Annotated in this window: 50 protein-coding genes (1 of these 50 cut by a window edge); 19 read left to right on the top strand and 31 right to left on the bottom strand. The window is 67.1% G+C overall.

The features are described from left to right. The 4 genes from ABUE31_RS05785 to ABUE31_RS05800 all read right to left on the bottom strand — a co-directional run. Nucleotides 1-669: the 5' portion of a putative bifunctional diguanylate cyclase/phosphodiesterase gene (locus ABUE31_RS05785; RefSeq protein ID WP_367722590.1), read on the bottom strand. The gene continues 1,647 nt to the left of window position 1, outside the view; the window shows 669 of its 2,316 coding nt (coding positions 1-669); the start codon lies at nucleotides 667-669; its stop codon lies beyond the left edge, outside the window. A gap of 141 nt (nucleotides 670-810) precedes the next feature. After that, nucleotides 811-4,278, bottom strand: a complete 3,468-nt coding sequence (locus ABUE31_RS05790) for an indolepyruvate ferredoxin oxidoreductase family protein (protein WP_367722591.1) — start codon at nucleotides 4,276-4,278, stop codon at nucleotides 811-813. A 207-nt stretch (nucleotides 4,279-4,485) separates the two neighbouring features. Further along, entirely contained in the window at nucleotides 4,486-5,022 is a 537-nt protein-coding gene (locus ABUE31_RS05795; RefSeq protein WP_367722592.1) for a hypothetical protein, read from the bottom strand. After that, nucleotides 5,015-5,623: a CGNR zinc finger domain-containing protein gene (locus ABUE31_RS05800; RefSeq protein WP_367722593.1), complete on the bottom strand. Its 609-nt coding sequence runs from the start codon at nucleotides 5,621-5,623 to the stop codon at nucleotides 5,015-5,017. Before ABUE31_RS05800 ends, ABUE31_RS05795 begins: the two co-directional genes overlap by 8 nt. 88 nt (nucleotides 5,624-5,711) lie before the next feature. Between ABUE31_RS05800 and ABUE31_RS05805 the strand changes: the two genes are divergently transcribed. The 3 genes from ABUE31_RS05805 to ABUE31_RS05815 all read left to right on the top strand — a co-directional run bounded on the left by ABUE31_RS05805 (nucleotide 5,712) and on the right by ABUE31_RS05815 (nucleotide 9,133). After that, nucleotides 5,712-6,632, top strand: a complete 921-nt coding sequence (locus tag ABUE31_RS05805; RefSeq protein WP_367722594.1) for a branched-chain amino acid ABC transporter permease — start codon at nucleotides 5,712-5,714, stop codon at nucleotides 6,630-6,632. Nucleotides 6,633-6,755: 123 nt separating this feature from the next. Beyond that, nucleotides 6,756-7,340, top strand: a complete 585-nt coding sequence (locus tag ABUE31_RS05810; RefSeq protein ID WP_367722595.1) for a TRAP transporter small permease subunit — start codon at nucleotides 6,756-6,758, stop codon at nucleotides 7,338-7,340. Then, nucleotides 7,337-9,133 (top strand): TRAP transporter large permease, encoded by a 1,797-nt coding sequence (locus tag ABUE31_RS05815; protein WP_367722596.1) that lies wholly within the window; start codon nucleotides 7,337-7,339, stop codon nucleotides 9,131-9,133. Before ABUE31_RS05810 ends, ABUE31_RS05815 begins: the two co-directional genes overlap by 4 nt. 78 nt (nucleotides 9,134-9,211) lie before the next feature. On the opposite strand, the gene ABUE31_RS05820 is transcribed toward ABUE31_RS05815, so the two are convergent. Continuing rightward, nucleotides 9,212-10,321 (bottom strand): TRAP transporter substrate-binding protein, encoded by a 1,110-nt coding sequence (locus tag ABUE31_RS05820; protein WP_367722597.1) that lies wholly within the window; start codon nucleotides 10,319-10,321, stop codon nucleotides 9,212-9,214. 270 nt (nucleotides 10,322-10,591) lie between these two features. Here ABUE31_RS05820 and ABUE31_RS05825 point away from each other — a divergent pair, with 270 nt between their 5' ends. Continuing rightward, nucleotides 10,592-11,365: a gamma-glutamyl-gamma-aminobutyrate hydrolase family protein gene (locus tag ABUE31_RS05825; protein WP_367722598.1), complete on the top strand. Its 774-nt coding sequence runs from the start codon at nucleotides 10,592-10,594 to the stop codon at nucleotides 11,363-11,365. Here ABUE31_RS05825 and ABUE31_RS05830 read toward each other — a convergent pair whose 3' ends face one another. The 4 genes from ABUE31_RS05830 to ABUE31_RS05845 form a co-directional block, all read right to left on the bottom strand. Further along, a complete protein-coding gene (locus tag ABUE31_RS05830; protein ID WP_367722599.1) occupies nucleotides 11,366-12,349 on the bottom strand; it encodes a 2-hydroxyacid dehydrogenase in 984 nt (327 codons plus the stop codon). Next, entirely contained in the window at nucleotides 12,349-13,368 is a 1,020-nt protein-coding gene (locus ABUE31_RS05835; protein ID WP_367723556.1) for a LacI family DNA-binding transcriptional regulator, read from the bottom strand. The genes ABUE31_RS05830 and ABUE31_RS05835 overlap by 1 nt, the downstream gene beginning before the upstream one ends. 63 nt (nucleotides 13,369-13,431) lie before the next feature. Beyond that, complete coding sequence (locus ABUE31_RS05840) at nucleotides 13,432-14,316, bottom strand: DMT family transporter (RefSeq protein WP_367723558.1); 885 nt, start codon at nucleotides 14,314-14,316, stop codon at nucleotides 13,432-13,434. 148 nt (nucleotides 14,317-14,464) lie between these two features. Continuing rightward, nucleotides 14,465-14,935 (bottom strand): MarR family winged helix-turn-helix transcriptional regulator, encoded by a 471-nt coding sequence (locus ABUE31_RS05845; protein ID WP_367722600.1) that lies wholly within the window; start codon nucleotides 14,933-14,935, stop codon nucleotides 14,465-14,467. Nucleotides 14,936-15,209: 274 nt separating this feature from the next. On the opposite strand from ABUE31_RS05845, the gene ABUE31_RS05850 reads away from it, so the two are divergent. Together ABUE31_RS05850 and ABUE31_RS05855 are read left to right on the top strand one after the other, a co-directional pair. After that, entirely contained in the window at nucleotides 15,210-16,214 is a 1,005-nt protein-coding gene (locus ABUE31_RS05850) for a CobW family GTP-binding protein (RefSeq protein ID WP_367722601.1), read from the top strand. A 157-nt stretch (nucleotides 16,215-16,371) separates the two neighbouring features. Further along, the gene (locus ABUE31_RS05855; RefSeq protein WP_367722602.1) at nucleotides 16,372-17,343 is read left to right on the top strand and encodes a WD40 repeat domain-containing protein; all 972 of its coding nucleotides are present in this window, start codon (nucleotides 16,372-16,374) and stop codon (nucleotides 17,341-17,343) included. On the opposite strand, the gene ABUE31_RS05860 is transcribed toward ABUE31_RS05855, so the two are convergent. Next, complete coding sequence (locus ABUE31_RS05860; protein WP_367722603.1) at nucleotides 17,340-17,807, bottom strand: hypothetical protein; 468 nt, start codon at nucleotides 17,805-17,807, stop codon at nucleotides 17,340-17,342. The two genes, ABUE31_RS05855 and ABUE31_RS05860, sit on opposite strands and share 4 nt — an antisense overlap. A gap of 72 nt (nucleotides 17,808-17,879) precedes the next feature. On the opposite strand from ABUE31_RS05860, the gene ABUE31_RS05865 reads away from it, so the two are divergent. Beyond that, nucleotides 17,880-18,314 carry a MarR family winged helix-turn-helix transcriptional regulator gene (locus tag ABUE31_RS05865; RefSeq protein WP_367722604.1) on the top strand — a complete coding sequence of 145 codons (435 nt, stop codon included), beginning with the start codon at nucleotides 17,880-17,882 and terminating at the stop codon, nucleotides 18,312-18,314. A 143-nt stretch (nucleotides 18,315-18,457) separates the two neighbouring features. Beyond that, a complete protein-coding gene (locus ABUE31_RS05870) occupies nucleotides 18,458-19,285 on the top strand; it encodes a hypothetical protein (RefSeq protein WP_367722605.1) in 828 nt (275 codons plus the stop codon). A gap of 18 nt (nucleotides 19,286-19,303) precedes the next feature. Here the strand turns inward: ABUE31_RS05870 and ABUE31_RS05875 are convergent, their stop codons facing one another. Then, on the bottom strand, nucleotides 19,304-19,768 hold the full coding sequence (locus ABUE31_RS05875; protein ID WP_367722606.1) for a hypothetical protein: 465 nt from the start codon (nucleotides 19,766-19,768) through the stop codon (nucleotides 19,304-19,306). A gap of 141 nt (nucleotides 19,769-19,909) precedes the next feature. On the opposite strand from ABUE31_RS05875, the gene ABUE31_RS05880 reads away from it, so the two are divergent. The 3 genes from ABUE31_RS05880 to ABUE31_RS05890 all read left to right on the top strand — a co-directional run bounded on the left by ABUE31_RS05880 (nucleotide 19,910) and on the right by ABUE31_RS05890 (nucleotide 24,400). Then, nucleotides 19,910-21,532 carry an ABC-F family ATP-binding cassette domain-containing protein gene (locus ABUE31_RS05880; protein ID WP_367722607.1) on the top strand — a complete coding sequence of 541 codons (1,623 nt, stop codon included), beginning with the start codon at nucleotides 19,910-19,912 and terminating at the stop codon, nucleotides 21,530-21,532. 67 nt (nucleotides 21,533-21,599) lie between these two features. Beyond that, nucleotides 21,600-22,982 (top strand): aspartate aminotransferase family protein, encoded by a 1,383-nt coding sequence (locus tag ABUE31_RS05885; protein WP_367722608.1) that lies wholly within the window; start codon nucleotides 21,600-21,602, stop codon nucleotides 22,980-22,982. A gap of 29 nt (nucleotides 22,983-23,011) precedes the next feature. Then, nucleotides 23,012-24,400 (top strand): glutamine synthetase family protein, encoded by a 1,389-nt coding sequence (locus ABUE31_RS05890; protein ID WP_367722609.1) that lies wholly within the window; start codon nucleotides 23,012-23,014, stop codon nucleotides 24,398-24,400. Between the two features lie 15 nt (nucleotides 24,401-24,415). On the opposite strand, the gene ABUE31_RS05895 is transcribed toward ABUE31_RS05890, so the two are convergent. Genes ABUE31_RS05895 through ABUE31_RS05910 form a run of 4 tightly spaced genes read right to left on the bottom strand, consistent with a single transcriptional unit; the run spans nucleotide 24,416 to nucleotide 28,792 of the window. Next, entirely contained in the window at nucleotides 24,416-25,684 is a 1,269-nt protein-coding gene (locus tag ABUE31_RS05895; RefSeq protein ID WP_367723559.1) for a glycerate kinase type-2 family protein, read from the bottom strand. Further along, nucleotides 25,681-26,184, bottom strand: coding sequence for a heme-degrading domain-containing protein (locus ABUE31_RS05900; protein WP_367722610.1), 504 nt, complete (start codon nucleotides 26,182-26,184; stop codon nucleotides 25,681-25,683). The genes ABUE31_RS05895 and ABUE31_RS05900 overlap by 4 nt, the downstream gene beginning before the upstream one ends. A 60-nt stretch (nucleotides 26,185-26,244) precedes the next feature. Beyond that, nucleotides 26,245-27,567: a guanine deaminase gene (guaD, locus tag ABUE31_RS05905; protein WP_367722611.1), complete on the bottom strand. Its 1,323-nt coding sequence runs from the start codon at nucleotides 27,565-27,567 to the stop codon at nucleotides 26,245-26,247. Nucleotide 27,568: 1 nt separating this feature from the next. Then, nucleotides 27,569-28,792, bottom strand: a complete 1,224-nt coding sequence (locus ABUE31_RS05910) for a urate hydroxylase PuuD (protein WP_367722612.1) — start codon at nucleotides 28,790-28,792, stop codon at nucleotides 27,569-27,571. A gap of 129 nt (nucleotides 28,793-28,921) precedes the next feature. Here ABUE31_RS05910 and ABUE31_RS05915 point away from each other — a divergent pair, with 129 nt between their 5' ends. Both ABUE31_RS05915 and dps read left to right on the top strand, forming a co-directional pair. Continuing rightward, nucleotides 28,922-29,842 (top strand): LysR family transcriptional regulator, encoded by a 921-nt coding sequence (locus tag ABUE31_RS05915; RefSeq protein WP_367722613.1) that lies wholly within the window; start codon nucleotides 28,922-28,924, stop codon nucleotides 29,840-29,842. Between the two features lie 118 nt (nucleotides 29,843-29,960). Next, nucleotides 29,961-30,449 (top strand): DNA starvation/stationary phase protection protein Dps, encoded by a 489-nt coding sequence (gene dps, locus ABUE31_RS05920; RefSeq protein ID WP_367722614.1) that lies wholly within the window; start codon nucleotides 29,961-29,963, stop codon nucleotides 30,447-30,449. On the opposite strand, the gene xdhC is transcribed toward dps, so the two are convergent. From xdhC to uraH, 4 genes are read right to left on the bottom strand one after another with little or no spacing between them, the layout of a single operon-like run. Continuing rightward, the gene (xdhC, locus tag ABUE31_RS05925; RefSeq protein ID WP_367722615.1) at nucleotides 30,450-31,298 is read right to left on the bottom strand and encodes a xanthine dehydrogenase accessory protein XdhC; all 849 of its coding nucleotides are present in this window, start codon (nucleotides 31,296-31,298) and stop codon (nucleotides 30,450-30,452) included. It abuts the gene before it with no gap. Between the two features lie 50 nt (nucleotides 31,299-31,348). Then, a complete protein-coding gene (xdhB, locus tag ABUE31_RS05930) occupies nucleotides 31,349-33,697 on the bottom strand; it encodes a xanthine dehydrogenase molybdopterin binding subunit (RefSeq protein ID WP_367722616.1) in 2,349 nt (782 codons plus the stop codon). Then, nucleotides 33,697-35,178, bottom strand: coding sequence for a xanthine dehydrogenase small subunit (gene xdhA / locus ABUE31_RS05935; RefSeq protein ID WP_367722617.1), 1,482 nt, complete (start codon nucleotides 35,176-35,178; stop codon nucleotides 33,697-33,699). The genes xdhB and xdhA overlap by 1 nt, the downstream gene beginning before the upstream one ends. A 2-nt stretch (nucleotides 35,179-35,180) precedes the next feature. Then, nucleotides 35,181-35,546: a hydroxyisourate hydrolase gene (gene uraH, locus ABUE31_RS05940; protein ID WP_367722618.1), complete on the bottom strand. Its 366-nt coding sequence runs from the start codon at nucleotides 35,544-35,546 to the stop codon at nucleotides 35,181-35,183. A gap of 174 nt (nucleotides 35,547-35,720) precedes the next feature. Between uraH and puuE the strand changes: the two genes are divergently transcribed. Genes puuE through ABUE31_RS05960 form a run of 4 tightly spaced genes read left to right on the top strand, consistent with a single transcriptional unit; the run spans nucleotide 35,721 to nucleotide 39,073 of the window. Further along, on the top strand, nucleotides 35,721-37,139 hold the full coding sequence (puuE, locus tag ABUE31_RS05945) for an allantoinase PuuE (RefSeq protein WP_367722619.1): 1,419 nt from the start codon (nucleotides 35,721-35,723) through the stop codon (nucleotides 37,137-37,139). Continuing rightward, nucleotides 37,136-37,984, top strand: coding sequence for a bifunctional allantoicase/(S)-ureidoglycine aminohydrolase (locus ABUE31_RS05950; protein WP_367722620.1), 849 nt, complete (start codon nucleotides 37,136-37,138; stop codon nucleotides 37,982-37,984). Before puuE ends, ABUE31_RS05950 begins: the two co-directional genes overlap by 4 nt. Continuing rightward, nucleotides 37,981-38,478, top strand: a complete 498-nt coding sequence (locus ABUE31_RS05955; protein ID WP_367722621.1) for an ureidoglycolate lyase — start codon at nucleotides 37,981-37,983, stop codon at nucleotides 38,476-38,478. Before ABUE31_RS05950 ends, ABUE31_RS05955 begins: the two co-directional genes overlap by 4 nt. Before the next feature lies 1 nt (nucleotide 38,479). Beyond that, nucleotides 38,480-39,073, top strand: a complete 594-nt coding sequence (locus ABUE31_RS05960) for a nucleoside deaminase (RefSeq protein WP_367722622.1) — start codon at nucleotides 38,480-38,482, stop codon at nucleotides 39,071-39,073. On the opposite strand, the gene ABUE31_RS05965 is transcribed toward ABUE31_RS05960, so the two are convergent. The 6 genes from ABUE31_RS05965 to bcoG form a co-directional block, all read right to left on the bottom strand. Beyond that, nucleotides 39,070-40,656: an MFS transporter gene (locus tag ABUE31_RS05965; protein WP_367722623.1), complete on the bottom strand. Its 1,587-nt coding sequence runs from the start codon at nucleotides 40,654-40,656 to the stop codon at nucleotides 39,070-39,072. The genes ABUE31_RS05960 and ABUE31_RS05965 overlap by 4 nt on opposite strands. 184 nt (nucleotides 40,657-40,840) lie before the next feature. Further along, a complete protein-coding gene (locus ABUE31_RS05970) occupies nucleotides 40,841-41,623 on the bottom strand; it encodes a carnitinyl-CoA dehydratase (protein WP_367722624.1) in 783 nt (260 codons plus the stop codon). Further along, nucleotides 41,620-43,827 carry an acetate--CoA ligase family protein gene (locus ABUE31_RS05975; RefSeq protein WP_367722625.1) on the bottom strand — a complete coding sequence of 736 codons (2,208 nt, stop codon included), beginning with the start codon at nucleotides 43,825-43,827 and terminating at the stop codon, nucleotides 41,620-41,622. The genes ABUE31_RS05970 and ABUE31_RS05975 overlap by 4 nt, the downstream gene beginning before the upstream one ends. A 235-nt stretch (nucleotides 43,828-44,062) precedes the next feature. Continuing rightward, complete coding sequence (locus ABUE31_RS05980; RefSeq protein ID WP_367722626.1) at nucleotides 44,063-45,226, bottom strand: acyl-CoA dehydrogenase family protein; 1,164 nt, start codon at nucleotides 45,224-45,226, stop codon at nucleotides 44,063-44,065. A 178-nt stretch (nucleotides 45,227-45,404) separates the two neighbouring features. Continuing rightward, a complete protein-coding gene (locus tag ABUE31_RS05985) occupies nucleotides 45,405-46,499 on the bottom strand; it encodes a 3-hydroxyacyl-CoA dehydrogenase NAD-binding domain-containing protein (protein ID WP_367722627.1) in 1,095 nt (364 codons plus the stop codon). A gap of 221 nt (nucleotides 46,500-46,720) precedes the next feature. Then, entirely contained in the window at nucleotides 46,721-47,638 is a 918-nt protein-coding gene (bcoG, locus tag ABUE31_RS05990) for a 3-dehydrocarnitine:acetyl-CoA trimethylamine transferase BcoG (protein ID WP_367722628.1), read from the bottom strand. A gap of 70 nt (nucleotides 47,639-47,708) precedes the next feature. Here bcoG and ABUE31_RS05995 point away from each other — a divergent pair, with 70 nt between their 5' ends. After that, the gene (locus ABUE31_RS05995; RefSeq protein WP_367722629.1) at nucleotides 47,709-48,689 is read left to right on the top strand and encodes a GlxA family transcriptional regulator; all 981 of its coding nucleotides are present in this window, start codon (nucleotides 47,709-47,711) and stop codon (nucleotides 48,687-48,689) included. 36 nt (nucleotides 48,690-48,725) lie between these two features. Here ABUE31_RS05995 and ABUE31_RS06000 read toward each other — a convergent pair whose 3' ends face one another. The 5 genes from ABUE31_RS06000 to ABUE31_RS06020 all read right to left on the bottom strand — a co-directional run bounded on the left by ABUE31_RS06000 (nucleotide 48,726) and on the right by ABUE31_RS06020 (nucleotide 53,539). Next, nucleotides 48,726-48,965: a hypothetical protein gene (locus ABUE31_RS06000; RefSeq protein WP_367722630.1), complete on the bottom strand. Its 240-nt coding sequence runs from the start codon at nucleotides 48,963-48,965 to the stop codon at nucleotides 48,726-48,728. A 135-nt stretch (nucleotides 48,966-49,100) separates the two neighbouring features. Beyond that, on the bottom strand, nucleotides 49,101-50,411 hold the full coding sequence (gene xylA, locus ABUE31_RS06005) for a xylose isomerase (RefSeq protein WP_367722631.1): 1,311 nt from the start codon (nucleotides 50,409-50,411) through the stop codon (nucleotides 49,101-49,103). After that, nucleotides 50,411-51,862, bottom strand: a complete 1,452-nt coding sequence (xylB, locus tag ABUE31_RS06010) for a xylulokinase (protein ID WP_367722632.1) — start codon at nucleotides 51,860-51,862, stop codon at nucleotides 50,411-50,413. Before xylB ends, xylA begins: the two co-directional genes overlap by 1 nt. A 252-nt stretch (nucleotides 51,863-52,114) precedes the next feature. Then, nucleotides 52,115-52,738: a LysE family translocator gene (locus ABUE31_RS06015; RefSeq protein WP_367722633.1), complete on the bottom strand. Its 624-nt coding sequence runs from the start codon at nucleotides 52,736-52,738 to the stop codon at nucleotides 52,115-52,117. Nucleotides 52,739-52,804: 66 nt separating this feature from the next. Continuing rightward, nucleotides 52,805-53,539: an MBL fold metallo-hydrolase gene (locus ABUE31_RS06020; protein ID WP_367722634.1), complete on the bottom strand. Its 735-nt coding sequence runs from the start codon at nucleotides 53,537-53,539 to the stop codon at nucleotides 52,805-52,807. Between the two features lie 484 nt (nucleotides 53,540-54,023). Here ABUE31_RS06020 and ABUE31_RS06025 point away from each other — a divergent pair, with 484 nt between their 5' ends. Further along, a complete protein-coding gene (locus ABUE31_RS06025; RefSeq protein WP_367722635.1) occupies nucleotides 54,024-54,728 on the top strand; it encodes a L,D-transpeptidase in 705 nt (234 codons plus the stop codon). A gap of 46 nt (nucleotides 54,729-54,774) precedes the next feature. Here ABUE31_RS06025 and ABUE31_RS06030 read toward each other — a convergent pair whose 3' ends face one another. Next, the gene (locus tag ABUE31_RS06030; protein ID WP_367722636.1) at nucleotides 54,775-55,767 is read right to left on the bottom strand and encodes a nucleoside hydrolase; all 993 of its coding nucleotides are present in this window, start codon (nucleotides 55,765-55,767) and stop codon (nucleotides 54,775-54,777) included. Nucleotides 55,768-55,932: the final 165 nt, after the last annotated feature.

Below are 55,932 nucleotides of genomic sequence, written 5' to 3' on the forward strand. Positions count from 1 at the left end.
GAGCATGACCAGCCCGTGCGACATCGTGTTGAGCGCGCGATTGAAGCGCTCGGCAATGCGGTTCGCCCGCTTTTCCGCGGAAATGGCGGTGAACAGCACGTCCCGGACGGTCATCGCGTAGCGGTGGATGGCGAGCAGGAACGGCGCCGAAAGCAGGCCGAGCGCGACGTGGTAGAAGTCGCCGCGCAGGATGAAGCCGAGCGACATCGGGCAGGTCAGCGAGACGATCAGGATGATCACCATGCGCGGCGAGCCGTAGTTGCGGCCGGCAATGCCGGTGGCGGTGGCCAGCGAGATGCAGACCGCGGCGATTTCCGAGAAGCTGTCCTGCGCCGTGTAGATGGCGACCAGGCTGAACGTGCCGAGCGTGACGCCGTGCATGGCGCCGTAGACGATGTAGTGGTTCTCGCGCTTGCGCGCCTCCTCGCGCGTGGTGATCGGCGGCAGCGACGCGAACCGGCGCATGTTGAGGACGCGAACGAAACCCACGGCGAGCAGGCAGATCACGATGGCGAGGAACGCCGAATTGCCGGTCTTGGCCCACACCAGGCCGATCAGCGCGGTCTGCGCCGAGATGCCAATGGCGAGCGTGAACCCGTCGCGGAAAAGGGTTTCCACGAACGGGATATAGACGTCGTCCGGCAGCTCGTGTTTTCGTCTTGCAGTCACGCGCGGTTCCCGACCTGGGACCCCAGCAGTGCCACAATCGCATTAAGAAAGGCTTAGAAAGCCGCCTCTTTGCCCGGGATCGATCCCGTGAAAAGCCCGGAATTCAAAGGCATGACGGGCCGCCGGCACATGCCAGCAGCCTCACTCCGCGGCCTGCAGCGATGGCGAAGCCGGCGCGCCCGCCAGCCTGGCGACAAGCCGCTCCCGCTCGCCCGAGGCGGCGTCGGCGCTGCCGCGACGGACGTGTCCGTAGCCGCGGATCAGCGAGGGAACCGAGGCGAGCGCCGCCGCCACATCGACGTTTCCGGGCTCCAGCACACGCTGGATCAGATCGAGGTCCTCCTCGTATTGCGCGAGCAGGGCGCGTTCGAAACGCCGCTCCTCGGAACGGCCGAACACGTCGAACACGGTGCCGCGCAAGCCTCGAAACACCGCGAGGACACGCATGGCCGTCATCATCCATGGCCCGAAATTCGACTTCTTCGGCGTTCCGTCGGGCTTGGTGCGGCCAAGGGTCGGCGGGGCGAGATGGAACTCCAGCCGGTCGTAGGACTGGAACTCGCGTGAAAGCTGCCGCGCGAACGAGCCGTCCGTGTAGAGCCGGGCGACCTCGTACTCGTCCTTGATCGCCATAAGCTTGAAGAGGTTTCGCGCCGCCGCCTCGGTGATCTGCGTCGAGCCCGGCGCGACATGCGTTTCCGCCGCCTGCAGCGCGGCGATCCGGTCGGCATAGCGCCGGGCATAGCGGGCATTCTGGTAGCCGGCGAGAAACGCCTTGCGCCGGGCAATGACATCGTCGAGGCCCTGCGCCCTGTCATCGCCCGCCGCCGCTTTCCCAACGCGTGCGGCGACGAAGTCGGGCTCATGCGCGGCGCGGCGCCCCCAGCGGAAGGCGGCGACGTTCATGGACGCCGCCTGCCCGTTGATTTCGATCGCTCGTTCGATGGCCCGCGCGGCGAGCGGCACGCCGCCGAACTGGTAGGCGAAGCCGAGCAGGAACATGTTGGCGCCGAGCGAATTGCCGAACAGGACGGTCGCCGCGCGCGACGCGTCGACGAAATGCGCCTTCCCCTCGCCTGCGGCGGCGCGAATGGCCTTCTTCAACCGCTCGGTCGGCAGCGAGTAGTCGGCGTTGCGGGTGAACTCGCCCGGCATCACCTCGGCGGTGTTGGCGACGAACAGCGTATGGTCCTCGCGCGTCGCGGCGAGCACCTTTCGCGCTCCCGATACGACGAGGTCGCAGCCGAGCACGAGGTCTGCCTTGCCTGCCGACACGCGGATCGCCTGGATCTCGGCCGGGCTGCGGGCGATGCGGACATGGCTGAACACCGATCCGCCCTTCTGGGCCAGGCCTGCCATGTCGATCATGCCGCAGCCCTTGCCTTCCAGGTGCGCCGCCATGCCAAGGATGGCCCCGATGGTGACGACGCCGGTGCCGCCGACGCCGTCGACGATGGAAGCCCACCCGTCGGGGCCAAGCGCATGAGGCGCCGGCTCGGGCACGCCGTCGAGCGGGTCGCCGTCGCCGGCCGCGCCTTCGGCATGGCCGAGCTTCGCGCCGTGCACCGTGACGAAGGACGGGCAGAAACCGCCGAGGCAGGAAAAGTCCTTGTTGCAGCTCGACTGATCGATCCGGCGCTTGCGCCCGAATTCCGTCTCGACGGGCTGCACGGACACGCAGTTCGATGCCACGCCGCAGTCGCCGCAGCCCTCGCAGACCAGTTCGTTGATGATCACCCGCCGGTCCGGATCGGGATAGTCGCCGCGCTTGCGCCGACGGCGCTTCTCGGCAGCGCAGGTCTGGTCGTAGAGCAGGACGCTCACGCCCTTGATGTCGCGAAGTTCGCGCTGGACCCGGTCGAGATCGTCGCGATGGCTGAACGTCGCGCCCGCCGGGAACATCGTCCGGTCGTAGCGGTCGGGATCGTCGGAGACGACCGCGATGCGCCGGACGCCCTCGGCCTCGACCTGCCTCGCCACCATGTCGACGCTGAGCCCGCCGTCGTGCGGCTGGCCGCCCGTCATCGCGACGGCATCGTTGTAGAGGATCTTGTAGGTGATGTTGACGCCGGCGGCGAGCGCGAAGCGCAGCGCCAGGACGCCCGAATGGTTGTAGGTGCCGTCGCCCAGGTTCTGGAAGATGTGCTCGCGCTTCGAGAACGGCGCCTGGCCCACCCACTGCGCGCCCTCGCCGCCCATCTGGGTGAAGCCGACAGTCGACCGGTCCATCCAGAGCGCCATGAAATGGCAGCCGATGCCGGCCGCCGCGATCGAGCCGTCGGGAACCTTGGTGGACGTATTGTGCGGGCAGCCCGAACAGAAGAACGGCGTTCGCGAGCCGATGTCCTTGGTCTCGGCGAGCATCGCCTGGTACTGGCGGAGCCTGTCGACGCGCGCCGCGATCTCCTCCGAGGGGCCGATGACGTTCAGGATGCGCTCGCCGAGCGCGATGGCGATCTCGTTGGGATCGAGCGCGCCCTTGACCGGGAACAGCCATCCGCCGCGCTCATCCTTCTTGCCGACCACGACCGGCTGCATCGCGGTCCCGTACAGGTCCTCACGCACCTGTACTTCGATCAGCGACCGCTTCTCCTCGACGACCACGATCATCTCGAGCCCGCGGGCGAAATCCCTGAGGTGTTCGATGTCCAGCGGCCATGGGCAACCCACCTTGAAGAGCCGCACGCCGATCGCGTTCGCCTTGGCCTCGTCGACGCCGATGTCGTCGAGCGCCTGGCGCACGTCGAGATAGCTCTTGCCGACCGTGATGATGCCGAGCTTCGCGTCACGGCCGCCCGAATAGACCGTCCGGTTCAGGCCGTTGGCCCTGACGAAGGCGGCGGCGGCGGCGCGCTTGTATTCGTGCAGCCGCGCTTCCTGTCCCAGGAAATCGATCTCGTGGCGAATGTTGAAGCCGCCGGGCGGCATGTCGAAGTCGGGGATCGTCACGCCGAAGCGGTCGAGCGACGCTTCCACCGACGCGGTCGATTCGATGTTGTCCTTGACGCACTTGATGGCCGCCCAGGTTCCGGCGAAGCGCGAGAGCGCAAAGCCGTAGAGGCCGTATTCGATGAGTTCCTGCACGCCGGCCGGGTTGAGAATCGGGATCATCGTGTCGACGAACAGGAATTCCGTCGCATGCGCGTTGGTCGAGGATTCCGCCGTGTGGTCGTCGCCCATCAGGGCGAGAACGCCGCCATGTTTCGAGGAACCCGCCAGGTTGGCGTGGCGGAACACGTCGCCCGAGCGGTCGACGCCCGGACCCTTGCCGTACCAGACCGAGAAAACCCCGTCGTGCTTGCCTTCGCCCATCAGTTCGGTCTGTTGCGAGCCCCAGCACGCGGTCGCGGCGAGTTCCTCGTTGAGCCCCGGCTGGAACACGATGTCGGAATCGGCAAGCGCCTTCCTGGCGCGCCAGAACTGCTGGTCGAGCCCGCCTAGCGGCGAGCCGCGATAGCCGGAGACGAAACCTGCGGTGTTCAGCCCGGCCAGCCGGTCGCGCTCGCGCTGCATCAGCAGCATCCGGACGATCGCCTGCGCGCCGGTCAGGAAGACGCGGTCCTTGGCGAGGTCGAAACGGTCGTCGAGCGCAACGTCGTGAAGCGTCATCGGCACGTCCTCTGCGCGGGTCGGCCTGAAAACTCAGGAAGGCCAACGTAGGTTGCGTAGCGGCAGTGTTTCCCTGCTTGGATGCAAGGTCAAACGAATTCCGCGTTCCTAAACAATGAGCAAGACGCGGTCGGCGCGACCTGCGGCCCGGCAACGATCTGGCTGGCTCACGCGCCGTAGCGCACGATTCCTGCGTTTGGGCTGCGGCTAGGTCGCCGCCGGACAGGTGGCTTGGTCTTCGCCGGGCAGCTTGCCGTCGGGCCTGCCGGCCAGATCGGGATTGCTCGTGTAGAATGGGCCAACGACCAGCGGCCGATCCGGCAGCAGGTCCTGATTCTCCGAGGAGGTTATCGTCGTCTCGATCGACTGCAACAGTTTGCCTTCCGGCCCCTCGATCCGGATCGACACCTTGTAGGGCCGGTCCTTCACGACGCAGCGAACGGGCGGGCTTTCGATCGTCGTCTTCGACAGCTTCGGCCAGATCGCCTGCCTGACCTCTATGTCGTCGCCTCCGGCGGGGTCCTCGAACCGCGCGACCGCCGTCTGGCCGGCCTCGATCGGCCGCAAGGGATTGAGGTTGACCAGATAGCGGGCCGTCGCGACGCGGTAGTTGAAGACGAACAGCTTGCCGCCGACCTCGAAGAACGCGTCCTCGGCGCCGCCGGTGTCGCGGCACGCCGACACGGCGAAAAGACCAAGCAGGAGCAGGGCTCCGGCCGATCGTGATATCCGCAGCCTAGCCATCTTCCAGCTCCCTTTCGGCGACCTTGCGCGCATAGTGCCTGCGCGCCTTGCGGCGATTGCCGCAGACGGCCATGTCGCACCAGAGCCGGCTGCCGTTGCGGCTCCTGTCGACGAACAGCCAGTTGCAGTTGGCGCAGATGCGGATTTTTCGCCAGACGTCGCCGGCAAGCAGGCCGAGCGCCGAAACGGCGAGCGCCGCCTCCAGGCGCATCGGCCGCGCCGGATTGCCGAAAGGCCGGCCCTGCCCGCCGACCGCCTCGTCGGCGCCGTCGAGACAGGCGCCGCACCGCCGCAGCACGGCCGACAGATCCGCGACGCGCAGTTCGCCCGACGAAGCAGCGGAGCGGAAAAGCCGGTCGGCCGCTTCGCGCATGTCCATCACCTGACGGACCGCGCCGCCGGACGGCTCGAACGACAGCGCCCGGCCGCCCAGTTCCGTCGACCGCATGACGCTTGCGACCGAGGCGAAGCGGGCGATCTCCCCCGCATCGCCGAAACGATCGAAGGACCGCGCCGCGTCGCCCCGCAGCACGACCGTGTTCGTCGCGTCGAGGATGAGAAGGCCGCCGGAGAACCTGTGCCTGTTCCAGAGAACCGCCATAGCCAAATTCTAACTGGCATTATGTATTTGACAAGTTAGAATCGACTGGCCAGTGTTGGTTTGCGGCACCCGCCGGACGACCAGGCACATGCTCTATTTCCTGCAGCAGGTACTGAACGGCCTCCACGCCGGCGCGCTCTACGCGCTGCTGGCCTTCGGCTACGTGCTGACCAACGGCGTCCTGAAGCGCACCAACCTCGCGCACGGCCCGGTCTTCGCCTTCGCCGGCCAGGTGCTCGTCCTCGTCGCCGTCTATGGCTGGAACGTTCTGTGGCTGACGCTGCCGGCGACCGTCGCCCTCGGCATCGTCGCCGCCTTCGCCTATGCGGCGCTGACCGGCGTGGTGCTGTCGCGAAGCGTGTTCCTGCCGCTCGCCTCGCGATCGCCCAACGCCATCGTCGTCGCCACCCTCGGCGTCGCGCTAGTGTTGATGGAACTCGCCCGCCTCGCCGCCGAAACACGCGACTTCTGGCTGCCGCCGATGCTTGCCCGCACGGTCACCTTCCTGGCGGCGGACGGATTCGCGGTGACGCTGACGGTGATCCAGCTCGCCAACTGCGCGCTGGCGGTCGCGGTGATCGGGTTGGCGGCCGCAATCCTGTCGACATCGCGCCTCGGCCGCTACTGGCGCGCGGTCAGCGACGATCCGGCCGCGGCCGCGATGTGCGGCATCGACGTCATCGCTGTCTTCCACGCGGCGGTGATCGGCGGCGCGCTCCTCGCCGCGCTCGCCGGCGTGATGGCCGCCCTCTACTACGGCAACATCAGCTTCGGGACCGGTCTGGTCTACGGGCTCAAGGTCCTCTTCGTGACGGCGGTTGGCGGTTATCGCGACCCGCTCAGGGCGGCGCTCGGCGCCGCCTGCTTCGGCATCGCCGAATCCCTCTGGGCCGGGTACTTCCCGCTCGAATGGCGCGACGCCTGGATGTTCGCCTTCCTCGTCGCGCTCCTGCTTCTGTCGAGAAGCGGCGAAACCGCAGCGGGGCGCATCGACGTCACGCGGAGTTGAGCACCCTTCCCCTAGGGCATGGACCAACGCATTAAGCCACCGTTGTTGACGCTGGCCGCGACCGGCGGCATACCGTTCCAAGCCGGCGACCCACAACGGGCTCGGCGAAATGGGAGGTATCCGATGTCGGGATTGCTCGCGCTTTCGCGGGGTATCGATCGTTTCAACGAGGTGGTCGGCCGCGCCGTCTCCTGGCTCATCCTGCTGGCCATTCTCGTCAGCGCGGCCAATGCCGTGATCCGCAAGGCCCTGAACACGTCGTCCAACGCCTGGCTGGAACTGCAGTGGTATCTGTTCGGCGCCGCCTTCCTGCTCGCCGCCGCCTACACGCTTCGGCAGAACGAGCACATCCGCATCGACGTCGTCTACGGCGCGTTTTCGCGCCGCGTGCAGCACTGGATCGACCTCTTCGGGCACGTCTTCTTCCTGATGCCCTTCGTCGTGCTGATGATCTTCTATTTCGTACCCTATGTGAGCCTTTCCGTCAGGTCCGGAGAAATGTCGTCGAGCGCGGGCGGCCTCATCCTGTGGCCCGCCAAGGCGCTGCTTCTCATCGGCTTCCTCCAGCTTGGACTCCAGGGCGTGTCCGAAATCATCAAGAAGATCGCCATCATACGCGGCGACATGGACGATCCGACACCCTTCGTCTCCGCCCACGAACAGGCCGAACTTGAAGGCAAGGCGCTCGCCGGGGAGACCCGCCCGTGATCGAGTTCATCGCCCAGAACATGGCGCCGATCATGTTCGCCTCGCTCGTCATCTTCCTTCTCATCGGATACCCGGTCGCCTTCTCGCTCGCCGCCAACGGCCTGCTCTTCTTCTTCATCGCCGTCGAACTGGCGCCCTATTCCAACGACACGATTCACCTCTCCTGGCCGCTGCTCTATGCCCTCCCGGAACGCTTCTGGGGCGTCATGTCGAACGAGACGCTGCTCGCCATCCCGTTTTTCACCTTCATGGGCATCGTGCTGGAGCGTTCCGGCATGGCCGAGGATCTTCTCGACACCATCGGCCAGCTGTTCGGGCCTGTGCGCGGCGGCCTCGCCTATGCCGTGATCATCGTCGGCGCGCTGCTGGCGGCCACCACCGGCGTCGTCGCCGCGTCGGTCATCGCGATGGGGCTGATCTCGCTGCCGATCATGCTGCGCTACGGCTATGACAGGCGCGCCGCCACCGGCGTCATCGCCGCCTCAGGCACGCTCGCCCAGATCATCCCGCCGTCTCTCGTCCTGATCGTGCTCGCCGATCAGCTCGGCCGTTCGGTCGGCGACATGTATGCAGGCGCCATCATCCCCGGCCTCATCCTCACCAGCCTCTACATGGGCTACGTGCTCGTCCTCTCGTTCCTGAAGCGCGATTCCATGCCTGCGCTTCCACCCGAAGCGCGCACCCTCGGGCACGGCGTGACGTCGCTCATCGTCGCACTGATCGTCGCCGCCGCGATCGCCTATGCCGCCCACGTCTACCTGACGCCGGCGCACGGCGCCAACGCCGACATTCTCGGCGCCACCGTCGGCGTCGCCGTCATCTATGCGGTGGCCATCGCCGACCGGACGCTCGGCCTCAACCTGATGTCGCGGCTGGCCCAGCAGGTCATCATCGTGCTGATCCCGCCGCTGGCGCTGATCTTCCTCGTCCTCGGCACCATCTTCCTCGGCGTCGCGACGCCGACCGAGGGCGGCGCCATGGGCGCCGTCGGCGCCCTGATCATGGCTGCGGCCAAGGGCCGCCTGACCCTCGACGTCATCCGGCAGGCGCTGGCCTCGACTACGCGTCTCTCGGCCTTCGTCATGTTCATCCTGATCGGCGCCCGGGTGTTTTCGCTGACCTTCTACGGCGTGAACGGCCATCTCTGGGTCGAGCACCTGCTGGTGTCGCTGCCAGGCGGCGAAACCGGCTTCCTGATCGCCGTCAACATCCTGGTCTTCTTTCTCGCCTTCTTCCTCGACTTCTTCGAGCTGGCCTTCATCATCGTGCCGCTGCTGGCGCCGGCCGCCGACCGTCTCGGCATCGACCTGATCTGGTTCGGCATCCTGCTCGGCATCAACATGCAGACAAGCTTCATGCATCCGCCGTTCGGCTTCGCGCTGTTCTACCTGCGCTCGGTCGCCGCGCGTGTGCCCTATCTCGACCGCATCACCGGCAAGCAGATCGCGCCGGTCACGACCGGGCAGATCTACTGGGGCGCGGTGCCGTTCGTCTGCATCCAGATCATCATGGTGGGCCTGACCATCGCATTCCCGCAGATGGTGATGCACTACAAGGGCGAGACGGTCGACCCGGCCAATGTCGAGATCGTCCTGCCGCCTCTCGGCGGCGACAGCGGTCCTGGACTGCCGGGCCTCGGACTGCCGCCGCTCGGCGCTCCGCCGGCCGACGGGGCGCCCGCCACTTCAGCGCCGCCCGCCAATGACCTGTCGGCGCCGCCGAGCTTCGGCGAGAAGCCGGCCGAGCCCGCGCCGCCGGCCAACGACCTCTCGCAGCCGCCGGCGTTCAACTGACGCGGCATTCCGCACGATGCAAAAAGGCCCCGGATCGTCGCCGATCCGGGGCCTTCGCTTTTGGGGTCAGGTGTCGGCTTACAGCTTTCCGCCGCGCTGCTGCACCATCATGAAGGTGTCGTAGTTGTATTCTGCGATCTGCATGTTCAGGTAGTAGTCCTTCCTGAAGGCGACGATCGAATCCCAGATCTTCTTGAAGTTCGCGTTGGACGCGGTCATCTCGGCATAGACCTCGTTCGCCTTGTCGAAGCAGGCGGACAGGATCTCCGTGCTGAACGGCCGCAGCTGCGCCCCGTTGGCGACCAGGTTCCGGATCGCCGTCGGGTTGAGGTAGTCGTACTTCTGCAGCATGTTGGCGTCCGTCGCCTGCGCGGCCGTCCGCACCAGCGACTGGTACGCGGGCGGCAGGGCGTCGAACTGTCCCTTGTTGAACATCAGGTGGACGGTCGGGCCGCCTTCCCACCAGCCGGGATAGTAGTAGTAGGGCGCGACCTTCTGGAAGCCGAGCTTCTCGTCGTCATAGGGACCGACCCATTCGGCGGCGTCGATCGTGCCCTTCTCCAGCGCCGGGTAGATGTCGCCGCCGGCGATCTGCTGCGGCACGACGCCGAGCTTCTCGACGACCTTGCCGGCGAAGCCGCCGATGCGCATCTTCAGGCCCTGCATGTCGGCGACGGTGTTGATCTCCTTGCGGAACCAGCCGCCCATCTGCACGCCGGTGTTGCCGCCCGGATAGCCGACCAGCCCCTGCGCCGCCAGGAACTCGTTGAACATCTCGATGCCGCCGCCGTGGTAGGCCCAGGCGTTCATGCCGCGCGCATTGAGCGCGAACGGTACTGCGGCGCCGAGCGCCCATGTCGGGTCCTTGCCCCAGTAATAGTATGACACCGTATGGCACGCCTCGACCGTACCGGCCGCGGCCGCGTCGGCCGCCTGCAGTCCGGGGACGATCTCACCCGCTGCGAAGACCTGCACCGTGAAGTTGCCGTCGGTCGCCTCGGACACCATCTTCGAGAAGACCTCGGCGCCGCCGTAAATGGTGTCGAGCGACTTCGGGAACGAAGACGTCAGGCGCCAGGTGACCTTCGGATTTGACTGCGCGATGGCCGGCGCTGCCAGCGTGGCGGTTGCAGCCGCCGCGCCGAGCCCGGCGGTCCCCGCCTTACGAATGAATGAACGACGATCCATGCGATACCTCCCATCTTGGATCAGATTGCCTGCCCCAAGGGAAGCCATTGATTTCCTTGGCGGCGATCGAGGCGACAATACACGCGACGGGTATCAAGTCCAGCGCTCGGGCGCCAATCCGCCTAAAGTCGCAACGTCACGTGGAGGAACTCTCCGCCGCCCTGAAGCGGCGGTCGCGGGAGTTGCCTTCATCTTGACCGGCGCGATGGATTTGCGCCCGCCGATCGCCTATCTTGTAGGCACAGACACATCGGTTCGGACATTTCGCGCATGCTACAGCCCCTCGTCGCCGTTTCGACCGACGTTAAGCATTTCGAGAATTACGACTGGCACGCAACGCCGAAGCAGTATCTCGAGGCGGCCATTGCCGGCGCGGGCGTGTTTCCGGTCCTTGTGCCGTCCTTCGGCGACCGCCTCGACCTCGACAGGCTGCTCGAGTCTGTCGACGGCGTGATGCTGACCGGCTCCAAGTCGAACGTGCAGCCGTCGCTCTACGGCGCCGAGGCGACCGAGGCCAACGGCCCCTACGATCCGCAGCGCGACGCGACCACCCTGCCGCTGATCCGCAAGGCGCTGGAGCGGGGCGTGCCCCTGCTCGCCATCTGCCGCGGCATCCAGGAGCTCAACGTGGCGCTCGGCGGTACGCTGGCGACGGAGATCCAGGAGCGCCCGGGCTCGCTCGACCATCGGGCACCCGTCTCCGACGATCAGGACGAGCGTTTCGGCATCCGCCAGAGTGTCTCGATCAAGCCAGGCAGCTGCCTCGCCGGCGTCTTCGGTGCGGGCGAGATCATGGTGAACTCCGTCCACCGCCAGGCGATCGACGGCCTTGGCGATCGACTGCAGGTCGAGGCCGTGGCCGAGGACGGCACCATCGAGGCGGTCTCGGTCCGGGATTCGCGCGCCTTCGCGGTCGGCGTCCAGTGGCATCCCGAATACTGGGTGCACGCAGACGGCAACTCGGCGAAGATCTTCCGTGCCTTCGGCGAGGCGGCGCGCGTCCATGCGCAGGCGCGCAACGGGCTGCGCACCGCGGCGGAGTAGTCAGCCCTTCGCCTTCACATGCGCCGTTTCCGGCACCGCCGTGACCGGCTCGCCCCTCCCGAACCAGGACTCGAGATTGTCGACGACGAGGTCGGCCATGGCGTTTCGCGTATGCACCGACGCCGAGCCGACATGTGGCAGAAGCGAGGCGTTCGGCACGTCGATCAGCGCCTGCGGCACGTTCGGTTCGTCGGCAAACACGTCGAGGCCGGCGGCGAAGATCGTGCCGTCGCGGAGCGCTGCGGCGAGCGCGTCCTCGTCGACCGTGCTGCCGCGGCCGATATTGACGAAGACGCCCGTCGGGCCGAGCGCGGCCAGCACCTCGGCATTGACCGCCTTCGCCGTCGATGCGCCGCCCGGCAGGACGGAAATCAGCGTGTCCACCGCGCTGGCCAGCGCGACCGGCGTCGGATGATAGTCATAGGCCAGTCCCGCGACGGGGCGGCGGTTGTGATAGGCGACCGACAGGCCGAAGGCCTCCAGCCGGCGCGCGATCGCCTGGCCGATGCGTCCCATGCCGAGGATGCCGGCCTTGCGGCCGCGCAATGTCCCGGGCGTCAGCCGGTAAGGCCCTTCCTTCGCCCAGCGCCCCTCGCGCAGGTAGGTTTCCGCGCGCGGGAACTCGCGCACCGTGTTGATCAGCAGACCGAGCGCCGTGTCGGCCACTTCCTCGGTCAGCACGTCGGGCGTGTTGGTGACCATGATGTCGGATTTTCCGGCATGCGCCGCGTCCACCGAATCGTAGCCGACGCCGAAGCTCGCGACGATCTCGAGCTTCGGCAGCGCACGCATGAAGGCGGCGTTGATTCCGCCGAACGCTGCGATGCCGCGCACCTTGCCGGCCAGTTCCGGCGTAATCCCGGCCGGGTCGGCGCTGTCCATGCGGATCATCTCGAAGGTCTTGTCGATCCGCTTGGCGGCATGCGCGTTCAGCGGCCCGGGCACCAGGATGGTGATCCGGCTGAGGTCGGGTGAATTGGTCATCAACGCTCCACGGGTTTTCCGGTTGACTGCCGGACATGCAGTTCCGGCTTGATGAGTTCCTGCGAGGGGCGCACGGCATGCCCGGACAGCTTGTCGAGCAGCGCCCGGGCCGCCTGCCGGCCGACCTCGCGCTGGCCGTTCCAGACGGTCGTCAGCGCCGGCGTGGCGATCGCCGCCTCCTCCAGATCGTCGTATCCGGTGACCGAGATGTCCACCCCCGGGACGAGGCCGGCGCGCGCAATCCCGTTCATCAGGCCGATGGCGACGAGGTCGTTCCAGCAGCAGGCCGCCGTCGGCCGGTCCTTCAGCGCCAGGAACCGGCTGGCGGCCTCGAAGCCGGCCTGCTTCGTGCGCGGCCCCGGAATCCGCCAGTGCGGCATGATGTCCAGCCCGGCCGCCTCCATGGCGCTCACATAGCCCTGGTAGCGATCCCGCCCGGTCGACGTCTGGTCGGTGCCGCCGATCATGGCGATGCGTTTGTGGCCGAGCGAGATCAGGTGGTTGGTCGCGAGCCCGGTACCGTAGGCGTCGTCGCCCCGGAACACCGGCACCTGGGCGCCTTCCACCGTCCGCGCGATCAGCACGGCCGGCAGGCCGTTCTCCTCGGCCATCACGATGTCGTCGCGCGGCGTGCCGATCGCCGGCGACATGATCACCCCGTCTGCGCCGAGTTGCAGCAGCGTGTCGATGAATGTGCGCTGCTTCTCGAGCTGGTCGTAGTGGTTGGACAGGATGAAGGTCTGGCGGCTGCGGTCGAGCTCACTCTCGATCGAGCGCAGGATTTCCGCGAAGAAGGGGTTCATGATGTCGTGCACGACGACGCCGACGATGCCCGACCGCGACGTGCGCAGGCTGGCTGCCCGGCGGTTGTAGATGTAGCCGATCGCGCGGGCATGGTCCTTGATGCGGTCGCGCGTGGCGTCGGCGACGAGCGGACTGTCACGCAGCGCCAGCGAAACCGTGGCCGTGGACACGCCGAGCGCGTCCGCGATGGTCGATAGCTTGATCTTCTGTGCCAGGGCGCCCTCCGGCTCCTGTTTTAAACAGTTTAAAACGCGCTTACGCCATCGACCGCCGCAAGGTCAAAGCTTTTTTGCCAGTTCCTCGTCCTCGGCATTGGGCGCGGCGCTGTTCTGCACGTGCAGGCGGTGTTCCCGATGGACGATGTAAAGCCCGCTCGCCACGATGATCGCGGCCCCGGCGACCGTCCAGATATCCGGCAGCTGGTCGAAGACGAGCCAGCCGAAGGCGATCATCCAGACCATCTGCAGGTAGGGATAGGGCGCCAGCGCCGAGGCGGTCGCGACGCGGTAGGCGCGGATCAGGAACCAATGGCCGAGCGCGCCGTAGACGCCGAGCGAGAGCAGGATCGCCCAGTGCCACGCGTCCTGCGGCAGCGAGACCGTGAAGGGCAGCGTCGGCGCCAGCAGCACCACCGGGGTCAGCGCGGCGAACAGGATCAGGCTTTCCGACGTCTCGCTGGCGGCCATCCTGCGGGTCATGATGACATAGAGGCAGTTGCAGAACATCGCGCCGAGCGCATAGACATGGCCGATCGCGAAGACGCCGACGCCCGGCCGGGTGATGACGAGCACGCCGACGAGACCGGTCAGCACGGCCATCCAGCGGCGCCATCCGGCCCATTCCCCCAGCAGCGGCCCGGCGAGCGCGGTGATCACCATCGGCCCGAAGAAGTAGATCGAGGTCGATTCCGCCAGCTGCAGCGTCTGCAGCGCGAGAAAGTTCAAGATGGTCGAGCCGAACAGGAAGCTGCCGCGCAGGACGTGGGCGGGCAGGCTTGCGGCCCGGAAGCGCTCTCGTTCGCGCCAGCCGCGCAGCAGGAAGAGCACCACGACGACATGCACCGCGAACCGCATCCAGACCGCGAACAGCGGCGCCACGCCCGCGAGCACGACATATTTCGCGCTGGTGTCGAGGAAGCTGAAGAAAACGTAGACGACGATCATGTACATGATCGCCGCCGGCGGCGTCGCAGCTTCGGAAGCGGGAAGAGGTCTTTTCAAGGGCGGGGCCGTTTCGTGCCGACATCCACCTATTGGTTGAATCGCGCCTTCGCCGCAACCGGCAATCCGTCAGTGTTGCAAGATTGCGGGGCTACTCGTCCGCGTCGGCCTCGTCCTCGAGCTCGATCAGGTCGCCGTTGCCGAGGTTGGCCTCGATGCGGGCCAGCAGCTTCGACAGCACCTTCTGTTCCTTCTTGTCGAGCCCCTTGAGCGCCAGCTTCTCGGTCTTGCGGACGGATTTTTCGATCGCCTTGATCGTTTCCCTGCCCGGTTCGGTCAGGAAGATGTGCGCCTGGCGGGCATCCTGGCTGGAAGCCTGTTTGTCGAGGAAACCCTGCGCCTGCAGCCGGTTTATCGTCTTTGTGATGGTCGGCGGCCGCACGCCGAGGCGCGCCGCCAGCTGGCCCGGCGTCTGCCCGTCGTCCTGGCTCAACGCCAGCATGATCTGGTCCTGGCCCGCATAGAAGCCATGCGTGAGCAGCCGCGCCGCCAGTGCGGTCCGCGACAGCCGCGCGGCCGAATGCAGCCGGCTCATCGTAGCGCCCTTGTTGGTCTTTGCCATGTGCTTCCCCAATTTTAGCCGGAGTGCCGGCAGCCACCGAACGGCCACCCTGCAAAGCGCCGCGGCCCCGCCTGGCAAAGCCTTTTGCCGGCAAGCGAAGCCGTTGCGCCGAAGCTAATGCCAGATCGACATAACAGTTAGATGACAAACAAAAATGACTCGGTTGAAAACCTCAGTCTTCCTCGTCGTCCCGGCGTGCCGGAGCAACCGGGGGAGGTGCAAATCCGTGCCTTCCACCCTATATGGAGCCTCTGATCGGCAGAGGCAGAAATTCATGAGCGAAGCGCAGACCCAGATTCCGGTAACCGTCCTGACCGGCTACCTCGGTTCCGGCAAGACGACCCTCCTCAACAGGATCCTGTCGGAAAGCCACGGCAAGCGGTACGCGGTCATCGTCAACGAGTTCGGCGAGATCGGCATCGACAACGACCTGATCGTGGAATCCGACGAGGAAATCTACGAGATGAACAACGGCTGCGTCTGCTGCACCGTGCGCGGCGACCTGATCCGGGTCGTCGAGGGGCTGATGCGCCGCCCCGGCCGCTTCGACGCCATCGTTGTCGAGACCACGGGGCTCGCCGACCCCGCGCCGGTCGCCCAGACCTTCTTTATGGACGACGACGTGCGTTCGAAGACGAAGCTCGACGCGGTGGTGGCGCTGGTCGACGCCAAGCATCTGCCGCTCAGGCTGAAGGATTCCAGGGAGGCCGAGGACCAGATCGCGTTTGCCGACGTCGTTGTCCTGAACAAGGCCGACCTTGTGACGCCGGAGGAACTCGCGGCCGTCGAGGCGACGGTGCGCGCCATCAACCCGTCCGCGAAGATCCACCGCACGGAGCGCTCGCGCGTCGACCTCGCCGAAGTGCTCGATCGCGGCGCCTTCGACCTGAAGCGGACGCTCGACAACGACCCGCACTTCCTCGACGGCGACGACCGTCACGACCATGGCGGCCACGACCACCACGCCTCGCCCATCCACGATGTCGGCGTGAAGTCCATTTCGCTGCGCGGCGGCGAGATGGACCCCAAGAAGTTCTTCCCCTGGATCGAGAAGATCACCCAGATGGAGGGTCCCAACATCCTGCGCCTCAAGGGCATCATCGCGCTGAAGGACGATCCGGACCGCTATGTGCTGCAGGGCGTGCACATGATCATCGAGGGCGACCACCAGCGCCCCTGGAAGGACGACGAGGCGCATGAGAGCCGGCTCGTCTTCATCGGCCGCGATCTCGACGAGGAGCGGTTGCGCAGGAGTTTCGAGGCCTGCCAGGCAGCTTGATCGGTCGTCCGGTCCGCCGCTGACTTCCTGCCTCTCATCTGGCCCGCGGAAGCCGGACAGGGATGATTTCCCGCGCTGGCGCCACCCCTCTCCCCGTCCTTGCGGCGAGAGGGTAAGGGTGGAGGCAGCGTAAACTTGAAATGGACTAGACCGAACAATGCCAACCGTCGCGCCGCTTGACCTCGAAGGCCATTGCATCGCCGCCGTCTTCCTCGGCGGCGTGCCGCATTTCGCGCTGGCCGACGGAACGATCCACCGCCTCGACCATGGCCACAAGACGCTCGCGGTCCACGACGGGCTGCTTTGCGCCACCCTCGACCAGTCCGGGTCGCGGCTGATCACCGGCGGCGAGGACGGCAGAATCTGCGCCAGTTCAGGCGATGCGACCGAGGTGCTCGCCGAGGCCGGGCGCAAATGGATCGGCAGCGTCGCCTGCGGCCCGCAGGGCGCAATCGCCTATGCCGCCGGCCGCTCCGCCTTCGTGCGCTTCGCCGACGGCAGGACCAGGGAATTCCAGCATCCGCGCACCGTCGAGGGGCTTGCCTTCTCGCCCAAGGGCATGCGGCTCGGCGTCGCCCGCTACAACGGCGTGACGCTGCATTTCCCGGCGACCGACGGCAAGCCGGCGGAACTCGAATGGGCCGGCGCGCACACCGCGGTCACCTTCTCTCCGGACGGCAACTTTGTCGTCACGGCGATGCAGGAAAACGCCCTGCACGGCTGGAAGATCGCCGACGGCAAGCACATGCGCATGACCGGTTATCCGGCCAAGGTGAAGAGCCTGTCCTGGAGCGCCAAGGGCAGGTGGCTGGCAAGTTCCGGCGCGCAGGCGGCAATCGTCTGGCCGTTCCAGGCCAAGGACGGGCCGATGGGCAAGGCGCCGCTGGAGCTCGGCACGCGCGGCAATGCCATGGTGACCTGCGTCGCCTGCCACCCCAGCCAGGATATCGCGGCGATCGGCTACGACGACGGCATGGTGATGGCGGTGCGCTTCGCCGATACCAAGGAAGTCCTGCTGCGCCGCCCCGGCAAGGGCGCCATCACGGCGATGATGTGGGACGACGAAGAGCGCCGCATCGCCTTCGGCGCCGAAACCGGCGACTGCGGCGTCATCGACATAGCCGGCTAGGCAGGCATTCTTTCCGGCCCCGAGGCGGGCCGCGCCGGCTTGCGGCGCAACGCCAGCCCGTCGCGCATGTTGAGCGACAAGAGCGTGATGTTGACGGCGCCCGCGATCAATTCGAGCGCCTGGACGGTAGCGAACGCCGCGTCGAACGCGCCGGCCTCCGCCCTGCCCGCCAGGAAAACCGCCGACGGAATGAGGATCAGGATGCCGTTCGCGGCGGCGATCTTCATGCGCCGCTTCTTGCGCTCGACGGCCGGGCTGCGCCATCCCCTGCCGAGGGAAAGGCCCAACGCGCCGGCGACGGCCATCGCCGGGATCAGCACCAGCATGCCGGCCACGATGCACTTCTTGACCGAGGCTATGGCCGCGGCGTCGCCGAAAAGTTCGGTGGCGGCCGTCGCGCACCAGAAGATGCAGATCGTCAGCAGCGCCAGTGCTCCGGCAACAGCGTGAGCCTTTGTCTTCATCGTCCTGTCTCCATATATATAGCATGCTATCTATCATTGGATAGCGTGCTATGCAACTGCTATTCCTGCGCCATGGCATTCGACAAGACCCGCTCCGCCGGCTTCCTCGCGAACCACATGGCCAGGCTGTTCGCCAAGGGCCTGCAGCAGAACATCAGGCCGCTGGGCCTCGCGCCTGCGCAGTTCATGACGCTGGTCGCTCTTTGGGAGCAGGACGGTCTGACGCAGCGCGAGCTTGTCGAGCGGCTCGACGTCGAGCAGGCGACCATGGCCAATACGCTGACCCGGATGGAGCGTGATCGGCTGATCGAGCGCCGCGCCCATCCCGGGGATGGGCGCTCGCAGTCGATCCACCTGACCCCGAAGGCGGTGGCGCTTCGCGAACCGGCAACGGCGGCGGCCGGCCGGGTGAACGCCGAGGCGCTCGGCGGCCTCACCGAAGAGGAGCGGCTGCTGTTCGTCGATCTCGCGCGCCGCGTGGTCGCGTCGCTGAAGCAGCGCTACTGAGTTCGACGCGAAGCGCCGCATCGTCTTCGAAGCGAAATCCTGCGACCGCCTGACCTGCCGGCCAGGGTTCTGAACTGCGACGAAACCTTGCCAAGCCCGGGCCTTGGGCGCATCCTCGCCGGACATGCGATGAGGAGGCGATCTTGGCAGGCATTACGCTGTTTGCTTGGGCGACGCCGGCGTTCATCAGCGGCTCGCCTGTCGACCATACCTGGGTCACGACCTACGACAACCGGCAGCACAGCTACGCCAATGCGGCGGCAGTCGCGGCGGCCGGCAAGGACTACTGGTTCTGCTGGGGCAGCTATCACGCAGCCGGTGGCACGCCCGGCAATCCCACCGGCGCGCTCGGCAGCCAGGCCGGCAACCTCGCCCTCGCGCGCTGCCTGGTGCAATCCAATGCCGACTCCCGGTCGGCCCCGGCGGCAAGGGGCACGATCTACGTCTATGGCGTCGACGGTGTCTGCCATCAACTCGCCAACCAGGTCCTCTATGCCACCAGTGGCCGGAAACTCACGGTCAACCGGGCGCGCGGATATTTCGCCAGCAGTTTCCTGTATGGCACATATGGCCTGCAGCACGCCGCCTGGGCCAGCAAGATCGCCGGCTGCGCGACGACCGCGGCCGCAGCGCCGGGCGGCGGTCCATCCGGCGCCAGCCGTGGAGTCCTGAAGATGGCCGATCTGATCGACGATTTCGAGGAACACGCCCGCGCGGTTCTCGGGCGCGACGACCCTGAACTTCTCTCCCGGCTGCTTGCCCTGAGGGCGGAGGTCAACAGCTACCTCGCGCAGAAGATCCCGGGTGTCGAACCGCCAGACGCCGAGACGCTGAACGCGCGCAACCAGCATCTGCTGACCGAAGCGGCGCGGTTGCTGGGCGCCGAGCGTTTCGAGCAGGTGTTCGGTTTTCCGGCAGGCGAGGCCATCAACCTCGTCGACCCGTCACTCGCCCGCGGCGCACCGGAATAGCGGACGGCCCGGCCGCCACTACTCGGCAAAGCAGGATACCTTGCCGGCGAACGTCGCGGTCCTGCCCTCGGCGCTGGCGGCGTCGCTTGTGTCGTAGAGGACGGCCTCGTAGTCGCCATCGTAGAGGCCTTCGCCGTCATCGCCCGGCCGCGCCTTCGTCCGGATGGTCAGTTCCACGTAGCCGTGCGGCGCGTCGCCGTCCCGCTCGCGGTAGACGAGCAGCCTGAGATCCTCGCCGTCCAGCCAGTACTGCGCGACATGCTCGCGGGAAAATTCCGTCGTTCCGAGATCGGCGGCGACGTCAGTGCCGGCGATCTCCAGCGTCCCCTGGAAGCTGAACAGCGGGGCGCCCATGCCCCGCGCCACGCCGCCGCCAAGCTCGAAGGTGACACCGCCCTCCTCCGCCGAGCAACTGATGCCGCCGGAGGCGGAGGCCGCGACCGGCGACAGCGCCAGGACCGTCGTCAGAATGGCAAGACGCATGGCATCTCCTCCTCCGTTCGTGGCAGCATACGCGCGCAAATGACGGCGCGGTCAAGGCGCCTGCCGCTGCGGCAGGCTTTCGCCGGAGCCCCTCATCGCGTATGGCGCGGTGCAGAACGCACCCCCGGACCCCGCGCAGGCATGATTCGTCTCGAAAGCATTAGCAAGCAGAACGGCAAGCAGATCGTCTTCATCGAGGCGTCGGCGACCCTCCAGAAGGGCGAGAAGGTCGGCCTCGTCGGCCCCAACGGGGCCGGCAAGACGACCCTGTTCCGCATGGTGACCGGGCAGGAGCAGCCCGACGAAGGCCAGGTGTCGGTCGATCGTGGCGTCACCATCGGCTATTTCAGCCAGGACGTCGGCGACATGGCCGGCCGCAGCGCCGTCGCCGAGGTGATGGAGGGGGCCGGGCCGGTCAGCCTCGTCGCCGGCGAGATGCGCGAGTTGGAAGCGGCGATGGCCGACCCCGATCGCGCCGACGAGATGGACGCCATCATCGAGCGCTACGGTGAACTGCAGGCGCGGTTCGAGGATCTCGACGGCTATGCCCTCGACGGGCGCTCGCGCGAGGTGCTGGCTGGCCTCGGCTTCAGCCAGGAGATGATGGACGGTCCCGTCGACGCGCTGTCCGGCGGCTGGAAGATGCGCGTCGCGCTGGCCCGCATCCTGCTGATGCGCCCCGACGTGATGCTGCTCGACGAGCCGAGCAACCATCTCGACCTCGAGAGCCTGATCTGGCTGGAGACCTTCCTCAAGGGATATGACGGCGCCGTGCTGATGACTTCGCACGATCGCGAGTTCATGAACCGCATCGTCGGCAAGATCGTCGAGATCGACGGCGGCTCGCTGACCACCTACTCCGGCGATTACGAGTTCTATCAGCAGCAGCGCGCCATCGCCGACCGGCAGATGCAGGCGCAGTTCGAGCGCCAGCAGGCGATGCTGGCCAAGGAAATCGCCTTCATCGAGCGCTTCAAGGCGCGCGCCTCGCACGCGGCCCAGGTGCAGAGCCGGGTCAAGAAGCTGGAGAAGATCGACAAGGTCGAACCGCCGAAGCGCCGCCAGACCGTCAAGTTCGAGTTCCAGCCCGCGCCGCGCTCTGGCGAGGACATCGTCACGCTGAAGAACGTCGGCAAGCGCTATGGCAGCCGCACCATCTACGACGACCTCGACTTCCAGGTTCGCCGCCGCGAGCGCTGGTGCGTGATGGGCATCAACGGCGCCGGCAAGTCGACCCTGCTGAAGCTGGCGACCGGAACCGTGGAACCCGACCAGGGTTCGGTGTCGCGCGGGCCGAGCGTCAGGATGGCCTATTTTGCGCAGCACGCGATGGAGGTTCTCGAGGGCGAGCGAACGGTGTTCCAGACGCTCGAAGACGCGTTTCCCCAGGCCGGGCAGGCGCCGTTGCGGGCACTTGCCGGCTGCTTTGGCTTTTCCGGCGACGAGATCGACAAGAAGTGCCGCGTGCTGTCGGGCGGCGAGAAGGCGCGCCTGGTGATGGCGATGATGCTGTTTGACCCGCCGAACTTCCTCGTCCTCGACGAGCCGACCAACCATCTCGACATGGCGACGAAGGAAATGCTCATCGCGGCCCTGGAGCAGTATGAGGGCACGATGCTGTTCGTCTCCCACGATCGCCACTTCCTCGCCGCGCTTTCCAACCGCGTGCTCGAACTGACCGACGACGGCATCCGCACCTATGGCGGCGGCTACACGGAATATGTGGCGCGCACCGGCCAGGAGGCGCCGGGCCTGCGCAGCTAGCCGCCATTCGTTCCGGATTGCCTGCGCTCACGCGGCCAGCTACCACTTGGCCGTCGGGAGGGCATCTATGGCGAACAGGCAGTCGAACGAGCAGTCGCAGGGCGGGGTCGGTCTCGCCCGCATCAGGAAGCTGCGTACCGCCGAGGCGAAAGCCTTCCGGGCGGCGCGACCGAAATCGGAAGCCGCCTTCGGCAAGGGCATAGCCGGCTTCTTCGGCGGCGTGCCCATGCACTGGATGAACGACTGGCCGACGCCCTTCCCGATCATGGTCGAGCGCGCCCGCGGCGCGACCATCCTCGACATCGACGGCATCAGGCTGGACGACTTCTGCCTCGGCGACACCGGCTCCATGTTCGGCCATTCGCCGCCGCCGGTCGCCCGCGCCATCCGCCGCCAGGCCGACCGCGGCCTGACCTACATGCTGCCCGATGAAGATACGCTGGTGCTCGGGCGCCTTCTGTCGGAGCGTTTCGGCCTGCCGGAGTGGCAGATCGCCACCACCGCCACAGACGCCAACCGTTTTGCGCTGCGCGTCGCGCGCGCCGTCACCGGGCGGCCGAAGATCCTTGTGTTCAACGGCTGCTATCACGGCTCGGTCGACGAGACGATGGTGCGCCTCGTCGACGGCAAGCCCGTCAACCGGCCCGGCCTCGCCGGCGAGTTTCGCGACCTGACAAGGGCAACGCAAGTCGTCGAGTTCAACGACATCCCCGCGCTCGAGAAGGCGCTCGCCGGAAAGGACGTCGCCTGCGTCATCGCCGAACCGGTGCTCACCAATTCCTGCATGGTGCTGCCCGACGCCGGCTTCCACGACGCGCTGCGCCGGCTGACCCGCAAGGCCGGAACGCTGCTCCTGATCGACGAGACGCACACCATCTCCACCGGCCCCGGCGGCTATACGAGGCGCTACGGCCTCGACCCCGACCTCTTCGTGCTCGGCAAGCCGGTCGCCGGCGGCGTGCCGGCCAGCGTCTGGGGCATGAGCGCCGATCTCGCCCGCCGCTTCCGTGCCTACCACAAGGCGAAGGAGCCGGGCTATTCCGGCATGGGCACCACGCTGTCGGCCAATCCGCTTCAGTTCGCCGCCATGCGCGCCACGCTGGAGGAGGTGATGACAGAGGCCAACTACGATCACATGGAGCGACTGGCCAAGCGCCTCGAAGCAGGGCTTTGCGCCGCCATTGCCAGGCACCGGCTGCCATGGCACGTCGCCCGGGTCGGCGCGCGCGTCGAGTTCATCTGCGCCGAGGGGCCGCTGCGGAATGGCGGCGAGGCGGAGGCCGCGCATGCACCGGCCCTCGAAGCGGCGATCCATGTAGCGCTGGTCAACCGCGGCGTGCTGATCGCGCCCTTCCACAACATGATGCTGGTCTCTCCGGCGACCACCGCCCGCCAGGTCGACTGCCTCGTCCGGGCTTTCGGCGAGGTTGCCGGAAGCCTCGCCGCGTGAGACAAGCGCCCGGCCAACAGAGTTTCACCATGCTATCTCCATCCGGCTCGACCACCGAGGAAGCCAAGGCTTTTCTCGAGGCCCATCCCGAGATCGAGGCGTTCGACATCGTGCTCACCGACGCCAATGGCGTCGGCCGCGGCAAGATCATCCGGCGCCACGAGCTGATGAGCCTCTACGAACACGGCCGCCACCTGCCGATCTCCATCCTCGGGCTCGACATCACCGGCGAGGACGTGCACGAAACCGGCCTGATCTGGGATTCCGGCGACGGCGACCTCCGGGCCTGGCCGATCCCCGGCTCGCTGAAGCCGCTGCACGGCACCCAGCCGCCGCGCGGCCAGGTGCTGCTGTCGATGTTCGCACTCGACGGCGCGCCGATGACGTCGGACCCGCGCCATGCGCTCGCCCGCCAGGTCGAGGCCTTCGCGGCGAAGGGCCTTTTTCCAGCCGGCGCCTTCGAGCTCGAATTTTTCCTGCTCGCCAACGAGCGCGACGCCGAGGGCCGCGTCCAGCCCGCCACCGCGGTGCTCGACGGCCGCAAGAGCGGCAAGACCGAGGTCTATTCGGTCGACCATCTGCACGGCATGGAGCCGCTCTTCTCCGACATCTACGCCGCGGCCGCCGCGCAGGGCATCCCGGCGGAAACCGTCATCTCGGAATATGCACCGGGCCAGTACGAGCTCACGCTCAACTACAGGAAAGACATCCTGCAGGCCGCAGATGACCTGCTGATGCTGAAGCGCCTTGTGCGCGCGCAGGCGCGCCGCCACGGCGTCACCGCCTGCTTCATGGCCAAGCCGATCGAGAAATACGCCGGTTCGGGCATGCATCTGCACGTCTCGCTGCAGGACAAGGACGGCAAGAACGTCTTCGTCGAGGAGCGCGAGGGCGCCTGGTCGCCGAACCTGCTCCATGCGCTGGGCGGCCTCTCGGCCACCATGGCGGAATCGATGCTGGTGTTTGCCCCGCATGCCAATTCCTGGCGGCGCTTCGTGTCGCAGTCCTATGCGCCCGTGGCGCCGACATGGGGCGTCAACAACCGCTCGGTGGCGCTGCGCGTGCCGGCCGGAAGCATCGCCGCGCGGCGCATCGAGCACCGTCCGTCCGGCGTCGACGCCAACCCCTATCTGGTGGCCGCCACCGTGCTCGCCGGAATAAGCAAGGGGCTGGACGAGAAGCTCGATCCCGGCGCGGAAACCAAGGGCAATGGCTACGAGGCCGCGCCCGACGCGGCGACCACCATGCCGCCGGACTGGCGCTCGGCCATCGAGGCCGCCAAGGGGTCGGACTTCCTGAAGCAGGCGCTCGGCGAGGACATGCACCGCACCTTCACCGCCATCAAGCAGGCGGAATATCTGCGCGTCGCCCGCACCGTCAGTGAACTCGACTACCACCTCTACCTGCACGAAGTCTGACTTCGGCCGCGCGTCCTATCGGACCAGGATCGCCCTGAGGTCGTTGACGTTCGTGCCGGTCGGTCCCGGCGCGAACAGATCGCCCACCGCGTCGAAGGCGGTCCAGGCGTCGTTGCCGGCGAGCCTCGCCTTGGCGTCGATCTTTTCCGCACGCATGCGCGCCACGCTCGTCCCGTCGGCAAAGGCGCCGGCATTGTTCTCCGAGCCGTCGATGCCGTCGGTGTCGGCGGCGAGCGCATGGATCCCGTCAAAGCCGTCGATGCCGATCGCGAAGGCGAGCAGGAATTCGCTGTTGCGCCCGCCCTTGCCGCCCTTGGCGCGGATCGTCACCGTCGTTTCGCCGCCCGAGAGGATCAGCATCGGCTTCTGGAACGGCCGGTCGCGCGTCGCCACCTCGCGGGCAATTGCGGCGTGCACCGAGCCGACCTCGCGCGCCTCCCCCTCGATCGAATCCGACAGGATGACCGCCTCGATCCCCTGCCGCTTGGCTTCCGCCGCGGCGGCTTCGAGCGACACGGCGGCCGAGGCGATCAGATGCACCTCGTTGCCGGCAAGCCGCGGGTCGCCGACGCCGGGCGCGTCGGCTTCCGGCGAGTTGAGATGCGCCATCACCGCATCGGGCAGCGTCATGCCGTAGGCACGGATGAAGCCCAGCGCATCGGCCCGGCTGCCCTCGCCGGGGATGGTCGGCCCCGAGGCGACCAGCGCCGGATCGTCGCCGGGAATGTCGGAGACGACGAGCGACACGACCCTGGCCGGCCAGGCGGCCGCCGCCAGGCGACCGCCCTTGATATCAGAGACGTGCTTGCGGATCGTGTTCATCGCAGCGATCGGCGCGCCCGAGGCCAGAAGCGCCTCGTTGACGGCGATCTCGTCGGCGAGCGTCAGGCCCGGCGCGGGCGATGGCAGCAGCGCCGAACCCCCACCGGAGATCAGCGCCACCACGAGATCGTCCTTCGTCAGGCCGGAGACCTTGTCCAGCAGTCGCCGCGACGCCGTCAGCCCCGCCTCGTCCGGAACCGGATGCGCCGCCTCGATGATCTCGATGCGTTCGCAGGGCGCGGCATAGCCGTAGCGCGTCACTACCAGCCCCTCGATCGGCCCGTCCCACGCCTTCTCGAAGGCGGCGGCCATCTGCGCCGAGCCCTTGCCCGCGCCGATGACGATGGTGCGTCCATTCGGCTTCGCCGGCAGGTGGCTTCTGATCGTGCGTTCGGGATCGGCCGCGGCCACGGCCGCCTCGAAGATCGAAACAAGGAAAGCCCTGGGGTCGAGCGCCATCAGCCTGCCTTAGTCGGCAGCGCTAGCGTCTTGCGCTCGATGCCGAGGTGGTCGCACAGCGCATCGACGATGACGCCGTGGTCCTCGCGCTCCGGCAGGCCCGAGACGCCGAACGCGCCAACCGAACCGACGCCCTTTATCGTCACCGGAAAGCCGCCGCCCGCCAACACGTAGTCGGTCACCGGCAGGCCGTGGCCGGTCTTGAAGGCGCGGTCCGGGCTGTTCTGCTCCAGCACCATCCGGTAGGTGCTTTTCTGGAACATCTTCACCACGTTCACCTTGCGCCGCACCCAGTCGAAATTGGAGCTCGATGAGCCCGGCAGCGCCGCGTAGAACAGGAGCCTGTCCCACACGCTGATCTGGATGACGATTGGCAGCTTTTCGGCCAGCGCCCGCTCGCGCAGCGCCGAGCCTATGGCGAAGGCGGTCGCCTCGTCGAAGGCGGAAAAGGCCAGCCGCTCTTCCTGTTCGGCGATCCTCGCGATCTCGTCGGTGGCGTTCAAAGCGTTCCTCCTGGCCAGCCTCCTGCCTTTACGGCAACGCCGGCCCCGGTCAAGCCCGCGTCAGGTCACGACGGCCGGGAGCGCGCTCTTTGCCGGCTTGCCGGCGACATATGTCTCCACCACGGCGCGGTCGTCGCCGAGCGTCTGCAGCAGGAACAGTTGCTCGGCGAGCGTGCCCGCCGTTTCCATGCGCAGCCGCATGGCGGGCGTAGCGGACGGGTTGAGGACGACGATGTCCGCGTCGGTGCCAACGTCCAGCGTGCCGACCCTGTCGGCAATGGACAGCGCCTCTGCATTGCCGCGCGTCAGCTGCCAGAAGGATGCGAAGGGATTGAGCTTCTCGCCGTTCAGCGCGATCACCTTGTAGCCCTCGTCCATGGTGCGCAGCATCGAATAGTTGGTGCCGCCGCCGACATCGGTCGCCGTCGCGATCCTCAGCGGCTTCGACCGCCTGCGGTAGCGCTGATAGTCGAACAGGCCCGAGCCGAGGAAGAGGTTCGACGTCGGGCAGAAGACCGCGACCGATCCGCTCTGCGACAGCGCGTCCGCCTCGCGGTCCGACAGATGGATGCAGTGGCCGAACAGCGCACGCGGCCCGAGCAGGCCGTAGTGCTCGTAGACGTCGGTGTAGTCGCGCGCCCAGGGATAGAGTTCTCCGGTAAAGGCGATCTCGGCGTGGTTCTCCGAAAGGTGCGTCTGCATGTGCAGGTCGGGAAACGCGCGCATCAACGCGCCGGCCATCTCCAGTTGCTCGGGCGACGAGGTGATCGCGAAGCGCGGCGTCACGGCATAGAGCTGCCGGCCCTTGCCGTGCCATTCCTCGATCAGCGCCTTGCTGTCGTCGAAGCTGCTCTCCGGCGTGTCGCGCAACTGCTCCGGCGCGTTGCGGTCCATCATCACCTTGCCGGCGATGTTGAGCATGTTGCGTTCGTGCGACTCGGCGAAAAAGGCCTCGGCCGACTGCTTGTGCACGGAGCAGTACGCCGAAACCGTCGTCGTGCCCTGGCGGACCATCTCGTCGAGGAACAGCCGCGCGATGCGTCGGCCGTGCTGGGCGTTGCTGAACTTCGTCTCTTCCGGAAACGTGTATTTGTTCAGCCAGTCCAGCAATTCCGTCCCGTAGGACGCGATCACCTGCATCTGCGGGAAGTGCACATGCGCGTCGATGAAGCCCGGCAGCAGGAGATGCGGCCTGTGGTCGATGCATTGCGCGCCGTTCCCGGCCTTCGCCGCGACCTCCGCATAGGCGCCCGCAGCGGCGATCCTGCCACCCTCGAGAAGCAGGCCGCCATCCTCCTCGTAGCGGTAGGCGGCGTGGTCCTCGGTCGTGTCCGGCCAGCGCAGGAAAGTCAGCGTGCGGCCGCGCAGCAGCGTCTGGTTCATCCTACTGCCGCCGCGCTTCTTCGTACCAGGCCGTCAGCAAGGCGCGCTCCTGCGGCGAGATCTGGGTGACGTTGCCGGGCGGCATGGCGTGGCTGCGGCCGGCCTGCAGGTAGATTTCCCGGGCATGCTCGCCGATCTCCGCGTCGGTTTCCAGCATCACGCCCTTCGGCGCATGGTAGATGCCGTCGTAGGACGGTTCGGCGGCATGGCACATCGCGCAGCGCCCGAGCACCGTGTCGCGCACCGCGGGGAAATGCGCCGACGCCACGAAGGTCTGCGCGACCGTCGACGACGCCTCCTTGTCCCCCGTCAGCACCTTCGGCGCGGTCGACAGCCAGATGATGACGATGAACAGGATCGCGGCGACGAGCCAGGTCCAGTAGGGTTTGCCCTTCCTGGCGTGCATCGTGTTGAAGAAGTGCCGGATCAGCACGCCGATGATGAACACGATCGAGGCGATGATCCAGTTGAACTCGGTCGCGAACGCCAGCGGATAGTGGTTCGACAGCATCAGGAACAGGACGGGCAGCGTCAGGTAGTTGTTGTGCGTCGAGCGCGTCTTGGCGATCTTGCCGTATTTCGGGTCCGGCTTCCTGCCGGCGATCAGGTCGGCGACGACGATCTTCTGGTTGGGGATGATGACCATGAAGACGTTGGCCGACATGATCGTCGCGGTCACCGCTCCGAGATGCAGGAAGGCCGCGCGGCCGCTGAATATCTGGGTGAAGCCCCAGGCCAGCGCCACCAGGATCGCGTAGAGCACCAGCATAAGCAGCGTGTCGTGGTCGCCGAGCGGCGACTTGCAGAGCAGGTCGTAGAGCAGCCATCCCAGCACCAGCGAGGCGATCGACAGGCCGATCGCCGTCATCGGCGCGATGTCGAGCACGTTGCGGTCGATCAGGAAGAGATCCGCGCCGGCATAGTAGACGATGGCGAGCATGGCGAAGCCCGACATCCAGGTCGCATAGGATTCCCACTTGAACCAGGTCAGCTGCTCTGGCATCGCCGCCGGCGCCACCAGGTATTTCTGGATGTGGTAGAAGCCGCCGCCATGAACCTGCCATTCCTCGCCATGCGCGCCGGCGGGCAGGCCGGCATGCTTGCGCAGGCCAAGGTCCAGCGCCACGAAATAGAAGGACGAGCCGATCCAGGCGATGCCCGTGATCACGTGCAGCCAGCGCACCGCGAAACTCAGCCAGTCCCAGGCTATGGCAAGATCGATCATCGGGTCCTCTCGTCATCGGGAGTCTTACGGACTCGGTTCCAAACGGAAAGGGGGCACATGCCCCATGACTTTCAAAAAAATATGTAAAATACTGCCGCATTGCCCAATGAAGCATGAGGCGCGGCCTGAATGGCCTATCTCGACAACATCGCGGTCTTCGTCCGCGTCGTGGAACTGAGCAACCTGTCGGCTGCGGGGCGCGACATGCGCATCTCCCCGGCCGTCGTCTCGAACCGCATCAAGGAACTCGAGAAACATCTCGGCGTCAGGCTGTTCAACCGCACGACGCGCCAGTTGACCCCGACCGAGCACGGCACCGTCTTCTATGCCGGCGCCAAGCAGGTGCTTGAGGCGATCACCATGGCGGAGGCGGCGGTCAGCGCGCTGTCAGGCCAGCCGCGCGGCACCATCCGCGTCACAGCGCCGCTCGGGCTCGGACGGCGCCTCATCGCCTCCGGCATCCCCGAATTCCGCGACAAGTACCCGGATATCGAGGTGCGGCTGCGGCTGTCCGACCACGACGTGGACATGATGAAGGAAGGCATAGACGTCGCCTTCCGGCTCGGCGTCCTCGAGGATTCGAGCCTGAGGATGCGCGGCATCATGAATTGCGAGCGCGTGCTGGTGGCGGCGCCCGCCTATCTCGAGGCGCGCGGCGAGCCGACCGGCCCAGACCAGCTGGTCGGCGGCGGCCACGACTGCCTGATGCTGCGCTATCCCGGCATGCGCGAACATTTCTGGACGCTGAAGACGCCATCGGGACCCGCCAAGTTCGAGGTGCGCGGCCCCTTCGATTCCGACGACGGCGACGTGCTCACCGGCTGGGCGCTGTCCGGCCGCGGCATCATCAACAAGCCGCGCTTCGAGGTCGAGCCGTTCATCCGCGATCGCCGCCTCAAGGTCATCCTGCCGGACACGCCGCCGATCCCGGTGCAGTTGGCCGCGGTCTATCCGCACAAGAAGCTGCAGGACCCGAAGGTGCGGCTGCTGCTCGACTTCATGGCCGAGCGCTGCCAGCGCCTGATCAACAACCTGCTGGTCGGGAAATGACGGCTTCCTGGGGGCGTCGACCACGCCCCGCTTCTGGTCTTCAGCGGATCGCGGCCTAGATGAGCTGTGTCCGCTCGCAGTCCGGGCGGAGACCACGAACTCGACCCAGGAGAATCCCATGCCCGGCATCCCAACCAGGAACGATCTGAAGTCGAACACCAGAACCGCCTCGATCGAGCTTCTCAACGCCCGGCTTGCCGACGCGATCGATCTCGCGCTGGCTACCAAGCAGGCGCACTGGAACATCAAGGGGCCGCACTTCATCGCCGTCCACGAGATGCTCGACGGCTTTCGCACGGAACTCGACGGCCATGTCGACATACTGGCCGAGCGCGCCGTCCAGCTGGGCGGCACCGCCCACGGCACGTCCCAGGTCGTCGCCAAGGTGACCGCGCTGAAACCCTATCCGACCGATATCCACGCCACCAAGGATCATCTCGCGGCGCTGATCGACCGCTACGCGGTCGTCGCCAAATCCGTCCGCGCGGCCATCGACGAAGCGGACGAGGCCGGCGACGCCGGCACCGCCGACATCTTCACTGCGTTCTCACGCGCCCTCGACAAGTCGCTGTGGTTCCTCGAAGCGCACACGCAGTCCAAGGACTGATCAGCCGGCGACGGTTGCGCCGTTCGTCGCGTCCGCATGGGCGGCCAGCGCCGCCATGATCTCCGCCGCCGCCATGGCGGCGATGACGGCCGGCCGCTTGTCCTTCACGGCCTCGCCGCCGATCGGCGAGACCAGGCGATCGATGTCGCGCTCGTCGCCATCGGCCGATTTGAGATACCAGCTGCGGAAGGTGGCCTTCTTGGTCTTCGAGCCGATCATCCCGACATAGGCGACGTCGTCGCGCTTCAGAGCCTCGGCGACGATCAGGAAGTCCAGCGCATGGTCGTGCGTCAGCACCACCATCGCCGCTCCCGCCGGCGCGGCCTGCACCATCTCCTCCGGCACCGGGGTCAGCCGGGTCTCGATGCCATCAGGCATGCCCTCCAGCGCCTCGGCGCGCGTTTCGACGACGGTCACCCTGACCGGCAGCAGCGCCAGCGCCGCCGCCAGCGCATGACCGACGTGCCCGCCGCCGAACAGGCAGACCTGGGGCAGGCGCGCGGCCTCCACCGCCGCCTCCCGGACCAGTTCCGTCCGCAGGTTCTCGTCGATCACCCTGATCAGCACCTCGACGCGCCCGCCGCAGCACTGGCCGATTTCCGGCCCGAGCGGGACGTCGAGCATCAGTTCGCGCGGCCCCCGGTCGTCGGCCAGCATCTGCCGCGCCTGGTCGATCGCCATGAATTCGAGCTGGCCGCCGCCGATCGTGCCGAGCGTCGCCGCCGGCGACACCAGCATCTGCGCGCCGGCCTCGCGCGGCGTCGAGCCTTTCGCGCGCGCGACGGTCACGAGCGCCCCGCGCTCCGCCGCACCGAGAAAGGTCTCCACGCTCTGTCCGCTTGTCGCCATGCTGCTCCCTGCCGGGAGCATAGCACGTCCCGGCCCGAATTTCCCGCGGGCTAGCCCCTGGCTGCCTCGGCCTTCAGCCGCTCGACCGCCATCAGCACCCGTTCGGGCGTCGCCGGCGCGTCGAGGCGCGGGCAGATCGTGTGGCCGGCGACGCTGGCGACCGCGTCCGACAGCGCGTGCAGCACCGAGATCGCCAGCGGGAACGGCGGTTCGCCGACCGCCTTGGAGCGGTGGACGGTCGGCTCGGCCGCCTCCGGCCAGTCGGCAAGCCTGACGTTGAAGATCTTCGGCCGGTCGGAGGCGAGCGGAATCTTGTAGGTCGACGGCGCATGGGTGCGCAGCCGCCCCTTGTCGTCCCACCACAGTTCTTCCGTCGTCAGCCAGCCCATGCCCTGGATGTAGCCGCCTTCGACCTGGCCGAGGTCGATCGCCCGGTTCAGCGAGCGCCCGGCGTCATGCAAAATGTCGGCTCGCTCGACGACATATTCGCCGGTCAGCGTATCGATCGACACTTCCGAGCAGGCTGCGCCATAGGCGAAATAGTAGAAGGGCCGCCCGGCGCCCTTGTCGCGGTTCCAGTGGATCTTCGGCGTCTTGTAGAAGCCCGCCGCCGACAGCTGGATGCGCGCCATGTAGGCCTGCTTGACGATGTCGGCGAAAGCGATCTCCTGGTTGCCCACGCGAACGCGGTTCGGCAGGAACACCACCTGGTCGCGCGGCACCTGGTAGGTCTGCGCGGCGAAGTCGGTCAGTCGGTCCTTGATCTGCCGCGCCGCGTTCTGCGCCGCCATGCCGTTCAGGTCCGAGCCCGACGACGCCGCGGTCGCCGAGGTGTTCGGCACCTTGCCCGTCGTCGTCGCCGTGATCTTCACCTGGTCGAGGTCGATCTGGAACTCTTCGGCCACGACCTGCGCGACCTTGAGGTAGAGCCCCTGCCCCATCTCGGTGCCGCCGTGGTTCAGGTGCACCGAACCGTCGGTATAGACATGCACCAGCGCACCGGCCTGGTTGAAATGCGTGGCGGTGAACGAGATGCCGAACTTCACCGGCGTCAGCGCGATGCCACGCTTCACGAAGCGGCTGTTGGCGTTGAACGCCGCAATGGTGCGCCGGCGTCGCGCATAGTCGGCGCTTTCCTCGAGCTCGGCGACGATGCGACCGATGATGTTGTCCTCGACCGTCTGGTGGTAGGGCGTCACGTTGCGGTCGTCGACGCCGTAGAAATTCAGCTTGCGGATCTCGAGCGGGTCCTTGCCGGTGGCGAAGGCGACTTCTTCGATCACGCGTTCGGCGCCGACCATGCCCTGCGGCCCACCGAACCCGCGGAACGCCGTGTTGGACACGGTGTTGGTGTAGAGCGGCGCCGACTTCGCATGCACGGCCGGCCAGAAATAGGTGTTGTCGCAGTGGAACAGGGCCCGGTCGGTGACCGGCCCGGACAGGTCCGACGAGAAGCCGCAGCGCGCCGCGAACATGAAGTCGACGCCATGGATCGAGCCGTCCTCGTCGAAGCCCACCTCATAGTCGATCACGAAGTCGTGCCGCTTGCCGGTCGCGATCATGTCGTCGTCGCGGTCGGGCCTGATCTTGACCGCGCGCCCGTGCTTCTTGGCGGCGATCGCCGCCAGCGCGGCGAACTGGTTGCCCTGCGTCTCCTTGCCGCCGAAGCCGCCGCCCATGCGGCGGATCTCGACGGTGACCGCATGGTTCGGCACGCCGAGCGCATGCGCCACCATGTGCTGGACCTCGCTCGGGTGCTGGGTGGAGGAGTAGACCGTCACGTCATGGTCCTCGCCGGGCACGGCGAGCGCGATCTGGCCCTCGAGGTAGAAATGGTCCTGCCCGCCGAGCGCCATCCGTCCCTTGAGCCGCTTCGGCGCGTTCCTGATCGCCGCCTTGGCGTCGCCGCGCGACAGCGTCAGCGGCGGCGTGACGAGCTTGCCCTTCTTCGGGTTCACCCCGGCGACGTCGACGATGAAGGGCAGTTCCTCGTAGTCGACCCTGGCGAGCCGCGTCGCGCGCCTGGCCGCCTCGCGCGTGGTCGCGATGACGCAGAAGATCGGCTGGCCGTGGAATTCGCACAGGCCGTCGGCAAGCACCGGTTCGTCATGGCGGCCGGTCGGCGAGATGTCGTTCTCGCCGGGAATGTCCTTCGCGGTCAGCACGTCGACGACGCCGGGCGCCTTGCGCACCTCCGAGAGGTCCAGCCTGGTTATGCGGCCGTGCGCCACCGTCGACAGACCGAGGCAGCCATGCAGCAGGCCCTCCGGCTCGGGCATGTCGTCGATGTAGATCGCCGTGCCGGTGACGTGCTTGTGCGCGGAATCGTGGCGTTGACCGGTGGCGACGCCGCCCTTGATGCGCGCGGCCTTGATGTCGGGAGCGGCATGCTTGTTCATCAGGCTGCCTCCTGCCTGCCGACCGTCAGCGGCGCCTTGCCGCCCGCCGTTTCGGCAAGGAAGCGGCGCAGCAGGTTCTTCGCCGCGAGCTGCCGGTATTCGGCGCTGGCCCGCATGTCGGTCAGCGGCGTGAAGTCGATGTCATAGGCCGCGAGCGCGGCGTCGACCGTCGCTTCCGTCCACGGCTTTCCGGTCAGCGCCGCCTCGACGGCGCGGGCGCGTTTCGGCGTCGCCGCCATGCCGCCATAGGCGATGCGGATCGACGCCACGGTCCCGTCCTTGGCAAGCGCCAGGTGGAAGGCGCCGAGCGTCGCGGTGATGTCCTCGTCGCGCCGCTTGGTGACCTTGTGGACGGCGAAATGCGATCCCTTCGCGGGCACCGGCACATGCACGGCCTCGACGAATTCGCCCGGCTGCCGGTCCTGCTTTCCATAGGCGATGAAGTAGCTTTCGAGCGGGATGGTCCGGCGCTTCCGACCCTTGCGCAGCGTCAGCGATGCGCCGAGCGCGATCAGCGGCGGCGGCGTGTCGCCGATCGGCGAGCCGTTGGCGATGTTGCCGCCGATGGTTCCCATGTTGCGCACCTGCTCGCCGCCGATCCGGTCGAGCAGGGGCCCGAGCGGCGGAATGCGCTTGGCGAGCAGGGCAAACGCCTCGCTGTAGGTCACGCCGGCGCCAATGGTGATGACGCCTTTCTCCATGGACATGGCGCGCAACCCGTCCAGCCCGCCGATGAAGACGACCGGCGAGATGTCGCGCATGTGCTTGGTCACCCAGAGCCCGACATCCGTCGAGCCGGCGACGATCGTCGCGTTCGGCGACTTGTCCAGCACCGAGGCGAGGTCATCGACGCTGGCGGGCACGACGAGTCGCCGCGCGCCCTCGCCGATCTCGACTCTGAGGCCGTCCTTCAGCGCCGAGAGCCTGGCAGTCACTTTCCTGCGCTCGGCCGCCAGTGGATCCTTCGCGGTCTCGCCGTAGCGCGAGACCGCCTGGGCGGCGCGAACGATCGCCTCGTAGCCGGTGCAGCGGCAGAGATTGCCCTGGAGCGCCTTCTCGATGGCCGCGGTCGACGGCGACGCCGAGCGCATCCAGAGTGCATAGAGCGACATCACGAAACCGGGGGTGCAGAAGCCGCATTGCGAGCCGTGGAAGTCGATCATCGCCTGCTGCACCGGGTGCAGGCCGCCGTCGGCCCCCCGCAGATGCTCGATCGTCACCACGTGGCAGCCATCGAGCGAGCCGAGGAAGCGGATGCAGGCATTGACGCTCTCGTAGACGAGCTTGCCCGCCGTGAGCTTTCCGACCAGCACCGTGCAGGCGCCGCAGTCGCCTTCCGCGCATCCTTCCTTCGTGCCGCGCAGCGAGCGGCGCAGCCTGAGATAATCGAGAAGCGTCTCGTCCGGGCCGACATCGGCCAGCGCGACGTCCTCGCCGTTGAGCAGGAAGCGCAGTTCGCCGCGAACCCTAGCCCTGGCCATGGTCAGCTGCCCCTGTAGGTCGAGTAGCCATAAGGCGAGAGAAGCAGCGGCACGTGATAGTGCTTGTTCTCGGCCAGGCCGAAGCGGATGGGAATCTGGTCGAGGAACGGCGGATCGCTCAGCGCCACGCCCTGGCGGCGCAGATAGTTGCCGGCGCCGAAGACCAGTTCGTATTCGCCGACGACGAAGGCATCGCCCTGCAGCAGGGGCGCGTCGCAGCGCCCGTCGCTGTTGGTCACCGCCGTCTTGACGAAGGTCCGTTCGCTTCCGCGGATGCGGTACAGGTCGATCGGCAGGCCCGCGGCCGGCCGGCCGGTTGCCGTGTCGAGTACGTGGGTCGTCAGGCGACCGCCATCGGCTTCCGCCATCGGCCCCTCCTTCCTGCGCTTGGAAGCGTTATGATTCCGACCATTAAAGGACAAGCCGGCCGGTTGGTGAAGCAATGGCCCCCAAAAAGACTTTCAAAAATTTTCGAGGGAATGTCCGTCATCCCCCGTGATTATCATGAAGATGACGCGGACCCATCCGTGCCTGGAGGAAGAGTGCGCTACCAGCGAGACATGCGCGGCTACGGTCGCAACCCGCCCGACCCGAAGTGGCCCGGCGGGGCCCATGTCGCCGTCCAGTTCGTCGTCAACTACGAGGAAGGCGGCGAGAACTGCGTCCTGCACGGCGACGCGGCGTCCGAGGCATTCCTCTCCGAGATCGTCGGCGCCGCGCCGTGGCCGGGCATGCGCCACTGGAACATGGAATCGATCTACGAATACGGCGCCCGCGCCGGCTTCTGGCGGCTGCACCGCATGTTCACGGAGGCCGACGTCCCGGTCACCTGCTACGGCGTGGCGACCGCGCTTGCGCGCTCGCCCGACCAGGTCGCCGCCATGCAGGAGGCCGGCTGGGAGATCGCCTCGCACGGCCTGAAATGGATCGACTACCGCGACTATTCGGCCGACGACGAGCGTCGCCACATGGACGAGGCGATCCGGCTGCACCGCGAGGTGACCGGCGAGCGCCCGAGGGGCTGGTACACCGGCCGCACCTCGGTCAACACGGTCAGGCTGGCGGTCGAGGAAGGCGGCTTCGACTACGTCTCCGACACCTATGACGACGAATTGCCCTACTGGTTCGAGCATGACGGCCGCGCCCAGCTCATCATCCCATATACGCTCGACGCCAACGACATGCGGTTCGCCACCCCGCAGGGCTTCAACTCCGGCGATCAGTTCTTCGCCTATCTGAAGGACAGTTTTGACACGCTCTACGCCGAGGGCAAGGCGGGACGGCCGCGCATGATGAACATCGGCCTGCATTGCCGGCTGGTCGGGCGTCCCGGCCGCGCCGCGGCGCTGCAGCGCTTCATCGACTACGTGAAGGGCCACGACCGGGTCTGGCTGGCGCGGCGCATCGACATCGCGCGGCACTGGAAGGAAACGCATCCCTTCCGCCTGCCGGCCATCCGGCCGTCGAAGATGGACCGCGAGGCGTTCGTCTCGCTGTTCGGCGGCATCTTCGAGCACTCGCCCTGGATAGCCGAGCGCGCCTACGATCTCGAGCTCGGCCCGGCGCACGACAGCGCCGGCGGCCTTCACAACGCGCTCTGCCGCATCTTCAGGGCCGCCAGCGACAAGGAAAGACTCGGCGTTCTGAACGCCCATCCCGACCTCGCCGGCAAGCTCGCGGCCGCCCGGCGCCTGACGCCGGAATCGACGCGGGAACAGGCGTCCGCCGGCCTCGACGCTCTGACGGACACCGAGCGCGAGCTCTTCTCCAGGCTCAATTCGGCCTATGTCTCGACCTTCGGTTTCCCCTTCATCATCGCGGTGAAGGGCAAGACGAAGGAAGAAATCCTCGCCGCCTTCGAGGCGCGCATCGGCAACGACCGCGCCACCGAGTTCGACACCGCGTGCCGGCAGGTCGAGCGCATCGCGCTGCTGAGATTGAAGGAAGCACTGCCGCTATGAGGAACTCCGCCGTGCCCGCCCGCAGCTACTACGCACCGCGCGGCGGCCTGCCGCCGCAGACCGACCTGATCACCGACCGGGCCGTCTTCACGGACGCCTACGCCGTCATCCCGAAGCGCGAGTTCTCGGACATCGTGGCGAGCCGCCTGCCCTTCTGGGAAGGCACGCGCGCCTGGGTGATCGCCCGTCCGCTGTCGGGCTTCGCCGAGACCTTCTCGCAATATGTGATGGAGGTCCTGCCCGGCGGCGGCAGCGACCGGCCCGAGCCGGACCCGAGCGCCGAAGGCGTGCTCTTCGTCGTCGAGGGCGAAATCACCGTCAAGCTCGGCGGCGCATCGCGCAAGATGAAGCCCGGCGGCTATGCCTACCTGCCCGCCGGCTCGACGTGGAGCCTCGCCAACCGAGGCAGGTCGGCCGCGCGCTTCCACTGGATCCGCAAGGCATACGAGGCGGTCGACGGCATCGACGCCCCGGATGCCCTCTTCCTCAACGAAAACGACATCGAGCCGATCCCGATGCCGGACACGGGCGGGCGCTGGGCCACCACCCGCTTCGTCGACCCCGACGACACCCGCCACGACATGCACGTGACCATCGTCACCTTCGAGCCGGGGGGCGTGATCCCCTTCCCGGAGACGCATGTGATGGAGCACGGGCTCTACGTGCTGGAGGGGAAGGCCGTCTACCGCCTGAACCAGGACTGGGTCGAGGTCGAGGCCGGCGACTTCATGTGGCTGCGCGCCTTCTGCCCGCAGGCCTGCTACGCCGGCGGCCCGGGCCGCTTCCGCTACCTGCTCTACAAGGACGTCAACCGTCACCCCAGGCTGGGCGGGTTCGGCCGATGAGCAGGGTCGTCACCGCAAGGCCGCTGACCCGCGAAAGCTTCGCCGCCTTCGGCGACGTCATCGATGCGGGCGGCGAGAACCACTACCCGATCAACGCCGGCAAGACCGAGCGCTACCACGCGCTCGCCCGTCCCGAGGCGACCGGACCGGACGGCCATGTGCTGATCAGCCTCGCCCGGGCGACGCCCTACGACGTGCCGCTGGCGCTCACCATGGTCGAGCGGCATCCGCTCGGCAGCCAGGCCTTCGTGCCGCTGTCGCCGCGGCCATTCCTGGTCGTCGTCTGCCCCGACGAGGACGGACGGCCGGGACTGCCGCACGCCTTCCTCACGCAGCCCGGCCAGGGTGTGAACTATGCACGCAACACCTGGCACGGGGTGCTGACGCCGATCGGCGCGCCGCAGGACTTCCTGATTGTCGACCGCGGCGGCGACGGCAACAACCTCGAGGAATTCTTCTTCGCCGATCCATACGAAATCAGGCTTCCGGGCTGACATGACCGACGTTTCCCTGATCGACCGGCTGCTCGACGTCATCGAGCAGGACATCGTGCCGAAGACCGAGGAGGGCGTCGCCGCCGGCAACAAGCTGTTCGGCGCGGCGATCCTCAGGAAGTCCGACCGTTCGCTGGTCCTGGCCGAGACCAACAACGAGACGGAGAACCCGCTCTGGCACGGCGAGGTGCATTGCCTGAAGCGCTTCTACGAGATGCCCCGGGCCGAGCGCGTCGATACGAAGGAGGCGATCTTCCTCGCCACCCACGAGCCCTGCTCGCTCTGCCTGTCGGCGATCACCTGGACCGGATTCGACAATTTCTACTACCTCTTCAGCCACGAGGATTCACGCGACAGCTTCGCCATCCCGCACGACCTGAAGATCCTGAAGGAGGTCTTCACCCTCGAGCCCGGTGGCTACCGCGCCGAAAACGCCTACTGGAAAAGCCACGCAATCCGCAAACTGGTCCGGAACCTGCCCGAACCGGAGCGGGCGCGGCTGGAAACGCGGATCGGCAAGATCGCCGCGACCTATGACGGGCTGTCCTCGACCTACCAGTCCGGCAAGTCCGACAACGACATCCCGCTCAGCTAGGCCGCGGCCTTCGCACTGCGCTCCTTCTCGTCGCAATCGGCGCCGGCATCCGGCTTGACGCGCCCGAGCACCAGAAGCGCGACCAATCCCGCGAGCAGGGAAACGACTGCGCAGACCAGGGCGACGGAGCGGAACGCGGCCGCATAGGCCTCCCGCGCCTCGGCAAGCAACAGGTCGCCTGCGGCGCCGCCGACGTTCGCCGCCTCCGCAACCGCGCCGCCGATCGTCTCGCGCACTGCCGCCACAACGTCGGAACTCAATCCGCCGCTGTCGAAGGCAGCCATGCCGCTGGCATAGATCGCAGTGACGATGCTGCCGAGGATGGCGATGCCGAGCGCGCCGCCGAACTCGGAGCTTGTCTCGGCAAGCCCGGCCGCCGTTCCTGCACGCTCCGGCGGCACCGTGCCGATGATGAGGTCGGTCGAGAGCGTGAAGATCGGCGCCAGTCCGAACGACATCACGACGTAGCTTGCCACGAGCAGATGGAGCGAGCCCGTCGACGCCGCCTGCGCCATCAGCAGGAAGCTGGCCGCCGTGACCGCATAGCCGCCGGCCATGACATAGGCGGGCCGCATACTGCCGAGCAGCTTTGGCGCCAACAGCGATCCGATAATGAAGCCGATCGATGACGGCGCGCTCCACAGCCCCGCCGCCAGCGGCGAAAGGCCAAGGACGAGTTGCAGATATTGCGCCGTGAGCAGGAAGATGCCGAAGGCGGCGAAAAAGCCGAGCACGTTGATGCCGAGCGACGCCGAGAACGTCAGAGACCGGAACACATTCAGATCGATCAGCGGCTCGGCCAGCCTCCGCTGCCGCCGGACGAAGACGATGCCGATGGCAAGACCCGCCAGGATTGCAGCCACCGCCTCGGCGTCGAACGCGTAGGACGCCGCATGCTTGATGCCGTAGATCGTGGCGAGCACCGCGGCGAGCGATAATGCGGCACTGGCGAGGTCGATCCGCCCGGCATTCTCGTCGCGATACTCCGGCAGAAGGCTCGGGGCGACGGCAAGCAGCAGGATCATCACCGGAACGGCGATCAGGAACACCGAACCCCACCAGAACCAGGTCAGCAGGACGCCGCCGATCACCGGCCCGATCGCGCCACCGGCCGAGAAGCTCGATATCCAGACGCCGATGGCGAATGTGCGCTCCTTCGGATCCGGGAACATGTTTGAGATCAGCGACAGGGTCGAGGGGGCGAGCGTCGCGGCCGACAGTCCGAGCAAGGCCCGCGCCACGATCAGCATCCCGGCACTGCTGGCGAACGCGGCAACGATCGAAGCAAGGCCGAAGGCGAATGCGCCGATCATCAACAGCTTGCGGCGGCCGATGCGATCACCGAGCGTGCCCATCGTGATCAGCATGCCGGCAATCATGAAGCCGTATATGTCGACGATCCAGAGAAGCTCGGTCGCGCTCGGGTTGAGATCAGCCGTGATGGCAGGCACCGCCAGGTTCAGCACCGTCAGATCCATTGAATAGAGCAGGCAAGGCAGCGCGATCACGCCGAGCCCGATCCACTCGCGGCGCGTCGCCTTGCGCGGAACGTCCCTGTCGGCAATGTCCAGAGTGTCGGCCATGTTCCTGCTCCCTTTGCGCAAGGACGAACGATTGCGGCCGCAGCCGACAATCGGCCCGTTCGAAGTGACGTCAGGCAAATCGTGACGATGGCCGGACTCCGCAGCCGAGCGGGGAGTAGCAGATAGCAGATTCTCCTGACAGCCTCCTGTCAGGAGGCGTCGGGTCGACGGAGCGCCCCTGGGTTCAGCGGCCCTTCCAGACGGGATCGCGCTTCTCGGCGAAGGCCTTGAAGCCCTCGAGATTGTCTTCCGAGCCGTAGAGCGCGTCGACAGTGCGGAACTGTCGGCGGGTGATGCGGTTCATGGCATCCTGGAAGGTCAGGCCTTCGGCCTCGCGCGCCACCTCCTTGATCGCCGCGAAGACCAGCGGCGGTCCCGACGCCAACAGCCTTGCGATCTCCCACACGCGGTCTTCCAGCTTTTCCTTGGGCAGCACCTCGTTGACGAGACCCCAGCGGTGCGCTTCCTGCACATCCATCCAGCGACCGGTCAGCAGCAGGTCCATCGCGACGTGATAGGGAATGCGCTTCGGCAGCTTCACCGTCGCCGCGTCGGCCAGCGTGCCCGCCCGGATTTCCGGCAGCGCGAAGCTCGAATGGTCGGACGCCAAAATCATGTCGCAGGACAGCGCCAGCTCGAAACCGCCGCCCACCGCCATGCCGTTGACGCAGGCGATGACGGGCTTGTTCATGTCGCGCAGTTCCTGCAGGCCGCCGAAGCCGCCGACGCCATAGTCGCCGTCGACCGCGTCGCCGGCGGCCGCCGCCTTGAGGTCCCATCCCGCGCAGAAGAACTTGTCGCCGGCCGTCTTCACTATGGCGACGCGCAGGTCGGGATCGTCGCGGAACGCCTTGAACGTCTCGCCCATCAGCCGCGACGTCTTGAGGTCGATGGCATTCGCCTTCGGCCGGTCGAGCGTCACTTCGAGAATGCCGCCCTCGCGGCGCGTGGTGATCACGTCGGTCATGTTTCCTCCTTCACGAGCAGCGCATCGGCCACCCAGGCGCCCTTGCCCGCGGCGCGGACGATCAGCGGATTGACGTCGAGTTCGGCCAGCGTGTCGGCGTTCGCCAGCGCGAAATCGGCGATCTTCAGCACTGCATCGATGGCGGCGTCGACATCGGCCTTCGGCCTGCCCCGGAACCCGTCGAGCAGCGGAAACATCTTCAACCCGCGCAGCGCGACCTCGACCTCGTCGCGGCTTGCCGGCAGCAGAAGCGTCGCGCTGTCCTTCAACAGTTCGACCATCACGCCGCCGGTGCCGAGCGTCATCACCGGCCCGAACAGCGGGTCTCTGGTGATGCCGACGATCAGTTCGGCGACGCCGCCCTCCACCATGCGCTCGACATAGAGGCCGCTGCCCAGCCCGATCAGACGGTGCGCCGCCTCGCGAACGGCGGCCTCGTCGCTGAGATTGAGCACCACCGCGCCGGCCTCGGACTTGTGCGCCACGCCGAGCGCCTTCAGCGCCACCGGAAACCCGATGTCATGCGCCGCGGCCGCCGCCTCTTCGGACGATCCTGCCTCGATGCCACGCGGCACCGACAGCCCGGCCTTTGCGAGCGCGGCCTTCGCCGCAGCTTCGTCAAGGGTGGTGGAAACGCCCGCCTCCGGCCTGCCGGCCATCTCCCCCTCAAGGGGGGAGATTACGCCTTCATCACGACCGTCGCCAATTTTCGATGTTGCAGAAAGGAGCCCATCGCCAAAGCTGCCGATCTCCCCCCTTGAGGGGGAGATGCCCGGCAGGGCAGAGGGGGGTGTCGCGCCCACCGCGCCTGCCGTCGGCCGCTTCCACGCCTCCCCGACAAACGCCGCCCCCGCCGCCGCGTCCATCGCCTCGGCAATGCCAAGGATCGGCGCGATGCCGCGCCGCATCAACTCTTCCGCATGACCCTCGGGCAGGTTTTCCGCCATCGACGCCACGATAGCCCCCCTGGCGTCGTTCTGCTTCAAGGCCGTCTCGAATGCGTTCACGGTCAGCCACCAGTCGGCATCCGAGCAGCGGTCGGTGCGCGGGAAGTCCAGCACCAGGATGTTGAGGCCGAAGCCGCCCGACGCCATCGCCGAAAAGGTCGCCGTCATCGCCGGTTCGTTGGCCCAGATGTAGGTGTTGTAGTCGAGCGGGTTGGCGACGGCGACCAGCGGTCCCAGGGTCTCCTGCACGCGCCCGCGATGCCCCTCGGCAAGCCCCGGAAAGTAGACCCGGCGTCCCTCGGCGGTATCGGCCATCACCGAGGCTTCGCCGCCCGAGCAACTCATGGACGACAGCGTGTAGCTCTCCAGCGGACCCGACGCGTGGAACAGCTTCAGCGTTTCAAGGAAGGCCGGGATCGTGTCGACGCGCGGTATTCCGAGCCGCCTCAGGAAGGCGTCGGACGCCGCGTCGGAACCGGCAAGCGAGGCGGTGTGCGACACGGTCGCGGCGCGCGCCTGCTCGGAACGGCCGACCTTCATCGCAACGATCGGCTTCTTCAGTTCGCGTGCCCGCGCCGCCAGCCGCTCGAAGCCCGCGACGGAGTCGAAACCCTCGATGTGCAGCCCGAGGCACGACACCCTGGAATCCTCGATCAGCCCGAGCGCCATCTCGGAAAGTCCGGTCTGCGCCTGGTTGCCCGCCGTCATCATGTAGGCGAGCGGCAGGCCGCGTGTCTGCATGGTCAGGTTGCAGGCGATGTTGGACGACTGCGTGATGATCGCCGCGCCCGTCTCGCCCGGCTTCAGCCGCCGCCCGCCATGCTGGTCGGGCCACAAAAGCGCGCCATCGGCATAGTTGATCAGGCCGTAGCAATTCGGCCCGATCACCGGCATGTCGCCGGCCGCCTCGACGAGCGCCCGCTGCAGGCGCTCGCCATCGGCGTCGTAACTTCCTGTCTCGCGGAATCCCGCCGCAAAGCAGATCGCGCCGCCCGCGCCGAGTTCGCGCAGCTCGCGCACGATATCGATCGTCAGGTTGCGGTTGACGCCGATGAAGGTCGCGTCCGGCGCGCCGGGCAGCTCGGCCAGCGAGCGATACGCCTTCACCCCGGCAACCTCGTCCTTCGACGGATGCACCGGCCAGATGCCCCCCTCGAACCCCATCTTGAGGCACTGCTTGACGACATTGGGCGCGAAAAAACCGCCGCCAACGACGGCGACCGATTTCGGCCGCAGCAGGCGGTCGAGGCGGCTCATTGGCGCACCGCGTGGAGATGGGCACGCTCCACGACGCCCCCCTCTGGCCTGCCGGCCATCTCCCCCACGAGGGGGGAGATTGGCAGCTTCAGCCATGCCGCGCCATTTGCGACGCTGGAGATTGGCGAAGGTCGCGGTGAAGGCCGATCTCCCCCCGTGTGGGGGAGATGTCCGGCAGGACAGAGGGGGGCGCGAAGCAACGCGGCGTCTCCTCTCAAGGCGGCAGCATCCAGGCTCATCCGCCGACAGCCCTCAAAAGCGCCCGTGAAATGATGTGGCGCTGAATCTCGCTCGTCCCTTCCCAGATGCGCTCGACGCGGGCGTCGCGCCAGATGCGCTCCAGCGGCAGGTCGTCCATCAGGCCCATGCCGCCATGGATCTGGATCGCCTCGTCGGCGACGAAGGCGAGCATCTCGGTCGCCTTCAGCTTGGCCATCGCCATGTCCTGGTCGGTCACCGTGCCCTGGTCGTATTTCCAGCCGGCCTCGAGGATCATCAGCTCGGCCGCCTTCAGCTCGGTCGCCATGTCGGCGAGCTTGAACGACACGCCCTGGAACTTGCCAATCTGCTGGCCGAACTGCTCGCGTTGCGCGGCGTAGTCGATGGCATGGGAAAGCGCGCGTTCGGCGCGGCCGAGACAGGTCGCGCCGACCTGCAGGCGCGTCGCGCCGAGCCAGGAATTGGCAACCTCGAACCCCTTGTGCACCTCGCCGAGCACCTGGCTCGCCGGTATCCGGCAGTTGTCGAACTCCAGCACCGAATTGGTGTAGCCGCGATGCGAGACGTTGCGATAACCGTCGCGCACGGAAAAGCCCGGCGTTCCCTTGTCGACGAAGAACGCCGTGATCTTCTTGCGTTTTCCACGCGGCGAATCTTCTTCGCCCGACGCCATGAAGACGATGGCGAAATCGGCGATATCGGCGTGGCTGATGAAATGTTTGGTGCCGTTGAGCACCCAGTCGTCGCCGTCCTGCACCGCGCTCGCCTTCATGCCGCGCAGGTCGGAACCCGCGCCCGGCTCGGTCATCGCGAGGCAATCCGACTTCTCGCCGCGGATACAGGGGAACAGATATTTTTCGCGCTGTTCCGGCGTGCCGGCCAGAAGGATGTTCGACGGGCGCGCCACGCAGGTCCAGTGCAGCGCGTAGTTGGCGCGGCCGAGTTCCTTCTCGTAGAGCAGCCACGTCACCGTATCGAGTCCGGCGCCACCGACGTCGGCCGGCATGTTGGCGGCATAGAGGCCCGCCTCGATCGCCTTTGCCTTCAGCTCCGCGATCAGGTCGGGGCGCAGCACGCCGCTGCGCTCGACCTCCTGCTCATGCGGGTAAAGCTCGTTCTCGACGAAGGCGCGCGTCGTCTCGACGATGAGTTTTTGTTCTTCCGACAGGCCGAAATCCATTAGCGGAACTCCTCACCAAAGTGTGGTCGACCCCCACTCCGGTTGGCTGCGCAAACCACCTCTCCCCCGTTCGACGGGGTAGAGGAAACACGAGCGTCGGCGCACTTCCTCTCCCCCGTCGAACGGGGGAGAGGTGGCACGCGAAGCGTGACGGAGTGGGGGTCGGTCAGCGAAATGTTCACCGCTTTTTTCCCTTCACGGCCTTCACTGGCTTGGCGGCCTTCGCCGTCGCCGCCGATTTCTGCGCCTTCGACTTCAGCGCCGGCGCCTTCTTCGCCGCCAGTCCCGATAGCTGCTTCGTGTAGCCGTTGTAGAGTTCGCCTGCGCCCCAGCCCCTGCCCTTGTTCTGCCTCGACAGCGCTTCCATGATCGCGACCAGGTTGTCGTCGCGGATTTTTTCCAGCTCGCGGATCGACCATTTGCCGGACTGCTCGTCCGACTGCGTGGCGATCAAGTCGACCAGCTCATCGTTGAACTCCGGCACGTCCATCAGCTTGGTCCACGGCCACTTCAGGCACGGCCCGAACTGCGCCATGAAGTGGCGCATGCCGGCCTCGCCGCCGGCCACGCGATAGACCTGGAACATGCCCATCTGCGCCCAGCGGATGCCGAAGGAATAGCGCATGATGTCGTCGAGTTCCTCGACCGAGCAGATGCCGTCCTTGACCAGCCAAAGCGCCTCGCGCCAGGCCGCTTCCAGCAGGCGGTCGCCCACGAAGGCCTCGATCTCCTTGCGGATGACCACCGGCTTCATGCCGATCGAGGCATAGATTTCCTTGGCGACCTCGATAGCCTCGGGGAACGTCTGCTCGCCGCCGACGATCTCGACCAGCGGCAGCAGGTAGACCGGATTGAACGGGTGGCCGACAACCAGCCGCTCGGGGTGCTTCTTCATCGCCACCTGCATGTCGGTCGGCTTGATACCCGACGTCGACGAGCCGACGATGGAATTGGCCGGCGCGTGAAGATCGATCTCGGCCAGAACCCTGTGCTTGAGGTCGAGCCGTTCGGGCACGCTTTCCTGGATGAAGTCGGCGTCGGCAACCGCGTCGGCGATCGTCCTGGCGAAGGTCAGCCTGCCTTCCTTCGGCAAACCATTCGGCAGCATCTTCTTATAGGCCCGCCGCGCGCCCTTCATCACCTCGCCGACCTTGCGCTTGGCCTCGGGGTCCGGATCGTAGATCGCCACGTCGATGCCGTTGAGCAGCAGCCGGGCGACCCAGCCGGCTCCGATCACGCCGCCGCCGATACAGGCCGCCTTGCTGATGGTCATGTCCTTGCCTCCACGTTACGGAGGCGGCGCTCTACGTCGCCCCCCTTTGTCCTGCCGGACATCTCCCCCACACGGGGGGAGATCGGCGGTTGTGATGCTTTCGCATTCATTGCGAAGCCCGAGATTGGTGCTACCGTCCGCGACGTCCAATCTCCCCCCTCGTGGGGGAGATGTCCGGCAGGACAGAGGGGGGCGCGAAGGAATGCCATGTCCGCGATCCTCTAGGCCGCTACCGGAGCTCGCTTCGTCAACCCAAGTTTCTTGCGTACTTCCTCCGGGCCGATCACCCGCGCGCCCATATTCTCGACGACCGTCACCGCGCGCTCGACGAGTTGCGCGTTGGTGGCGAGCACGCCCTTGTCGAGCCACAGATTGTCCTCCAGCCCGACGCGCACGTTGCCGCCGGCGAGCACGGCTGCCGCCGCATAGGCCATCTGGTTGCGGCCGAGCGAAAAGGCCGAAAAGGTCCATTCGGGAGGCACGTTGTTGACCATCGCCATGAAGGTGTTGAGGTCGTCGGGCGCGCCCCACGGCACCCCCATGCAGAGCTGCACCAGCGCATCCGGCTTCAGCACGCCTTCGGCCACCAGCTGCTTGGCAAACCACAGATGTCCCGTGTCGAAGGCCTCGATCTCGGGCTTCACGCCCATCGCCGTCATCATGCCGCCCATGGCGCGCAGCATGCCGGGCGTGTTGGTCATCACATAGTCGGCCTCGGCGAAGTTCATCGTGCCGCAGTCGAGCGTGCAGATCTCCGGCAGGCACTGGCGCACATGCTCGACGCGGTTCGACGCGCCGCCCATGTCGGTGCCACGCTCCTGCAGCGGCAGCGGGCTCTCGACCGGCCCAAACGTCATGTCGCCGCCCATGCCGGCGGTCAGGTTCAGCACCACGTCGACATCGGCGTCGCGGATGCGCTCTGTTACCTCGCGGTAGAGCGCGACGTCGCGGCGCGGCTTGCCGGTTTCGGGGTCGCGCACGTGGCAGTGCACGATCGCGGCGCCAGCCTTCGCCGCCTCAATGGCGGAATCGGCGATCTCTTTAGGCGAGCGCGGCACGTGCGGGCTGCGGTCCTGCGTGCCGCCCGATCCGGTGACGGCGCAGGTGATGAAGACCTCGCGGTTCATGGCTAGCGGCATGTCTCTCTCCCTTGATGCATCGATCTTGACGCCACTTGCGGCGCCTTGTTTTGCATTTTACGAATAGTTCATGGCAAAAAGCGAAAAGCCGTCCGTCTTTCGCACCGAACGGGCCAGCCTCGACGTCACCGTGCTGGTCTTCTCGGGTTCGTCCATCATGTGCGTGGCCTCGGCAATCGACCCGCTGCGCGCCGCCAACCGGATTGCCGGCGAAACGCTGTTCGACTTCCGGCTCGTGTCGGTCGGCGGCGAACCCGCCGTCACCACCTGCGGCCTGCCGGTCGCCGTCAGCGGAAAGTTCGACCCGGCCAGGCCGACCGACGTGATCGTGGTGGTCGCGGGCTTCGGCACCCAGGGCTACGCCACCGCGGGCTTCCTTCAGGGGCTGCGCCGCGCGGCGCGCTCGGCCCGCGCCGTCGGGGGCGTCGAGGCCGGCACCTGGCTCGTGGCCCGGGCCGGGCTGCTCGCCGGGCGCGCCGCGACCACCCACTGGGAAGACATGGAGGACTTTTCGGCCGCCTTTCCGGACACGGATGTCAGGCCGGACCGCTACGTGATCGACGGGCCCGTCTTCACCTGCGGCGGCGCCTCGCCGACCTTCGACCTCATGCTGCACCTCATCCGCTCGCGGCTCGGCATGGCCGTCGCGCTCGATGTCGCCAGCGTCTTCATCTACGACCAGTCGCGCGCCGCCACCGACGCGCAGCCGCTGGTCTCGCTCGGCCGTCTCGACGGCTACGATCCGCGGCTTGCCCAGGCGATCCGCCTGATGGAGGCGCATGTCGACCAGCCCCTGAGCGTCGCGGCGATCGCCCGGCGGACCGGGGTCACCGCCCGCACGCTCGAAGGCATCTTTCGCAAGTCGATCGGCGAGACGCCGGGAGCCTACTACCTGCGGCTGCGGCTGACCACCGCGCGCAAGCTTGTGGTCGACACCCGCATCCCGATGGCCGACATCGCCGCGCGCACGGGCTTCTCCTCGGCCGCATCCTTTTCCAGGGCGTTTGCGCGATCCTTCGGCAAGCCGCCAGCCCGGTTGCGCAGGGGCTGAAGGACAAGCGGAGCCGCTTCGACCTCCCTGGTCTGCTCAGGCGCTCTTCTTTTCGGGTTCGCCTTCGATGATCACGCGCATGGCGTTGGCGAGCCGGCGTTCCAGCCGTCGCGTCACCGCGGCGTTCCATGCGCGCGGCGCGTCGTCCTCGCCGGCGACCGGCATCGCCATCAAACTGTCGATGAAGGACGACGATTCGTGGACTCGGTCGAGCAGCGCTCCAACCTGTGCGTCGAAGCCGCTGCCGGGGGATGTCTTCGTGCGGTTCGTTTCCATGCACTGAACCTAGCCGTCATTCATGACGGCCTGAAGGCGCAGGCGTGTCGAACCGACGACAGTTTCGTTAACGCCGTGTCGTCAGATCCAGACCCGAGAGAACGGAGTTCCCGCGCCCCGGGGCGCGGCCCGCCGTCAGACGTAGCGGTTGACGATGTTCTCCAGGTATTCCTGACGGCCGGACCTGGGTTGCGGGTCGAGGCCTTCCTTCAACACCCAGTCGGAAATCTGTTCCAGCGAGCGCTGGCCCTGAAGCATGGCCTGAGCCCCGGCCTGCGTCCAGCCGGCGTAGCGCTCCTCGAGCGGGCCTGACAGCGCCTTGTCCTCGATCATCCTGGCCGCCGCCTTCAGCCCGCGCGCGCAGCAATCCATCGCGCCGACATGGGCGATCAGCAGGTCCTGGGGATCGATCGACTGGCGGCGGATTTTCGCGTCGAAATTGGTGCCGCCCGTCGTGAAGCCGCCGGCCTGCAGCACCTGGTAGTAGGCCAGCGCCATCTCCGGCACGTTGTTGGGGAACTGGTCGGTGTCCCAGCCCGACTGGTAGTCGTTTCGGTTCATGTCGATCGAGCCGAAGATGCCGAGCGACGCCGCGAGCGCCAGTTCGTGCTCGAAGGAGTGGCCTGCCAGGATCGCGTGGCCCTGCTCGATATTGACCTTCACCTCGTTCTCCAGCCCGAACTCCTTGAGGAAGCCGTAGACGGTGGCGACGTCGTAGTCGTACTGGTGCTTGGTCGGCTCCTGCGGCTTTGGCTCGATCAGGATCGTGCCCTTGAAGCCGATCTTCTTCTTGTAGTCGACGACCAGCGACAGGAAGCGGCCGGCCTGCTGGCGTTCGCGCTTCAGGTCGGTGTTGAGCAGCGTCTCGTAGCCTTCGCGGCCGCCCCACAGCACGTAGTTCTCGCCGCCGAGGCGCTTGGTCACGTCGATGCACGACTTCACCGTCGCCGCCGCATAGGCGAAGACGCCGGGGTCGGGATTGGTCGCCGCGCCCGCCATGAAGCGACGGTGCGAAAACAGGTTCGCGGTGCCCCAGAGAAGCTTGATGCCCGTCTCTTCCTGCTTCCCCGCGAAGTAGTCGGCGATCTCGTCCAGCCGCGCGACGCTCTCGGCGAAAGTGTCGCCCTCCGGCCTGACGTCGGCATCGTGGAAGCAGTAATAGGGAACGCCGAGCAGCGAGAACATCTCGAAGGCGACGTCGGCCTTCAGCCTTGCGAGTTCCATCGTCTCGCCGAACCAGGGACGCTCGAAAGTCTGGCCGCCGAACGGATCGCCGCCCGGCCAGGCGAAGGAGTGCCAGTAGGCGATGGCGAAGCGCAGATGGTCTTCCAGCCGCTTGCCGGCAACGACCTCGTCCTTGTCGTAGAAGCGGTAGGCGAGCGGATTGGCGCTGTCCGGCCCCTCATACTTGATCTTCTTCGTGTCGCCGAAAAAGCCGGTGGACATCACGAAACTCCTCTGATCGCGGGATAGAGCGCGCGGTAGCGCCGATAGGCGTCCGCATAAGCCTGGGCGAGCGCGGCGTCCGGCTCGACCGTCTCCTCGGTCGCCGGCGCGCTGCAGATGGCGAAGGGGTCGGCCTTCTCGGCGGCGATCAGGCCGAGCCGCGCGGCGCCGAAGGCTGCGCCGAAATCGCCGTCGGCGGGAACGTCGACCGGTAGCCCCAGAGCCGTCGCCATCGCCTTCAGCCAGTAGCGCGAGCGCGAGCCGCCGCCGATCGCGGTGACCCGCGACAGTTCGGTGCCGGCCGCGCTGAGCGCCTCCAGGCTGTCGCGGAAGGCGAACGCCACCCCTTCGAGCACCGCCTGGGTCAGCGCCGCCGTTCCGGTCTCATGGCCGAGACCGGTGAAGGAACCGCGGATCACCGCGTCGTTGTGCGGCGTGCGCTCGCCCGACAGGTACGGCAGGAAGGTCACGCCGGTCGGCGCCCTGAGTTTGTCGCCGAGTTCGGCCGTCAGGTCGCCGGCGCCCTTTCCGGTGATGCCGACGAGCCAGTTCAGCGAATCCGTCGCCGACAGGATGACGCCCATCTGGTGCCAGGTGTTTGGCAGCGCATGGCAGAAGGTGTGCACGGCGCTTTCCGGGTTCGGCAGATACGCGCCGTTGGCGGCGAAGAGCACGCCCGACGTGCCGAGCGAGGCGAAGGCCTGTCCCGGCTTCACCGTGCCCATGCCGCAGGCCGACGCCGCATTGTCGCCTGCCCCGCCTGCCACCGGAATTGCCGGTTTCAGGCCCCATCTCGCGGCAAGTTCGGCGCGCAGCGCGCCGGCTGGTTCGGTGCCCTCGACCAGTTCCGGCATCTGTCTTTCGGACAGGTCCGTCGCCGCGAGCAGGTCAGCCGACCAGCGCCGCTCGGCGACGTCCAGCCAGGAGGTGCCGGCGGAATCGGACATTTCGGACATGTGCGCGCCGGTCAGCCAGAGCCGCAGATAGTCCTTCGGCAGAAGCACCTTCGCCACCCTGGCGAAGATCGCGGGCTCGTTGTTCTTCACCCATGCGAGTTTCGGCGCGGTAAAGCCCGGGAACACGATGTTGCCGGTGATCGCGCGGAACCGCGGGTCGGCGTCGAGCTTCGCCGCCTCGGCGTGGCTCCTGGTGTCGTTCCACATGATGCAGGGGCGCAGCACCTGGTCGGATGCGTCGAGCAAGGTCGCTCCATGCATATGGCCGGAAAGGCCGATGCCCTTCACGGCGGCAAGCGCACTCGCGTGCTTGGCCTTCAGTTCGTCAAGCGCCTGTTCGGTCGCCGCGATCCAGTCGGCGGGGTCCTGTTCCGACCAGCCGGGATGCGGGCGCGACAGGTCGACGGAAGCCGAGGCAGAGCCGACCGTCGCCTGGTCGGCGTCGATCAGCAGCGTCTTGACGCTGGATGTGCCCAGGTCGATGCCGAGATACATGCGCTCCTCCCGGCCGTTTCCGATGCCGGCCGCTCCCGGGCTTGCCGGATTGTCCGACGCCCGCGTTTTCTCCGACAAATCCTACAACGCAAAAATGCCGGCGATGCAACCGCTGGAAGCGCGCCCGCGGCGGATTTTTTTCGACATTCGTAAAAAATGCGGTGAATTGAGGCGCCGACCGGTCTTGGAGGGGCGAATCCGGCGGGGCGGCGCGGGAACGGCCCGGGCCGCGATTGTCCGTCCGCGCGCGCCTCAGTTTCCCGACCGCATCGCCGCCGTCGCAACCCCGGCGCCGATCAGCAGCGTGCCGCCGGTGCGGTTGAAGATGCGGATCGCCCGGGGGTTGCGCACAATGGTACGGGCCCGCGCGGCGACCAGCGCGTATCCGAAGGCGTTGGCGAAGGCGAGCGCCAGGAAGGTCGCCTCGAAGATGAACATCTGCGTCCAGAAGTCGCCGTGGCGATCGAGGAACTGCGGCAGGAAGGCGACGAAGAAGGTGATGCTCTTGGGATTGAGGGCGGTGACCAGCCACGCATGCGCCATCATCTTCGCCGGCGAGGTGGCATCCGTGCGCGGCTCCGCGTCGAGAGCGCCGCCGGCGCGGAACAGCTTGATGCCGAGATAGACGAGATAGGCCGCGCCGATCCACTTCAGCGCGGTGAACACTGTCGCCGACGCTGCAAGCAGCGCGCCGATGCCGAGCATCGACAACGTCATCGCGGTGAAGTCGCCAAGCGCCACCCCTACCGACATCGGCAGCGCCGTGCGCCAGCCCTGCCCGAGCGCATAGGACACGACGAGCAGGATCGTCGGCCCCGGGATCATCAGCAGAACCGTCGACGCCGCGACAAAGGCAGCCCAGGTTTCGAAGCTCATCGCCATCTCCTCGCGTCAGCGGAGATCATAAATCGCCCGGGCGCGGCATTTGTAAAGTGGGGCGCCTCACTGCCGCTCAAGATAGTCGCGGGCGATCTGCTTCAGCCGCGTCTCGCCGAAGCGTTCGCCATGGCCGCCATGCACGACGCGCACCGGAAGGTCCAGCAGCCTGCGCATGGTGGCGCGGTAGTCGTCCCGGCTGGAGCACCACATGTCGTCGATCAGCGTGTCGTCGTAGACGGCATCGCCCGAAAACAGGAGCCCGTCGCGTTCGTCGTAAAGACCGATGCAGCCGAAGGAATGGCCGGGCAGCGCGAGCACGGTAAAGGTCCTGTCGCCGGTCTCGATCCGGTCGCCCTCGTCGAGGATTCGGGTGAGCGGCGCCGGCCGGATCCGGTAGTCCTCGGTCCTCCAGCCCTCGGCCGGCAGGCGGCTCACCGGTTCGGCAAGCGCGCGGAACTCGTCGGCGAAGGTCCAGCGGTCCGGCATGGTCGCGAATGCACCGGCCTCCAGCCGCGGACCGGCCCGCTCCGCGAACTCGTGCAACGATCCGACATGGTCGGCGTGAACGTGGGTGGCGATCGCCAGCACCGGTTTGCCTGGCGTCAGGTCGAGCAACGGGGTGAGCCGCGCCAGCCCCATGCCGGCGTCAATCACGAGGTCGAGATCGCGGCCTTTGAGGTGATAGAAATTCGCCCTGAAGTAGTCGTTCAGGAACGGTTCTGTAAATGCGACGAGGTTCGCGTCGATCGGCGATTTGGTGAACCATGACTGGCCTGCTGGCAAAGCTGTCGGCTGCAAGCTCGATCCTCCGTGGGAACGCTGAACAGCCGGATAGGGACAGGAAACGCACTCCCCGGCAAGGTCCCGTCAGTCGGGGACCGGCCGGCGGCGCGTCTTCAGTGCGTGACGCACCAGCGAGCAGAGGCGGCGCAAGCCCGCGGAACGCGGTCGCCGACGACGAAGGCCGCAGCGAAAGCGATATCGGTCTTCGGTCTCTGGCTCATGATTCCCTCTTTCGGCAGGCGGCCGAGGTAGCCTGCCGTTTCGGGAGAGAATGTGACCCCGGCGGGGTCATTCTGTGCCGCCGCGCCCGCCCTTCTCGCCAACGCTCCGCCTCGCCCGCACGCAACGCCTTGCCGGCCCTGGCGTTCACCTTTCGTCAACCATGAATGGTGAAAATGCGACAAGCCCTGGCTGCCGCCGGGGCATGTCGTCGAGTGGAACCGTGCCCTTGTCCAAGTCATTGCGTCAGCCGTCCGCCCCGCAGGAAATACCCGAGACCATGTCGCGGCGCGCAGCGCTGCTCGGCCTCGGATCGGCCGCCATCGTCGCCGGCGCGGGCTGTACGCGCTCGATCGACATGACCGCGCTCGAGGTTCCGGCCTACCAGGTCGACAACGTGTCGACCGGCTCGATCAGACCCAAGATCAGTGTCGACCGGCAGGTCACGTCGCCGTCGCTGATGTACGCATCCTTCACCGACGAAGGCTTCGCCCTGCCGGAAATCCCCTACCAGAAGATCGAGCCGAAATGGCGTCGCCAGGTGGTCGTCGACCCGACCGGCGAGGCGCCGGGCACCATCGTGGTCAGGTCGCAGGAGCGTTTCCTCTATTTCGTCCAGCCGGGCGGCGATGCGCTGCGCTACGGCGTCGGCATCGGCCGCGAGGGATTTTCCTGGTCCGGCCGCGCCAACATCCAGTACGGCAAGAAGTGGCCGACCTGGACGCCGCCGCCGGAAATGATCGCCCGTCAGCCGCAACTGGAAAAGTGGCGCGGCGGCCAGCCTGGCGGCCTGAAGAACCCGCTCGGCGCGCGCGCGCTCTACATTTTCCAGAACGGCCGCGACACCGGCTACCGCATCCACGGCTCGCCCGAATGGTGGACCATCGGGCAGGCCATGTCGTCCGGCTGCGTTCGCATGATCAATCAGGACGTCATCGACCTTTTCAACCGCGTGAACGGCAAGACGCCGGTGGTGGTGGCGTAGGTTCGACGCGAAATCGCGCCCGGCGGCAGCCCGCCCGGTCGAGCGCTCAGTTCCCCGCCGGTCCTTGAGCCTTGCGGCGGGTCAACCGCTCCAGCGCATCGACGATCAGGTCGCAGAACTTCTGTTGGTCGAGCGTCATCGCCACCGTGTGCCTGAAGTTCGTCTGCTCCATCGCCGTGCCGCCGAAATGGCGCATGCCGCCCATCTTCTCGAAATTGCAGACGGTCATGCCCTTGGTCCAGCGTCCGGCGGTCTCGACGCGGATGTCGGCCTTTTCGGTCGTGAATACGGTCGGGTCGATCATCGCCGCGACGCAGCAGGCGTCATGGACCGCCGGATACGGGATCTGCAGCAGTCCGCCATGCGTCGTATCGATGAACGTCCAGATATCGAGGATGAACTGCGCGATGTCGCCGCCGACGGCGCGCACCCTGTCCTGCAGGTCCGGGGTGGCCAGCGCCTGGTGGGTCAGGTCGAGCCCCACCATGGTGACGTCCCAGCCGGCGCGAAACACCACGTCGGCCGCCTCGGCGTCGGCATAGACGTTGAACTCCGCAGCCGGCGTGATGTTGCCGCGCGTGTAGGCGCCGCCCATCGCGACGACCTTCTTGACCCGCTCGACGATGCGCGGCTCCTTGCGGACCGCCAGCCCGATATTGGTGTAGGGGCCTACCGGCACCAGCGTCACGGTGCCGGGCTCATGCGCCATGACGGTGTCGATGATGAAGTCGACGGCATGCCGCGGGTCGAGGTCGAACGAGGCCGGCGGCAGCACGGGGCCGTCAAGCCCGGTCTCGCCGTGGATCTCGACGGCCAGGACCTGGTCGGCGATCATCGGGCCGGGCGAGCCCTTGGCGACCGGCACCTTGATGCCGTAGGCGGTGCAGGTGGCGAGCGCGTTGCGCGTCGTGTTCTCGACATTGTGGTTGCCCGAGACCGTGGTGATGCCGAGCAGGTCGATGTTCGGGTTGCCGGCCGCCAGCAGGATGGCGATCGCGTCGTCATGCCCGGGATCGCAATCGAGGATGATCTTTTCCATGTGTCCCCTTTCGGCCAGGCCGGTGCGGCTCACCCGTTGGCGGTCGCCACGCCGCACGGGACGGCGATCGTCCGGCGAGTTCAGCGCGCGATCTTCCCGGACAGGGAAATCCTGCCCACGCAGGCGGTCATCGCCGGCATCCTATAGCACCGGCATCGGCGGCGA

It is taken from the genome of Mesorhizobium marinum (genome assembly GCF_040813675.1).
In the GTDB taxonomy this organism is placed as follows: domain Bacteria; phylum Pseudomonadota; class Alphaproteobacteria; order Rhizobiales; family Rhizobiaceae; genus Mesorhizobium_K; species Mesorhizobium_K marinum.

Excerpts from the sequence above, each read along its gene's own strand:
- ABUE31_RS05790 (WP_367722591.1), bottom strand. The coding sequence starts at position 4,278 with ATGACGCTTCACGACGTTGCGCTCGACGACCGTTTCGACCTCGCCAAG.
- ABUE31_RS05795 (WP_367722592.1), bottom strand. The coding sequence starts at position 5,022 with ATGGCTAGGCTGCGGATATCACGATCGGCCGGAGCCCTGCTCCTGCTT.
- ABUE31_RS05800 (WP_367722593.1), bottom strand. The coding sequence starts at position 5,623 with ATGGCGGTTCTCTGGAACAGGCACAGGTTCTCCGGCGGCCTTCTCATC.
- ABUE31_RS05805 (WP_367722594.1), top strand. The coding sequence starts at position 5,712 with ATGCTCTATTTCCTGCAGCAGGTACTGAACGGCCTCCACGCCGGCGCG.
- ABUE31_RS05810 (WP_367722595.1), top strand. The coding sequence starts at position 6,756 with ATGTCGGGATTGCTCGCGCTTTCGCGGGGTATCGATCGTTTCAACGAG.
- ABUE31_RS05820 (WP_367722597.1), bottom strand. The coding sequence starts at position 10,321 with ATGGATCGTCGTTCATTCATTCGTAAGGCGGGGACCGCCGGGCTCGGC.
- ABUE31_RS05825 (WP_367722598.1), top strand. The coding sequence starts at position 10,592 with ATGCTACAGCCCCTCGTCGCCGTTTCGACCGACGTTAAGCATTTCGAG.
- ABUE31_RS05830 (WP_367722599.1), bottom strand. The coding sequence starts at position 12,349 with ATGACCAATTCACCCGACCTCAGCCGGATCACCATCCTGGTGCCCGGG.
- ABUE31_RS05840 (WP_367723558.1), bottom strand. The coding sequence starts at position 14,316 with ATGATCGTCGTCTACGTTTTCTTCAGCTTCCTCGACACCAGCGCGAAA.
- ABUE31_RS05845 (WP_367722600.1), bottom strand. The coding sequence starts at position 14,935 with ATGGCAAAGACCAACAAGGGCGCTACGATGAGCCGGCTGCATTCGGCC.
- ABUE31_RS05850 (WP_367722601.1), top strand. The coding sequence starts at position 15,210 with ATGAGCGAAGCGCAGACCCAGATTCCGGTAACCGTCCTGACCGGCTAC.
- ABUE31_RS05855 (WP_367722602.1), top strand. The coding sequence starts at position 16,372 with ATGCCAACCGTCGCGCCGCTTGACCTCGAAGGCCATTGCATCGCCGCC.
- ABUE31_RS05860 (WP_367722603.1), bottom strand. The coding sequence starts at position 17,807 with ATGAAGACAAAGGCTCACGCTGTTGCCGGAGCACTGGCGCTGCTGACG.
- ABUE31_RS05865 (WP_367722604.1), top strand. The coding sequence starts at position 17,880 with ATGGCATTCGACAAGACCCGCTCCGCCGGCTTCCTCGCGAACCACATG.
- ABUE31_RS05875 (WP_367722606.1), bottom strand. The coding sequence starts at position 19,768 with ATGCGTCTTGCCATTCTGACGACGGTCCTGGCGCTGTCGCCGGTCGCG.
- ABUE31_RS05880 (WP_367722607.1), top strand. The coding sequence starts at position 19,910 with ATGATTCGTCTCGAAAGCATTAGCAAGCAGAACGGCAAGCAGATCGTC.
- ABUE31_RS05885 (WP_367722608.1), top strand. The coding sequence starts at position 21,600 with ATGGCGAACAGGCAGTCGAACGAGCAGTCGCAGGGCGGGGTCGGTCTC.
- ABUE31_RS05890 (WP_367722609.1), top strand. The coding sequence starts at position 23,012 with ATGCTATCTCCATCCGGCTCGACCACCGAGGAAGCCAAGGCTTTTCTC.
- guaD (WP_367722611.1), bottom strand. The coding sequence starts at position 27,567 with ATGAACCAGACGCTGCTGCGCGGCCGCACGCTGACTTTCCTGCGCTGG.
- ABUE31_RS05910 (WP_367722612.1), bottom strand. The coding sequence starts at position 28,792 with ATGATCGATCTTGCCATAGCCTGGGACTGGCTGAGTTTCGCGGTGCGC.
- ABUE31_RS05915 (WP_367722613.1), top strand. The coding sequence starts at position 28,922 with ATGGCCTATCTCGACAACATCGCGGTCTTCGTCCGCGTCGTGGAACTG.
- dps (WP_367722614.1), top strand. The coding sequence starts at position 29,961 with ATGCCCGGCATCCCAACCAGGAACGATCTGAAGTCGAACACCAGAACC.
- xdhC (WP_367722615.1), bottom strand. The coding sequence starts at position 31,298 with ATGGCGACAAGCGGACAGAGCGTGGAGACCTTTCTCGGTGCGGCGGAG.
- xdhB (WP_367722616.1), bottom strand. The coding sequence starts at position 33,697 with ATGAACAAGCATGCCGCTCCCGACATCAAGGCCGCGCGCATCAAGGGC.
- xdhA (WP_367722617.1), bottom strand. The coding sequence starts at position 35,178 with ATGGCCAGGGCTAGGGTTCGCGGCGAACTGCGCTTCCTGCTCAACGGC.
- uraH (WP_367722618.1), bottom strand. The coding sequence starts at position 35,546 with ATGGCGGAAGCCGATGGCGGTCGCCTGACGACCCACGTACTCGACACG.
- ABUE31_RS05950 (WP_367722620.1), top strand. The coding sequence starts at position 37,136 with ATGAGGAACTCCGCCGTGCCCGCCCGCAGCTACTACGCACCGCGCGGC.
- ABUE31_RS05955 (WP_367722621.1), top strand. The coding sequence starts at position 37,981 with ATGAGCAGGGTCGTCACCGCAAGGCCGCTGACCCGCGAAAGCTTCGCC.
- ABUE31_RS05960 (WP_367722622.1), top strand. The coding sequence starts at position 38,480 with ATGACCGACGTTTCCCTGATCGACCGGCTGCTCGACGTCATCGAGCAG.
- ABUE31_RS05965 (WP_367722623.1), bottom strand. The coding sequence starts at position 40,656 with ATGGCCGACACTCTGGACATTGCCGACAGGGACGTTCCGCGCAAGGCG.
- ABUE31_RS05970 (WP_367722624.1), bottom strand. The coding sequence starts at position 41,623 with ATGACCGACGTGATCACCACGCGCCGCGAGGGCGGCATTCTCGAAGTG.
- ABUE31_RS05975 (WP_367722625.1), bottom strand. The coding sequence starts at position 43,827 with ATGAGCCGCCTCGACCGCCTGCTGCGGCCGAAATCGGTCGCCGTCGTT.
- ABUE31_RS05980 (WP_367722626.1), bottom strand. The coding sequence starts at position 45,226 with ATGGATTTCGGCCTGTCGGAAGAACAAAAACTCATCGTCGAGACGACG.
- ABUE31_RS05985 (WP_367722627.1), bottom strand. The coding sequence starts at position 46,499 with ATGACCATCAGCAAGGCGGCCTGTATCGGCGGCGGCGTGATCGGAGCC.
- bcoG (WP_367722628.1), bottom strand. The coding sequence starts at position 47,638 with ATGCCGCTAGCCATGAACCGCGAGGTCTTCATCACCTGCGCCGTCACC.
- ABUE31_RS05995 (WP_367722629.1), top strand. The coding sequence starts at position 47,709 with ATGGCAAAAAGCGAAAAGCCGTCCGTCTTTCGCACCGAACGGGCCAGC.
- ABUE31_RS06000 (WP_367722630.1), bottom strand. The coding sequence starts at position 48,965 with ATGGAAACGAACCGCACGAAGACATCCCCCGGCAGCGGCTTCGACGCA.
- xylA (WP_367722631.1), bottom strand. The coding sequence starts at position 50,411 with ATGTCCACCGGCTTTTTCGGCGACACGAAGAAGATCAAGTATGAGGGG.
- xylB (WP_367722632.1), bottom strand. The coding sequence starts at position 51,862 with ATGTATCTCGGCATCGACCTGGGCACATCCAGCGTCAAGACGCTGCTG.
- ABUE31_RS06015 (WP_367722633.1), bottom strand. The coding sequence starts at position 52,738 with ATGAGCTTCGAAACCTGGGCTGCCTTTGTCGCGGCGTCGACGGTTCTG.
- ABUE31_RS06025 (WP_367722635.1), top strand. The coding sequence starts at position 54,024 with ATGTCGCGGCGCGCAGCGCTGCTCGGCCTCGGATCGGCCGCCATCGTC.
- ABUE31_RS06030 (WP_367722636.1), bottom strand. The coding sequence starts at position 55,767 with ATGGAAAAGATCATCCTCGATTGCGATCCCGGGCATGACGACGCGATC.